50 protein-coding genes, 2 pseudogenes and 1 riboswitch (2 of these 53 cut by a window edge) are annotated in these 57,184 nt (G+C 58.5%); of the genes and pseudogenes, 25 read left to right on the top strand and 27 right to left on the bottom strand.

From position 1 onward, the window contains the following. From ACY8FN_RS01390 to ACY8FN_RS01380, 3 genes are all read right to left on the bottom strand, one after another. Positions 1-1,011: the 5' portion of a tyrosine-type recombinase/integrase gene (locus tag ACY8FN_RS01390; RefSeq protein WP_463099039.1), read on the bottom strand. It extends 219 nt beyond the left edge of the window; the window shows 1,011 of its 1,230 coding nt (coding positions 1-1,011); the start codon lies at positions 1,009-1,011; its stop codon lies off the left edge, out of view. Positions 1,012-1,165: 154 nt separating this feature from the next. Beyond that, positions 1,166-1,342 (bottom strand): hypothetical protein, encoded by a 177-nt coding sequence (locus tag ACY8FN_RS01385; protein ID WP_275057086.1) that lies wholly within the window; start codon positions 1,340-1,342, stop codon positions 1,166-1,168. A 477-nt stretch (positions 1,343-1,819) separates the two neighbouring features. Beyond that, positions 1,820-3,097: a cation:proton antiporter gene (locus ACY8FN_RS01380; RefSeq protein WP_463099038.1), complete on the bottom strand. Its 1,278-nt coding sequence runs from the start codon at positions 3,095-3,097 to the stop codon at positions 1,820-1,822. 182 nt (positions 3,098-3,279) lie between these two features. On the opposite strand from ACY8FN_RS01380, the gene metH reads away from it, so the two are divergent. Continuing rightward, a complete protein-coding gene (gene metH / locus ACY8FN_RS01375; protein WP_463099037.1) occupies positions 3,280-6,996 on the top strand; it encodes a methionine synthase in 3,717 nt (1,238 codons plus the stop codon). A gap of 239 nt (positions 6,997-7,235) precedes the next feature. Continuing rightward, positions 7,236-8,132, top strand: a complete 897-nt coding sequence (gene rimK / locus ACY8FN_RS01370) for a 30S ribosomal protein S6--L-glutamate ligase (RefSeq protein ID WP_042024591.1) — start codon at positions 7,236-7,238, stop codon at positions 8,130-8,132. Between the two features lie 239 nt (positions 8,133-8,371). Here the strand turns inward: rimK and ACY8FN_RS01365 are convergent, their stop codons facing one another. Next, on the bottom strand, positions 8,372-9,601 hold the full coding sequence (locus tag ACY8FN_RS01365; protein ID WP_463099036.1) for a sensor histidine kinase: 1,230 nt from the start codon (positions 9,599-9,601) through the stop codon (positions 8,372-8,374). Then, positions 9,598-10,266, bottom strand: a complete 669-nt coding sequence (locus ACY8FN_RS01360; protein WP_463099035.1) for a response regulator transcription factor — start codon at positions 10,264-10,266, stop codon at positions 9,598-9,600. The genes ACY8FN_RS01365 and ACY8FN_RS01360 overlap by 4 nt, the downstream gene beginning before the upstream one ends. Before the next feature lie 88 nt (positions 10,267-10,354). Between ACY8FN_RS01360 and ACY8FN_RS01355 the strand changes: the two genes are divergently transcribed. The 14 genes and pseudogenes from ACY8FN_RS01355 to ACY8FN_RS01290 all read left to right on the top strand — a co-directional run bounded on the left by ACY8FN_RS01355 (position 10,355) and on the right by ACY8FN_RS01290 (position 25,711). Beyond that, complete coding sequence (locus ACY8FN_RS01355) at positions 10,355-10,777, top strand: hypothetical protein (RefSeq protein WP_101320660.1); 423 nt, start codon at positions 10,355-10,357, stop codon at positions 10,775-10,777. An 87-nt stretch (positions 10,778-10,864) separates the two neighbouring features. Further along, a complete protein-coding gene (locus tag ACY8FN_RS01350; protein ID WP_463099034.1) occupies positions 10,865-11,350 on the top strand; it encodes a hypothetical protein in 486 nt (161 codons plus the stop codon). A 260-nt stretch (positions 11,351-11,610) separates the two neighbouring features. Further along, positions 11,611-13,050 (top strand): annotated as a pseudogene (locus tag ACY8FN_RS01345) (aerolysin family beta-barrel pore-forming toxin). Positions 13,051-13,356: 306 nt separating this feature from the next. Beyond that, positions 13,357-13,470: riboswitch (TPP riboswitch) on the top strand. A 289-nt stretch (positions 13,471-13,759) separates the two neighbouring features. Then, entirely contained in the window at positions 13,760-15,790 is a 2,031-nt protein-coding gene (gene thiC, locus ACY8FN_RS01340) for a phosphomethylpyrimidine synthase ThiC (protein ID WP_463099033.1), read from the top strand. Then, entirely contained in the window at positions 15,787-17,415 is a 1,629-nt protein-coding gene (thiE, locus tag ACY8FN_RS01335) for a thiamine phosphate synthase (protein WP_463099032.1), read from the top strand. The genes thiC and thiE overlap by 4 nt, the downstream gene beginning before the upstream one ends. Positions 17,416-17,477: 62 nt before the next feature. Then, complete coding sequence (locus tag ACY8FN_RS01330) at positions 17,478-18,254, top strand: HesA/MoeB/ThiF family protein (protein ID WP_463099031.1); 777 nt, start codon at positions 17,478-17,480, stop codon at positions 18,252-18,254. After that, positions 18,251-18,457, top strand: coding sequence for a sulfur carrier protein ThiS (gene thiS, locus ACY8FN_RS01325; RefSeq protein ID WP_463099030.1), 207 nt, complete (start codon positions 18,251-18,253; stop codon positions 18,455-18,457). Before ACY8FN_RS01330 ends, thiS begins: the two co-directional genes overlap by 4 nt. Before the next feature lie 85 nt (positions 18,458-18,542). Continuing rightward, positions 18,543-19,310 carry a thiazole synthase gene (locus ACY8FN_RS01320; protein WP_463099029.1) on the top strand — a complete coding sequence of 256 codons (768 nt, stop codon included), beginning with the start codon at positions 18,543-18,545 and terminating at the stop codon, positions 19,308-19,310. Further along, positions 19,307-20,545, top strand: coding sequence for a 2-iminoacetate synthase ThiH (gene thiH, locus ACY8FN_RS01315; protein WP_463099028.1), 1,239 nt, complete (start codon positions 19,307-19,309; stop codon positions 20,543-20,545). The genes ACY8FN_RS01320 and thiH (ACY8FN_RS01315) overlap by 4 nt, the downstream gene beginning before the upstream one ends. Before the next feature lie 149 nt (positions 20,546-20,694). Then, a pseudogene (gene thiH, locus ACY8FN_RS01310) lies at positions 20,695-20,925 on the top strand (2-iminoacetate synthase ThiH); the annotation flags it as partial. Positions 20,926-21,258: 333 nt separating this feature from the next. Further along, a complete protein-coding gene (locus tag ACY8FN_RS01305) occupies positions 21,259-21,930 on the top strand; it encodes a helix-turn-helix transcriptional regulator (protein ID WP_463099027.1) in 672 nt (223 codons plus the stop codon). Between the two features lie 113 nt (positions 21,931-22,043). Beyond that, entirely contained in the window at positions 22,044-23,198 is a 1,155-nt protein-coding gene (locus ACY8FN_RS01300; RefSeq protein ID WP_463099026.1) for a trans-sulfuration enzyme family protein, read from the top strand. Positions 23,199-23,217: 19 nt separating this feature from the next. Continuing rightward, positions 23,218-24,633, top strand: a complete 1,416-nt coding sequence (locus ACY8FN_RS01295) for a Na+/H+ antiporter NhaC family protein (RefSeq protein WP_463099025.1) — start codon at positions 23,218-23,220, stop codon at positions 24,631-24,633. 82 nt (positions 24,634-24,715) lie between these two features. Continuing rightward, positions 24,716-25,711 (top strand): D-cysteine desulfhydrase, encoded by a 996-nt coding sequence (locus ACY8FN_RS01290; protein WP_148612631.1) that lies wholly within the window; start codon positions 24,716-24,718, stop codon positions 25,709-25,711. A 240-nt stretch (positions 25,712-25,951) separates the two neighbouring features. Here ACY8FN_RS01290 and ACY8FN_RS01285 read toward each other — a convergent pair whose 3' ends face one another. Further along, positions 25,952-26,587 carry a Vat family streptogramin A O-acetyltransferase gene (locus tag ACY8FN_RS01285; RefSeq protein WP_463099024.1) on the bottom strand — a complete coding sequence of 212 codons (636 nt, stop codon included), beginning with the start codon at positions 26,585-26,587 and terminating at the stop codon, positions 25,952-25,954. A 25-nt stretch (positions 26,588-26,612) separates the two neighbouring features. Then, complete coding sequence (locus tag ACY8FN_RS01280) at positions 26,613-26,930, bottom strand: DUF6968 family protein (protein WP_101320637.1); 318 nt, start codon at positions 26,928-26,930, stop codon at positions 26,613-26,615. Positions 26,931-27,687: 757 nt separating this feature from the next. Between ACY8FN_RS01280 and ACY8FN_RS01275 the strand changes: the two genes are divergently transcribed. Continuing rightward, positions 27,688-28,962, top strand: a complete 1,275-nt coding sequence (locus ACY8FN_RS01275) for an amino acid permease (protein WP_463099023.1) — start codon at positions 27,688-27,690, stop codon at positions 28,960-28,962. Between the two features lie 66 nt (positions 28,963-29,028). Here the strand turns inward: ACY8FN_RS01275 and ACY8FN_RS01270 are convergent, their stop codons facing one another. Next, positions 29,029-29,667: an exopolysaccharide biosynthesis protein gene (locus tag ACY8FN_RS01270; protein ID WP_303845850.1), complete on the bottom strand. Its 639-nt coding sequence runs from the start codon at positions 29,665-29,667 to the stop codon at positions 29,029-29,031. A 252-nt stretch (positions 29,668-29,919) separates the two neighbouring features. On the opposite strand from ACY8FN_RS01270, the gene ACY8FN_RS01265 reads away from it, so the two are divergent. Then, positions 29,920-30,543, top strand: coding sequence for an outer membrane beta-barrel protein (locus tag ACY8FN_RS01265; RefSeq protein ID WP_139719510.1), 624 nt, complete (start codon positions 29,920-29,922; stop codon positions 30,541-30,543). A gap of 91 nt (positions 30,544-30,634) precedes the next feature. On the opposite strand, the gene ACY8FN_RS01260 is transcribed toward ACY8FN_RS01265, so the two are convergent. Further along, the gene (locus tag ACY8FN_RS01260; protein ID WP_463099022.1) at positions 30,635-31,558 is read right to left on the bottom strand and encodes a GGDEF domain-containing protein; all 924 of its coding nucleotides are present in this window, start codon (positions 31,556-31,558) and stop codon (positions 30,635-30,637) included. Between the two features lie 505 nt (positions 31,559-32,063). Between ACY8FN_RS01260 and amt the strand changes: the two genes are divergently transcribed. Next, on the top strand, positions 32,064-33,491 hold the full coding sequence (gene amt / locus ACY8FN_RS01255; RefSeq protein ID WP_463099021.1) for an ammonium transporter: 1,428 nt from the start codon (positions 32,064-32,066) through the stop codon (positions 33,489-33,491). Between the two features lie 69 nt (positions 33,492-33,560). Here the strand turns inward: amt and ACY8FN_RS01250 are convergent, their stop codons facing one another. The 9 genes from ACY8FN_RS01250 to ACY8FN_RS01210 all read right to left on the bottom strand — a co-directional run bounded on the left by ACY8FN_RS01250 (position 33,561) and on the right by ACY8FN_RS01210 (position 41,725). Beyond that, positions 33,561-34,028, bottom strand: coding sequence for an outer membrane lipoprotein (locus ACY8FN_RS01250; RefSeq protein ID WP_101320627.1), 468 nt, complete (start codon positions 34,026-34,028; stop codon positions 33,561-33,563). A gap of 131 nt (positions 34,029-34,159) precedes the next feature. Continuing rightward, positions 34,160-34,624, bottom strand: coding sequence for a GNAT family N-acetyltransferase (locus ACY8FN_RS01245; protein WP_463099020.1), 465 nt, complete (start codon positions 34,622-34,624; stop codon positions 34,160-34,162). A 113-nt stretch (positions 34,625-34,737) separates the two neighbouring features. Next, entirely contained in the window at positions 34,738-35,142 is a 405-nt protein-coding gene (locus ACY8FN_RS01240; protein ID WP_463099019.1) for a nitrous oxide-stimulated promoter family protein, read from the bottom strand. A gap of 86 nt (positions 35,143-35,228) precedes the next feature. Beyond that, positions 35,229-37,031, bottom strand: a complete 1,803-nt coding sequence (locus tag ACY8FN_RS01235) for an aminopeptidase P family protein (protein WP_463099018.1) — start codon at positions 37,029-37,031, stop codon at positions 35,229-35,231. Positions 37,032-37,064: 33 nt separating this feature from the next. After that, complete coding sequence (locus ACY8FN_RS01230) at positions 37,065-37,730, bottom strand: GntR family transcriptional regulator (protein WP_463099017.1); 666 nt, start codon at positions 37,728-37,730, stop codon at positions 37,065-37,067. A 204-nt stretch (positions 37,731-37,934) separates the two neighbouring features. Then, on the bottom strand, positions 37,935-39,560 hold the full coding sequence (gene pckA, locus ACY8FN_RS01225) for a phosphoenolpyruvate carboxykinase (ATP) (RefSeq protein WP_068979391.1): 1,626 nt from the start codon (positions 39,558-39,560) through the stop codon (positions 37,935-37,937). A 149-nt stretch (positions 39,561-39,709) separates the two neighbouring features. Further along, positions 39,710-40,594 carry an Hsp33 family molecular chaperone HslO gene (hslO, locus tag ACY8FN_RS01220; RefSeq protein ID WP_463099016.1) on the bottom strand — a complete coding sequence of 295 codons (885 nt, stop codon included), beginning with the start codon at positions 40,592-40,594 and terminating at the stop codon, positions 39,710-39,712. 91 nt (positions 40,595-40,685) lie between these two features. Continuing rightward, on the bottom strand, positions 40,686-41,084 hold the full coding sequence (gene hslR / locus ACY8FN_RS01215) for a ribosome-associated heat shock protein Hsp15 (RefSeq protein ID WP_463099015.1): 399 nt from the start codon (positions 41,082-41,084) through the stop codon (positions 40,686-40,688). A gap of 260 nt (positions 41,085-41,344) precedes the next feature. After that, positions 41,345-41,725 carry a hypothetical protein gene (locus ACY8FN_RS01210; protein ID WP_101320613.1) on the bottom strand — a complete coding sequence of 127 codons (381 nt, stop codon included), beginning with the start codon at positions 41,723-41,725 and terminating at the stop codon, positions 41,345-41,347. A 185-nt stretch (positions 41,726-41,910) separates the two neighbouring features. On the opposite strand from ACY8FN_RS01210, the gene ACY8FN_RS01205 reads away from it, so the two are divergent. The 4 genes from ACY8FN_RS01205 to ACY8FN_RS01190 all read left to right on the top strand — a co-directional run bounded on the left by ACY8FN_RS01205 (position 41,911) and on the right by ACY8FN_RS01190 (position 46,054). Next, positions 41,911-43,353, top strand: a complete 1,443-nt coding sequence (locus ACY8FN_RS01205; RefSeq protein WP_463099014.1) for a bifunctional NUDIX hydrolase/phosphatase PAP2 family protein — start codon at positions 41,911-41,913, stop codon at positions 43,351-43,353. After that, a complete protein-coding gene (ydiK, locus tag ACY8FN_RS01200) occupies positions 43,350-44,435 on the top strand; it encodes an AI-2E family transporter YdiK (protein WP_172956203.1) in 1,086 nt (361 codons plus the stop codon). The genes ACY8FN_RS01205 and ydiK overlap by 4 nt, the downstream gene beginning before the upstream one ends. Positions 44,436-44,656: 221 nt before the next feature. After that, the gene (locus tag ACY8FN_RS01195; protein ID WP_463101207.1) at positions 44,657-44,875 is read left to right on the top strand and encodes a hypothetical protein; all 219 of its coding nucleotides are present in this window, start codon (positions 44,657-44,659) and stop codon (positions 44,873-44,875) included. Between the two features lie 261 nt (positions 44,876-45,136). Beyond that, positions 45,137-46,054 (top strand): IS5 family transposase, encoded by a 918-nt coding sequence (locus ACY8FN_RS01190; protein WP_463099013.1) that lies wholly within the window; start codon positions 45,137-45,139, stop codon positions 46,052-46,054. 212 nt (positions 46,055-46,266) lie between these two features. Here the strand turns inward: ACY8FN_RS01190 and ACY8FN_RS01185 are convergent, their stop codons facing one another. From ACY8FN_RS01185 to ACY8FN_RS01175, 3 genes are all read right to left on the bottom strand, one after another. Then, positions 46,267-46,902, bottom strand: coding sequence for a hypothetical protein (locus ACY8FN_RS01185; RefSeq protein ID WP_463099012.1), 636 nt, complete (start codon positions 46,900-46,902; stop codon positions 46,267-46,269). A 30-nt stretch (positions 46,903-46,932) separates the two neighbouring features. Then, positions 46,933-47,964 (bottom strand): IS630-like element ISAhy2 family transposase, encoded by a 1,032-nt coding sequence (locus tag ACY8FN_RS01180; protein ID WP_463099011.1) that lies wholly within the window; start codon positions 47,962-47,964, stop codon positions 46,933-46,935. A gap of 233 nt (positions 47,965-48,197) precedes the next feature. Then, a complete protein-coding gene (locus tag ACY8FN_RS01175) occupies positions 48,198-48,557 on the bottom strand; it encodes a hypothetical protein (protein ID WP_463099010.1) in 360 nt (119 codons plus the stop codon). A gap of 464 nt (positions 48,558-49,021) precedes the next feature. Between ACY8FN_RS01175 and dhaR the strand changes: the two genes are divergently transcribed. Further along, positions 49,022-50,923, top strand: a complete 1,902-nt coding sequence (gene dhaR, locus ACY8FN_RS01170; protein ID WP_463099009.1) for a dihydroxyacetone kinase operon transcriptional regulator DhaR — start codon at positions 49,022-49,024, stop codon at positions 50,921-50,923. A 94-nt stretch (positions 50,924-51,017) separates the two neighbouring features. On the opposite strand, the gene ACY8FN_RS01165 is transcribed toward dhaR, so the two are convergent. The 4 genes from ACY8FN_RS01165 to dhaK all read right to left on the bottom strand — a co-directional run bounded on the left by ACY8FN_RS01165 (position 51,018) and on the right by dhaK (position 54,666). Next, positions 51,018-52,100 (bottom strand): glycerol dehydrogenase, encoded by a 1,083-nt coding sequence (locus ACY8FN_RS01165; protein ID WP_463099008.1) that lies wholly within the window; start codon positions 52,098-52,100, stop codon positions 51,018-51,020. Positions 52,101-52,232: 132 nt separating this feature from the next. Further along, positions 52,233-52,949, bottom strand: a complete 717-nt coding sequence (gene dhaM / locus ACY8FN_RS01160) for a dihydroxyacetone kinase phosphoryl donor subunit DhaM (RefSeq protein ID WP_463099007.1) — start codon at positions 52,947-52,949, stop codon at positions 52,233-52,235. A gap of 1 nt (position 52,950) precedes the next feature. Further along, complete coding sequence (gene dhaL, locus ACY8FN_RS01155) at positions 52,951-53,580, bottom strand: dihydroxyacetone kinase subunit DhaL (RefSeq protein WP_101326367.1); 630 nt, start codon at positions 53,578-53,580, stop codon at positions 52,951-52,953. A 15-nt stretch (positions 53,581-53,595) separates the two neighbouring features. After that, positions 53,596-54,666, bottom strand: a complete 1,071-nt coding sequence (dhaK, locus tag ACY8FN_RS01150) for a dihydroxyacetone kinase subunit DhaK (protein ID WP_101348258.1) — start codon at positions 54,664-54,666, stop codon at positions 53,596-53,598. A 336-nt stretch (positions 54,667-55,002) separates the two neighbouring features. Here dhaK and ACY8FN_RS01145 point away from each other — a divergent pair, with 336 nt between their 5' ends. Then, positions 55,003-55,191 (top strand): hypothetical protein, encoded by a 189-nt coding sequence (locus ACY8FN_RS01145; RefSeq protein WP_005336040.1) that lies wholly within the window; start codon positions 55,003-55,005, stop codon positions 55,189-55,191. Between the two features lie 72 nt (positions 55,192-55,263). On the opposite strand, the gene rluA is transcribed toward ACY8FN_RS01145, so the two are convergent. After that, the gene (gene rluA, locus ACY8FN_RS01140) at positions 55,264-55,920 is read right to left on the bottom strand and encodes a bifunctional tRNA pseudouridine(32) synthase/23S rRNA pseudouridine(746) synthase RluA (RefSeq protein ID WP_101326371.1); all 657 of its coding nucleotides are present in this window, start codon (positions 55,918-55,920) and stop codon (positions 55,264-55,266) included. A gap of 115 nt (positions 55,921-56,035) precedes the next feature. Beyond that, positions 56,036-57,184 carry the final stretch of an RNA polymerase-associated protein RapA gene (gene rapA / locus ACY8FN_RS01135; protein ID WP_101326373.1) on the bottom strand. Its footprint extends 1,719 nt past the window's final position, so the window shows 1,149 of its 2,868 coding nt (coding positions 1,720-2,868); its start codon lies beyond the right edge, outside the window; the stop codon is at positions 56,036-56,038.

Raw genomic sequence — 57,184 nt, 5'->3', positions numbered from 1 at the left:
GTCGTGAAAGGTCCAAAAGGGGGCATGACCAAGCCTCACTGATAACTTATGGCCATAGGTGGACACAGTATTCAGTTTCTTCAGCGAGCCGAGGAGATAGTGGGTTTTGTTCTGTTTCGCTTGAGCGATTAGTTCGGTTATTACAGGTTTGATCTGTTCTGGTATGGCGCGAACAATCCTGTGATTTGTTTTTGAGTGTTCGATTGGAACAGTCCATATCCCAGCGGACAAGTCCCACTCCGTGATATGAGATTCCCGTACTTCTCCCGTTCTCGCGCCAAAAGTCAGTAGCAAGAGCGATAGTGCACGATAGTAGGAGTTGGAGGAGGGGCTTTTGATCCACTCCATGAGAGTGTGGATTTCCGTGAGGCTTAGAACACGATCCTTTTTCCCACCTCGTTTACCTACATCTGCAATGGTCAGGTCATTGAGTGCGTCAGAGGCTGCGTAGCGCCGAACACGGCAATACTTCAGTGCTTGTTTTGAGATCTGGAAGAGCATGCCAGCAGAAACAGGTGCCTGCTTGTTGCATCCATCAAAGACCACCAGCCAATGTCTGGTTTCACAATCGACCAGGGGGAGATCGCCTATCTTGGGAAAGAGCCACTTTTGGAATAGCAGCCTGATTTTGGTGGTGTTCTTCCTGTTCTGGGTGGCGTAGTTATCTAACCAGTAACAAATCGCATCTTTTACCGTCACGGGTTTTAGCCGCTCTTCCTTGGCCAGCTTGAGCATCAGCGCTGGATTGTGGCCAGCCGCTAGCCATCCCTTGCATTGCTCTGTCTTTCGACGGGCTTCTTCAAGGTCGATCCCTGCGCTGTTGTTGGTGAACTTCCCCAGGGTGACTTCCAGATTTTTGCCATCGAAGCGATAGCGAAAAACGAAGCTCACTGACCCACTCGGGTGCCAGAAAGCGTTAAGTCCATCACCACGATCGATTTTCCGAATCGGCTTGGGACCATCATGTTTGGTGCCAAGCATTTTTCTGAGTGCAGTGATCCCTAATGCCATTTCAAACCCCCACTAAACCCCATAAAAAACCCCACATATGTATCCCTAACTGATATCACAACCTATCACAAGATAGGACGATGATTCTCACTGGGCCTTATATATCATGGGGCTTTAGGAGGCAAGGCGGGTTTTCTTTGGACGAGGTGAAACGTTAGTTGAGCTCTTCGATGGAGAACTCGCCAGCGATACCATCACAGGAAATGGCGAAACCGCCGCTGAAGCGGGTGCTGAACTGGATCAGGAACGCATCGGAATCCTGCTCTTGCGGGGGCAGGTTGATGGGTTTGCTACGACGCAGGGGCTTGTGTGTTTGTACGGCTTTCATCATGGTATTTCTCTATATAAATTAGGTGTTTGCTCCTTGTATTGGCAAATGTCAGGTCAATGGGCGCGGTCGATTGGGTGAACGACAAGCGCGCAGGAATACCCAGCCCGGTTAAGGGGCGTCTGCACTTTTCAAGGAATATGCTGATGCATAAATCAAATTGGGTGGGCAGATCGGGTCTGCACCGTGAGAGCCGGGCAACGCAGGCAGACAGCCTGACGGTTCTCAAGGCGAGTAAATCAGAGGAAGGTTATGTGGGTACTGGCAGGATTCATCTAACGTTGAAACATTGCGAACATAAACAGGGCTGATTAACTAGCCGAGGCGCATTCTCTCCTCGAAATGAATAAAAAGCAAACAATAATTTGGCGATACTCGCTGAAAATCATTTTTTCTGTGCGTTAAACCACCAGCTGGCAGTAACAAAGAGGGCTCCCGACGGGAGCCCTCTCTTATTCTGCAAGCAAGTTCCGGGGTGACTCAGTAGTCGCCACAGGCCTTCTTGGCGGCAGTGATCATCGGGGTGATGGTCATGCCTTGCACCACGATGGAGAACATCACCACCGAGTAGGTCATCACCAGGATCACTTCCCGCAGATCCACCCCCTGTTCCGGGATCATCATGACGCCGGAAGGCAGTGCCAGTGCCATCGCCATGGCCAGACCACCGCGCAGACCACCCCAAGTGAGGATCCGTACCGAGAAGGTGTTGTAGCTGCGGAATCTGCGGAAGGCCATATAAGGCAGCGACACGCTGATGAAGCGAGCGGCCAGGCAGAGTGGCACCGCAATCACCAACAGCACCCAGTCATGCCAGGAGAGTTCCAGCAGCACCAGCGCCAGACCGATCAGCAGGAACAGCAGGGCGTTGAGGAACTGGTCCATTAACTCCCAGAAGTGATCCAGGTGATGACGGCTCTGTTCGGAGAAGCCGGAGTGGCGGGTCCAGTTGCCGATCATGATGCCGGTGACCACCATGGCCAGCGCGCCGGAGACGCCGATCATGTTGGCGAAGGCAAAACCGGCGGTCGGGATGCAGAGGGTCAGCAGCAGCTCAAGGGAACCATCGTCGGTGGCGCTGATCATCACGTGGGCGATCAGGCCCAGCACGGCGCCAAACAGAATACCGCCGAGGGCTTCATGCAGGAACAGACCGGCCACGCTGCCGAAGGTGGGCTCGACACCGCCAAAGGCCACGGCAAACACGGTGGCGAAGATGACGAGGCCGACACCGTCGTTGAACAGGGATTCCCCTTCGATCTGGATGGCGATCTGGGGTGGCGCTTGCATCTTCTTGACGATGGCCAGTACCGCAATCGGGTCAGTGGGGGAGATCAGCGCACCGAACAGCAGGCAGTAGACCAGTGGCAGTTCCCAGCCCAGCAGCTTGGCGATAAACCAGAAGCCGTAGCCGATGATGAACGTAGAGAGCAGGGTCGCCACGATGGAGAGAATGGTGATCTCCCACTTCTGGCTACGCAGCGCCTTGAGGTTGATGCCGAGGCCACCGGCAAACAGCAGGAAGCCCAGAATCCCTTTCAGCAGGAAGTTCTGGAAGTCGATACTCTCCATAGTTTTGACGGCAAGAGGTTCCAGATTGAACCAACCCAGTTTACCAAACAGCACCAGCAATGCGGAGATCACCATGGATCCTGCGGTGATGGCGATGGTGGTCTGGATCTTCACAACATACTGGTTGGCAAAGGCGATAAAAATCGCCAACGCTGCCAGAAAACAGAGTGTGTAGTAGACGCTCATAGTTATTTTTTTCTCATTAGTAGACAGCAAGCACGTATCCCCATGCGGGACGGGCATAGGGTACTCTCGGGCCCTATGTTACTCATTACCTATAAATGAGTATATCTTGCTATGTTTGGACTGATAGACGGCTAGATTTCCATTTTTTTTGTTTGCTGTTAGGATGCTTGTTACGCAGTTGCATGGATGTAGAGGAGCGAGTCGTGGCGAACAGGAAGCCGAGCATAAAGTCGGACATCACAAAGAAACTGGAATTCTGTCTCAAGGAACGGATCCTGATCATCGACGGTGCCATGGGCACCATGATCCAGGGCTACAAGCTGGGTGAGGCGGATTATCGCGGTGAGCGGTTTGCCGACTGGCATACCGACATCAAGGGCAACAACGATCTGCTGGTGCTGACCCGTCCGGCGGTGATCCGCGAGATCCACGATCAGTATTGCGCCGCCGGCGCCGACATCCTCGAGACCAACACCTTCAACGCCACTCGCATCGCCATGGCCGATTACGAGATGGAGGAATTTTCGGCCGAGATCAACCGTGAAGCCGCTCGTCTGGCCCGCGCCGTGGCAGACGAGTGGACGGCAAAAGATCCCGCCAAGCCGCGTTTCGTTGCCGGGGTTTTGGGCCCCACCAACCGCACCTGCTCCATCTCGCCGGATGTGAACGATCCCGGCAAACGCAACGTCACCTATGACCAGCTGGTAGCGGCCTACACCGAATCAACCCACGCCCTGATCGAGGGCGGCGCCGACATCATTCTGATCGAGACCATCTTCGATACCCTCAACGCCAAGGCGGCCGCCTTCGCGGTGGAAGGGGTGTTCGAGGAGTTGGGTTACAGCCTGCCGGTGATGATCTCCGGCACCATTACCGACGCCTCCGGTCGTACCCTCTCCGGCCAGACCACCGAAGCCTTTTATCATTCGCTGCGCCACGTCAAACCGGTTTCGTTCGGCCTCAACTGTGCGCTTGGGCCGGACGAGCTGCGCCAGTATGTGGAGGAGCTGTCGCGGATCAGCGAAAGCCATGTCAGCGCCCACCCCAACGCCGGTCTGCCCAATGCGTTCGGCGAGTACGATCTCGATGCGGGTGAAATGGCGGCCCATATCCGCGAGTGGGCCCAGAGCGGCTTTCTCAACATGGTGGGCGGTTGCTGCGGCACCACCCCGACCCATATTCGCGCCATGAGCGATGCCGTGGCGGGCATCAAGCCCCGCGTGCTGCCCGAGCTGCCGGTAGCCTGTCGCCTGTCGGGCTTGGAGCCGCTGATCATTACCCCCGAATCCATGTTCGTGAACGTGGGTGAGCGCACCAACGTCACCGGTTCGGCCAAGTTCAAGCGGTTGATCAAAGAGGGGCTCTATGACGAGGCGCTGGATGTTGCTAAACAGCAGGTAGAGAGCGGCGCCCAGATCATCGATATCAACATGGATGAGGGGATGCTGGACGCCGAAGCGGCCATGGTGCGCTTCCTCAACCTGATTGCCGGTGAGCCGGATATCGCCCGGGTGCCGGTGATGATCGACTCCTCCAAGTGGGAGGTGCTGGAAGCTGGCCTCAAGTGCGTGCAGGGCAAGCCGGTGGTCAACTCCATCTCCATGAAGGAGGGGGAGGCGAAATTTATCGAGCAGGCCAAACTGCTGCGCCGCTATGGCGCTGCCGTGATCGTGATGGCGTTTGATGAGGTAGGGCAGGCGGATACCCGCGCCCGCAAGTTCGAGATCTGCCAGCGCGCCTACCGCATTCTGGTGGATCAGGTCGGTTTCCCGCCGGAAGATATCATCTTCGACCCCAACATCTTCGCGGTGGCGACCGGCATCGATGAGCACAACAACTACGCGGTGGATTTCATCGAGGCGGTGAAGGACATCAAGACCCATCTGCCTCACGCCATGATCTCCGGCGGCGTCTCCAACGTCTCTTTTTCGTTTCGTGGCAACGAGCCAGTGCGCGAAGCCATTCACGCGGTGTTCCTCTATCACGCCATCCAGAACGGCATGGACATGGGGATCGTCAACGCCGGTCAGCTCGCCATCTATGAAGACATTCCGAAGGATCTGAAGGCCAAGGTCGAGGCGGTGGTACTCAACCTCAATGACAATGCCACCGAGGATCTGCTGGCCATTGCCGAGACCTATCGCGGTGCTGGCGCTCAGGCGGAGGATCCGCGGGATCAGGAGTGGCGCAGCTGGCCGGTGGGCAAACGGCTGGAGCATGCCCTGGTCAAGGGGATCACTGACTTCATCGAAGAGGATACCGAACAGGCGCGGGCCGAGGCTGATAAGCCACTGCACGTCATCGAAGGGCCGCTGATGGATGGCATGAACGTGGTCGGTGATCTGTTTGGTGCGGGCAAGATGTTCCTACCACAAGTGGTCAAATCGGCGCGGGTGATGAAGCGGGCGGTGGCCTATCTGCAGCCCTATATCGAAGCTGAAAAACAGGGCAGTTACAGCAACGGCAAGATAGTGCTCGCCACCGTCAAAGGGGATGTGCACGACATCGGCAAGAACATCGTCGGGGTGGTGCTGCAGTGCAATAACTACGAGATCGTCGACCTCGGGGTCATGGTCTCCTGCGAGACCATCCTCAAAACCGCGCGGGAGGTCGGTGCCGATATCATAGGTCTGTCGGGCCTGATCACCCCGTCGCTGGACGAGATGGTGCACGTGGCCAAGGAGATGGAGCGTCAGGGCTTCAAGCTGCCGCTGTTGATCGGCGGCGCCACCACCTCCAAGGCGCACACCGCGGTGAAGATAGAGCAGAACTACAGCGAACCCGTGGTCTATGTCTCCAACGCCTCTCGTGCGGTGGGGGTGGCCCAAAGCCTGCTCAACCCCGAGCTCAAGCCCGCCTTTGTCGCCCGTATCGACAAGGAGTACGAGATTGCCCGCGAGCAACATGCCCGCAAGCAACCCAGATCCAAGCCGGTTAGCCTGGCCCATGCCCGTGCCAACCGCCAGCAGCTGGATTGGGTCGGTTACCAGCCACCCAAGCCCCGCGAGCTTGGGGTGCAAAAGTTCGAGAACGTGCCCATTTCGGTGCTGCGCCCCTACATCGACTGGACCCCGTTCTTCCTGAGCTGGGAGCTGGCGGGCAAGTATCCGCGCATCCTCGAAGACGAGATCATCGGTGAGGAGGCAACCACCCTGTTTGCCGATGCCAACGCCATGCTGGATCAGCTGGAAAAGGATCAGAGCGTGCGCTGCGCCGGTATTATCGGCCTGTTCCCGGCCAACGCGGTGGGGGACAGTATCGAGGTTTACAGCGACGAGTCCCGCACCGAGGTCATCAAGGTGCTGCACCACCTGCGCCAGCAGAGCGAGAAGCAGGGCTTCCCCAACTACTGTCTGGCGGACTATGTGGCGCCGAAAGAGAGCGGCAAGCCGGACTGGATCGGCGCCTTCGCGGTGACCGGCGGTATCGGCGAAGAGGCCATCGCCAATGCCTACAAGGCGGATCACGATGACTACAATGCCATTCTGATCCAGGCGGTGTGTGATCGCTTGGCAGAGGCGTTTGCCGAGTACCTGCATCAGCAGGTGCGCAAAGAGCATTGGGGTTATGTCCCCGATGAAGCGCTCTCTAACGAAGAGCTGATCCGCGAGAACTATCAGGGCATTCGTCCGGCGCCGGGTTACCCGGCCTGCCCGGAGCACACCGAGAAGGGCAGCATCTGGGAGTTACTGGAGGTGGAGCAGGCCATTGGCATGACACTCACCGAGTCCTACGCCATGTGGCCGGGGGCGGCGGTGTCGGGCTGGTACTTCTCCCACCCCGAGAGCAAATACTTCGCGGTGGCGCAGATCCAGCAGGATCAGGTTGAGGATTATGCCGCCCGCAAGGGGATGACGCTGGCAGAAGCAGAACGCTGGTTGGGGCCTAATCTGAGCTGAATCACGATTCTCGACGTGTCACAGGTTGATCTTTGACAACAAACGGCGGCATCCTTGCACTGGTTTGATGAACCGCATGGAGCCGCCGTTTGCCGTGTTGATAACTCTCATTTGGCAGCGTGCTGTTTTGTGTGGTTTGTCTTGTTGTCAGGAGAAACAATTGGCGTTGTCTTGGCGCTGTGGCGCCTTATACTCTCCCGCCCCAACCTGCCCAGGCGTTGCCTTCTAGCGGAATTTTCATGAAGATTGCCATTTTATCCCGTGAGCCGAAAAACTATTCCACTCGCCGTCTGGTCGAGGTGGCGCAGGCGCGCGGCCATCAGGTCGAGGTGCTCGACACCCTGCGCTGCTATATGAATATTGCTTCCCACAACCCTTCGATCCATTACGAGGGCGGGGAGCTGGAGAGTTATGATGCGGTGATCCCCCGGATCGGGGCCAGCATCACGTTTTATGGCACCGCTGTACTGCGCCAGTTCGAGATGATGAACACCATGGCCCTCAACAGCTCGGTGGCCATCAGTCGCTCCCGCGACAAGCTGCGGGCCATGCAGTTGCTCTCCCGCCACGGTATCGGCCTGCCCATCACCGGCTATGCCCACAGCACCCACGACGTGCCCGACCTCATCACCATGGTGGGCGGTGCGCCGCTGGTGGTGAAGCTGCTGGAGGGAACCCAGGGGATTGGCGTGGTGCTCTGCGAGACCCAGAAAGCCGCCGAGAGCGTGATCGAGGCCTTTATCCAGACCAATAACAACATTCTGGTGCAGGAGTATATCCGCGAGGCCAATGGCGCCGACATCCGCTGTCTGGTGGTCAATGGCAAGGTGGTGGCAGCGATGCGCCGTCAGGCTCAGCCGGGGGAGTTTCGCTCCAACCTGCACCGTGGCGGCACCGCCGAGGCGATCAAGATCACCCCGGAAGAGCGTGCCACCGCCGTGCAGGCCGCCAAGATCATGGGGCTCGATGTTGCTGGCGTGGATATCCTGCGCAGTGCCCGTGGCCCGCTGGTGCTGGAGGTGAACTCCTCCCCCGGCCTGCAAGGGGTGGAAGCCGCCTCCGGCAAGGATGTGGCTGGCAAGATCATCGAGTTCCTCGAACTCAAGGCGAGCCGCAAGAACAAACCGGCAGAGTGAGCCTCGGGCTTGCATCCATTAGATCGAAACAGGACGCCCTCGGGCGCCTTGTTGCTATCTGGCTGGTTGGTTGGCGTTGGTACAGCGCCCTCACCCTGACCCTCTCCCAAAGGGAGAGGGAACCGATAGCGGGACTGTTTGTGGTTGGTAGGCTATTCACGATTTATCCATAGAGCGAAGATCTACCCCCTTCTCCCACTATTTTGAATAGACGGGGAGAAGGGTTGGGGATGAGGGGGCTATGCCTTCGTGAGGTCGCTGGTGATCATCGCCAGCCGGGCGCTGAATACGCCATTCTCCAGCCGGGTGTCGATCTGCCAACCGAGTTTCTCGCAGATGCGCTGGATGATGGTGAGGCCACAGCCGTAGCCGAGGATCTGATCCGGCGCCGCTGCCGTCGGGTTGCTGATGGTGAGCACCGGGCCACACAGCTCGATGTCGATATGTCCCTCGGCATAGCTCAGGGCATTTTTCAGCAGGTTGCCGAGGGCGATGGCGAGCAGGGAGAGGGGGGCGTTTACTTCGCTGCTCTCGTCCAGGTTAAGCCGGATATCGAGGGCCTCCCGCTGCAACAGCGGAGCGAGGCGGGCCAGCTCCTGACGGATCAGCGGGGTGACCTGTTGCAGCGGCCGCTCCACCGCCTCCTTGCGGCCCAGCAGCAGGAAGGTCTCGGTGAGCAGCGCCATCTCGTCGGCGGCGGCGCGGATGCGGGTGGTGGCGCGGGCGGCCGGTGCGGGCAAGTCCGTCACCTTGCCGAGCAGGGCCGCCGAGCCCTGGATCACCATGTTGGGGGTGCGCAGCTCGTGGCTGGCGAAGCGGCTGAACTCCTGCTCGCGGGCGAACACAGCGCTCACCTCCTGCTTGCCGGCCAGCAGCGCCAGCTCGATATCCCGCAGCTCCTGCCAGGGGGCGTCGGGCTCGAAATCCGCCTGATCCGGGGTGAGGTGGGCGACCCTCTGTTGCAGCCGTTGCAGCGGTCCGGTGATATGGCGCACCAGCCAGATGCCGAAGCCCAGCGAACTGAGCAGCAGCACCAGCCCGATCAGCCGGGTGGCCAGATGCAGCTTGTCTTCGTAGGGGTCTAGGTAGTCGTCGGCGTCGTCGTTGAAGACCAGATAGAGCAGTCCCTCGCCGGAGGGGTGACGGGCCACCAGAAAGTGTTTGTCCTCCTTGCCCAGCTGGTGCTCGAAAAAGCCGGGGGTCTGGTAGGGCTTCAGCCATTTCGGCAGGCGGCCCGCTTCGGTCCAGTAGCTGGAGAACTGTCTGGGGCTCGGGGCAGCGGCGGCCGGGCCGAGTCGCAGCCAGTCATCGCTGTAGCGGGTTACTTCGGCTTCCAGCCAGTGGCGCAGGCTCAGCTCCTCCATCTTGTCCTCGGCCACCAGCATCAGGCCGGAGAGCAGGATCAGCAGCACCACCCCGGCGCCGCCGAGCGCCATGATCAGGCGGCGGCGCAGGCTCGGCAGGCTCATGCGCTCACCAGCCGGTAGCCCTGGCCGTGCAGGGTTTCCAGCATGGGGGTGGGGAAGGGTTTATCCAGCGCGTTGCGCAGGGCGTAGATGTGGCTGCGCAGGGCATCGGAGTCGGGCTCTTCATCCCCCCAGACTGTGTCGAGCACCTCCTGACGGCTGACGATGGCGGGGGCGCGGCGGGCCAGCAGCGCGAGGATCTGGAACGGGATCTTGCCGAGCTTGAGGGGCTCACCGGCACGGGTCGCACGGCCGCTGGCGACATCGACCGTCAGATCGCCGAAGCTGATGGCCCCCACATCGCCGCGCGGGCCGCGCAGGCTGAGGGCTTGCAGCCGCACCTCCAGCTCCTCCATGGCGAATGGCTTGACCAGATAGTCATCCCCTCCCGCCTTGAAGCCTGCCAGCTTGTCTTCCAGACTGTCGCGGGCGGTGAGAAACAGCACGGGGGTCGGGATCCCCTGCTCGCGCAGGCGGACTACCGTGCTGAGGCCATCGAGCCGTGGCATCATCACATCCATGATGATGACGTCGAAACGTTGCTCCTCCAGCAGTTGCAGCGCCGCCTGACCGTGATAGGCACAATCGAGGCGGTGACCGGCCAGTTCCAGATAATCCATGATGGTTTCCGCCACCTGAGGATTGTCTTCCACAACCAAAATCTTCATGCTTTGCTCTCCTGGTTGGCGAGCGCTTCACGCTCTTTTCACACCGGATACGGCATCCTGTTTGCCAGTGTAACCCCGAGGATCCCCGATGAAGAAGTTTCTCTGCGCCCTCCTGCTGCTGATTTTGTTGCCACTTGGCACCGCACAGGCGACCGAATTCAAGCTGATCGGCCGCACCACCTGGCAGCTTGGCCAGCTGATGGTCAACGGCATGCCGTTCGTGATCGACGACCAGACCCGCTTCAAGGATTGGCTCAACGAAGATGATCTCGGCGGCACCTGGGTCGAGATGAAGGGGGTGGTGGAGAACGGCGTGCGCTATGTGCGCAAGGTCGAAGCCCTCGATGAAGATGACAAGGGCGAGATGGATCTGGAAGGGCCAGTCGAAGGGGGGCGGATCTGGGGCTACACCACCTCGGACAACAGTCTGACTCCGTTCGAAGGGCGCTGGCTCGAACTTGAGTGTAAGTTTGACGGCATGCGCCTGAGCCGCTGCCGCGAGGATGACTGATCCGATCTGCCCTGACGAACTCGCCATGACACCGAATGAAGCCCATGCTTGTCCAGCATGGGCTTTTTTGTTCAGGGACGAACCAAGATGGAACAAGCGAGAAAATGGTGTGCATGGATGCTGGGAGTGCCGCTCTGGGCGGCGCAGGCGGGGGCCGACGAGTTGTGGCTGGTGGAGCTGGAGCACAGCGATGGCATCCGCCTGCAATTTCAGGGGGCCGAGGTGGAGCAGGGCAGTGCCGCCGTCTGGCGGCAGGGAGTGGTTTGGGATCAGTCGCTCAAACCGGGCGACCGCCTCGCCCTGCTGGTGGCCGACCGGGTGGCCACCCGGATCGAGCTGCTGGCCGCCAGAGCGCCGCTGGCCAATCAGCCCTGGCAGCGGGCGCAAGATCGCCTGCAATCCTTTGATAAACGGCAACTCACGCTGGCAACACTGGGCACTGTGCCACTCAATTCCGAGGTGCGCTGGGTCAACGGTTCGGCCGCCGATCTGCACGTCGGGAGCGAGCTGGTGCTGATCCGTTCTACGGATGGAATATTGCAGGGAATTGAAGTTATCAATCCGGAAGAGTAATTCAGTGCAGCCCTTTAAATATAAGCTTCCCACGTTGTGACAAGTATTAGAAATTACTTGTCACAACTATTTATGATGAACATCTCAATAAAGTCATCGCTCTAATTATTTACCTTGTTTATATATACTTAATTTGTCATTGATAAATTTTGGTGGTTTATTGAGTCACAGGCTGGGCTCATTAGAGTTCACGCCCGCTAAATAAATAGGAATGTATCTATAGAATAAAAATTATCGTATGTCTGAAAGAGGGATAAATGATGAATAGAATAATTACCGCCAATCTGGCGTTTTTGGCATCTTCACTGATGCTCGCTCAGGTTCAGGCGGCTGAACCTGTCTACCCTGATCAGGTCAAGTGGGCCGGTCTGGGAACGGGGGTGTGTGCCAGTGGCTATCGCCCCCTGACCCGCGATGAAGCAATGAGTATCAAGGGTAATCTGGTCAGCCGCATGGGGCAGTGGCAGATCACCGGATTGGCTAATCGCTGGGTGATCATGGGGTCTGGATATAATGGCGAGATCAAGCAGGGAACTGCTGGAGAAACCTGGTGCTACCCAAATTCACCGGTTACCGGAGAAATACCCATACTCTCTAGCTGGAATATTCCGGCGGGGGATGAAGTCGATGTGCAATAGCGGCTGGTTCATGATAATGATTATTTCATCAAGCCGGTCAGTTATCTCGCTAATTATTTGGGCTACGCCTGGGTGGGGGGAAATCATAGTCCCTATGTCGGGGAAGATATGGATGTTACCCGGCTCGGCGATGGTTGGCTGATAAAAGGGAATAACGATGGCGGTTGTTCGGGTTATCGTTGTGGGGAGAAAAGCTCCATCAAGGTGAGTAACTTCTCCTATACCCTGGAGCCCGACAGCTTTAGCCACGGCGAGGTGACAGAGAGTGACAAGCAGCTGATCAAGACCATCACTGCCAATGCGACCAACTACACCGATCTGCCCCAGCAGGTGGTGGTGACCCTGAAGTACGACAAGGCCACCAACTGGTCGAAGACCGACACCTACAGCCTGAGCGAGAAGGTGACCACCAAGAACAAGTTTCAGTGGCCGCTAGTGGGTGAAACCGAACTCGCCATCGAGATTGCTGCGAGCCAGAGCTGGGCCTCCCAGAAAGGGGGATCAACCACTGAGACCGTCTCGGTTGAAGCGCGCCCCACAGTGCCGCCTCACTCCAGACTGCCGGTGCGGGTTGCGCTCTACAAGTCCAACATCTCCTACCCCTACGAGTTCAAGGCCGAGGTCAATTATGACCTGACCATGAAGGGCTTCCTGCGTTGGGGCGGCAATGCCTGGTATACCCATCCGGAGAATCGCCCGACCTGGGAGCACACCTTTGCCGTCGGGCCCTTCCGCTACCAGTGGGACAAGCGTTATATCCCGGGTGAAGTGAAGTGGTGGGACTGGAACTGGGCTATCAGCCAATACGGCCTGTCGACCATGCAAAACAACCTGGGCCGAGTGTTGCGTCCGATCCGTTCTGGCGTCACCGGCGACTTCTACGCCGAGAGCCAGTTTGCTGGCGATATCGAAATCGGTCAGCCACAGAACCGTTCCGCGAAGGTCTTGCTGAGTAGCCCTTCTGGCGAAGGGGTGGCACTTACCGGTGTGGAGCTGGACAAAGAGACTCTTGCCAATGAAGGCTTTGGCGATGTCAGTCTGACCATAGCTCCGGTGCGATAATCTCCTTTTCAGGCCTCCTTTCATGGAGGCCTGTTCTTGTTCTGCGCAAGACGATGCGCTTGCCCTGTGCCCCCTCGATTTCCCCCTATCGCTCTCCTTTTTGGTGACCTTCCCCCTGAATGATTACTGCGTGAGCCCATGGCTTGCCAAGGTGTCGCGAACGCAGGTTTGACCTCTACCTGGGGTGGCCCCGTGAGCGAGGCATTGTTCACTCATCTGTTGAAAATGGTTCACTCATCCGTTGAAAGAGGAGCGTTGGCCAGATTGTTAACGGCTTGTGCTTTACATTTTCGCGCTTATACTGGCGCCATCTTGTCGGAGTGCTAACCGTCGAACGACGCAAAGCTGAGACCGTTAATTCGGGATCCGTGGAACCTGATCAGGTTAAAACCTGCGAAGGGAAACAAGGGTAACTTGCGGGTTGCCGCGCTGGGGGCGTCACGCTATAGAGAGCAGCGCCCCGCTCATCGAAGGGATCACCCTTGATGGGTCAGGGCGCACAGGAGGGAGTCTGTCCCATCCGGTTGTCCAGCACGTGGGGCGCCTTGCCCACAGCGTGCAGAGAGCGGGAAGTGGCAGAACAGTAGTGCGGAGATCCATCCCGCGCGCACTCCCTCCTGACATAAACACCCCGCCGCAAGTTCATCTTCTCCTCGAACTCCAGACAAGCAAACACCCATAACTTCAACCAGTTAATGTGAGTTTTGCTATGTCTACTTCTGTATCTGATACCGCCAAATCCAGCCGCCGCGAGCAACGCTCCAGCGCCCAGGCCTTTATCGACAGCCTCAAGGGGATGGCTCACCCCAACTCCCGCCGCATCTTTATCGAAGGCTCCCGCCCCGACATCCGTGTCCCCCTGCGGGAGATCCAGCTGGCCGACACCTTCGTCGGCGGCCCTGTCAGTGGCGATAAGGAATCTCCCCAGTTCGAGCCCAACGAGCCGATCCCGGTTTACGACACCTCTGGCCGTTACGGGGAGGAGGGGGTCGCCATCGATGTGCGCCGCGGCCTGCCGCGCTTGCGGGAAAACTGGGTGCTGGAGCGAAATGATACCGACGCCCTGCCGGGGCTCAGCTCCGCCTTTACTCAGGAGCGTCTGGCTGACGAGGGGCTGGATCACCTGCGCTTCGATCACCTGAACTCTTTGCAACATAAGCCGCGCCGCGCCAAGCCGGGTCGTCGGGTCACCCAGCTGCACTATGCCCGTCAGGGGTTGGTCACCCCGGAGATGGAATTTATCGCCATTCGCGAGAATATGGGCCGTGAGCGGGTGCGCTCCGAGCTACTGCTGCGTCAGCATCCGGGGCGCGATTTTGGTGCCCGCCTGCCGGAAAACATCACCCCCGAATTTGTGCGCGATGAGGTGGCCGCCGGTCGCGCCATCATCCCCAGCAACATCAACCACCCGGAAGCGGAGCCGATGATCATCGGCCGCAATTTCCTGGTGAAGATCAACGCCAACATCGGCAACTCGGCGGTCACCTCCAGCATCGAAGAGGAAGTGGAGAAGCTGGTCTGGTCGACCCGCTGGGGCGCCGACACCGTGATGGATCTCTCCACCGGTCGCTACATCCACGAGACCCGCGAGTGGATCCTGCGCAACAGCCCGGTGCCCATCGGTACCGTGCCCATCTATCAGGCGCTGGAGAAGACCAACGGCATCGCCGAGGATCTGACCTGGGAGCTGTTCCGCGATACCCTGCTGGAGCAGGCCGAGCAGGGGGTGGACTACTTCACCATCCACGCCGGCGTCTTGCTGCGTTTCGTGCCGATGACCGCCAAGCGCCTCACCGGCATCGTCTCCCGTGGCGGCAGCATCATGGCCAAGTGGTGCCTCTCCCACCATAAAGAGAATTTCCTCTACCAGCACTTCCACGAAATCTGCGAGATCTGCACCGCCTATGACGTGGCCCTGTCGCTGGGCGATGGTCTGCGTCCGGGCTCTGTCTATGACGCCAACGACGAGGCCCAGTTCGCCGAGTTGCACACGTTGGGTGAGCTGACCAAAATCGCCTGGGAGTACGACGTGCAGGTGATGATCGAGGGGCCGGGCCATGTGCCGATGCACATGATCGAGCGCAACATGACCGAGCAGCTGGAGCATTGCCACGAGGCGCCGTTCTACACCCTGGGCCCGCTCACCACCGACATCGCGCCGGGTTACGATCACTTCACCTCCGGTATCGGTGCGGCGCTGATCGGCTGGTACGGCTGCGCCATGCTCTGCTACGTGACCCCCAAGGAGCATCTGGGCCTGCCCAACAAGGAGGATGTGAAGCAGGGGCTTATCACCTACAAGATTGCCGCTCACGCCGCCGATCTGGCCAAGGGTCACCCGGGGGCCCAGATCCGCGACAACGCCATGTCCAAGGCGCGCTTCGAGTTCCGCTGGGAGGATCAGTTCAATCTGGCCCTCGACCCCGACACCGCCCGCGCCTACCACGACGAGACCCTGCCGCAGGAGTCCGGCAAGGTGGCCCACTTCTGCTCCATGTGCGGGCCCAAGTTCTGCTCCATGAAGATCACTCAGGACGTGCGCGCCTACACCGCTGAACTGAATGCAGCAAAACTCGAAGCGGTAGAGATCAAGCTGGTTGGTATGGATGGCCAGCAGGAGCAGGTGGTGGCTCAGGTCGAGAGCGGCATGGCTCGCATGGCTGAAACCTTCAAGGAGACCGGCGGCGAGATCTACCATCAGGCGGCGGCGCTGAAACAGGCCGCAGGGGAGGAGGCGTGAGCAGCGCAAGCGGGGCTGTCAGCCCCGCCGACCTGCCAACGGTGATGGAGGCGCGCCCCTTGGGCTGTGCCCTCAAAATGCGAGTCTGGACCATCGCCGGTTCAGACTCCGGCGGCGGTGCCGGCATTCAGGCCGACTTGCACACCATGCACGACCTTGGTGTGCACGGCTGCTCGGTTATTACCGCCATCACAGCCCAGAACTCGGTGGCAGTGAAGATGGTCGACCCTGTGCTGATGCAGACCTTCACCGCCCAGATCGACGCCCTCGGCGTCGATCTGCCGCCCGCCGCCATCAAGATCGGCCTGTTGCCGACCCGGCTCCATGTCGAGGTGCTGGCCCGTCGACTGGCAGCCACCCCGGCCCCCTTCGTGGTCTACGACCCGGTGGCCATCGCCAGCACCGGCACCCCGATGGCGGAGCCCAATATGCTGGAGGCGGTGCGCGAGCAGCTGTTGCCACGTCTGTCGCTCATCACACCCAACGGCCCCGAGCTGGAAGCGTTGACCGGCATTCCTGCAACTAGCCCTGTGCTGGTGCGCTTCGCCGCCCAGCGGCTGCGCGAACTCGGTGCCCGCGCCGTGCTGGTCAAGGGCGGCCATCTGGGCTGGAGCGGCGATCTCTGCCTCGACTACTACCAGGACGAGACCCGCGAATTCTGGCTGGCGGCGCCGCGCCTGAATACCCGCCACGGTCACGGCACCGGCTGTTGCTACGCCAGCGCTATCGCCGCCGTGGTGGCGCAGGATTATCCGGTGGAAGACGCCATCACCCTGGCGCGTGCCTACCTGCAACAGGGGTTGGCGGCGGCGCAGGGGGTGGGCGCAGGCCCGGGCCCCATCGCCCATCTTGGCTGGCCAGCCGATCTTACCCACTTCCCCCGTGCCGTGCTGGCAGGTTCAACGCTCGATCGCCGTTTCGGCCTTTATGAGACAAGCAGCGCCCGCCTGCCGCAGGGCCCCTTTGCCGCGACCGAGCACAACCTCGGCCTCTATCCGGTGGTCGATTCGGTCAAGTGGCTGCGCCGCCTGTTGGGGCTGGGGGTCAAGACCATTCAACTGCGCATCAAAAATCTGCCCGCCGCTCAGGTGGCACCGGCCATTCGTGATGCGGTAGCGCTCGGTCGCCGCTATGGGGCGCGGCTCTTTATCAACGACTACTGGCAGCAGGCCATCGAGGCGGGGGCCTGGGGCGTGCATCTGGGGCAGGAGGACATGGAGACCGCCGATCTCGCCGCCATTCAGGCGGCCGGGCTGCGCCTTGGCATCTCCACCCACGGTTACTTCGAGCTGATGCGGGCCCGCGAGCTTGCCCCCTCCTATATCGCGCTGGGCCATATCTTCCCGACCAACACCAAGGCGATGCCTTCGCGCCCGCAGGGGCTGGTGCGGCTGCATCGCTACCGCGCTCTGATGGCGGAGTGGCCCACGGTGGCCATCGGCGGCATCAGCGAGGAGCGGGTGGCGGCGGTCAAGGGGAGCGGAGTCGGCAGCATCGCGCTGGTCTCGGCCATCACTGCCAGTGATGACTGGCAGGGGGCGACCGAACGGCTGCTCGCTGCCGTGGGGGCGGGGGATGAGCCACGCTCGGCCACGGCCATAAGGGAGGTGGAACATGCGCTCTGATACGGAATATTTGCGCGATTCAGCCCGCCAGCTTACCTCGCTGGCCGGATGGGGAGGCACTGATGTTGGCTGATGCTGAATACCTGAGATACGGCCGCCAGCTGATGCTGGCGGAAGTGGGCGAGGCGGGGCAGGCGCGGCTCAAGGATAAGTCTGTGCTGATCGTCGGCCTCGGCGGGCTTGGCTCGCCGCTCGCCCTCTATCTGGCCGGGGCCGGGGTGGGCACCTTGTGGCTGGCCGATGGCGACACGGTCGATTCCAGCAACTTGCCGCGCCAGATCCTGTTCGATAGCGAGGCGGTCAACCACTCCAAGGCCGAGCTGGCCCGCGAGCGCTTGGCCGCCCACAACCCGCTGGTGGAGCTGATTGCCATCAACCAGCGGCTCGATGCCGCCAGCCTGCCGGAGTTTGTGGCCGAGGTAGATCTGGTGATCGACTGCTGCGACAACCTCCCTACCCGGCAAGCCATCAACGCCGCCTGTGTGGGGCAGGGCAAGCCCTGGATCTCCGCCGCTGCGGTGGGTTGGCAGGGACAGCTGATGGCGCGCACCAGCTTTGATCACGCCTGTTATGCCTGCCTCTATCCGCTGGATACCAAGCTCGTCCAAAGCTGCGAGACCAGCGGCGTCACCGGCCCATTGGTCGGAGTGATGGGCTCCCTGCAGGCCCTGGAGGCGCTGAAATTGCTGCTCGGCCTGCCGAGCCCGGTCGCTGGCACATTGCGCCGCTTCGATGCGCTGGCTCATCAATGGCAGACCCTCACTCTGGCCCCCGATCCCGATTGCCCGGTTTGTGGGCAGTGCCGATGCCCGACACACGATAAGGAGATCACCCCATGACCCTCACCATTCGACTAAACGCTCAAGAGCAGCCGCTGGCGGCAGGGCAGAGAGTGGCCGAGCTGCTGGCCGCGGAAGGAGTCCAGCCCCAAGGGGTGGCGGTGGCCCTTAACGGCGCCGTGCTGCCCCGTGGCCGCTGGGCCGAGACCCGTCTCAATGACGGGGATGAACTTCACCTCTTTACCGCCATTGCCGGAGGCTAATCCATGATGTTTGCGATCCCATCTTCGAGCGTGCTGCCTTGCGGTGGAACTTCATCTCTTCTTACCACTGTGGCGGGAGGCTGACATGCTGACAATTGCCGACCACACCTTCTCTTCGCGCCTCTTTACCGGCACCGGCAAGTTTGCCCACCCGGATCTGATGGCCGCCGCCATCGAGGCGAGCGGCTCCCAGCTGGTCACCATGGCCATCAAGCGGCTCGAACCGGGCAAGGCCCACGACGATATCCTGAGCCCCTTGCTGCAACTCGGGGTCAAGCTGCTGCCCAATACCTCTGGCGCCAAGACCGCCGCCGAAGCGGTGTTTGCCGCCCACCTCGCCCGCGAGGCGCTGGGCACCAACTGGCTGAAGCTGGAGATCCACCCCGATCCCCGCTATCTGCTGCCCGATCCCATCGAGACGCTGAAAGCCGCCGAGGAGCTGGTGAAAGAGGGTTTTGTGGTGTTGCCCTACTGCGGCGCCGACCCGGTGCTCTGCAAGCGGCTGGAAGAGGTGGGCTGCGCCGCCGTGATGCCGCTCGGTGCGCCCATCGGCTCCAATCAGGGGCTGGTGACCCGGGAGTTTCTCGCCATCATCATCGAACAGGCCAATGTACCTGTGGTGGTGGATGCTGGGATCGGTGCGCCGAGCCATGCGGCCGCTGCCTTTGAGCTGGGCGCCGACGCCGTGCTGGTCAACACCGCCATCGCGGTGAGCGGCGACCCGGTCGCCATGGGTCGCGCCTTTGCGCTGGCCTGCACTGCTGGCCGCAGCGCCTATGAAGCTGGCCTTGGCGCCCGTGCCCTGCAGGCCCAAGCCTCCAGCCCGCTCACCGATTTTCTGGGGGCGTTATGAGTCAGCCAGCCAATGATTCCACCCCGATCCTACCTTTGTCAGGGGAGGTCATTTTCCCCCCTCTCCCTCTGGGAGAGGGGCTGGGGGTGAGGGCGCCGGGGGGGAGGGCTAAGGAGCCTTCCTTTCTCGACCGTTGGCAGGAGCTGGAGTGGGACCATATCGGCATGCAGATCCGCGCCAAAACTGCCGCCGATGTGGCACGCGCCCTGAGTGCCCCCCGCCGTACCCTGGCCGACTTTATGGCGTTGATCTCGCCAGCCGCCGAGGCGTATCTGCCGCAGATGGCAGCCGAGGCAGAGCGGCTGACCCGCCAGCGTTTCGGCAACACCATCGGCTTCTATGTGCCGCTCTATCTGTCGAACCTGTGCGCCAACGACTGCAGCTACTGCGGCTTCTCCATGAGCAACCGCCTCAAGCGCAAGACCTTGAATGCAGAGGAGATTGAGCGCGAGTGTCTTGCCATCAAGGCGCGGGGTTTTGACAGCGTGCTGCTGGTGACCGGCGAGCATGAGCACAAGGTGGGGCTCGCCTATTTTCGCGAAGTGATGCCCATCATCCGCCGCCACTTCAGCACGGTAGGGATGGAGGTGCAGCCCCTCTCGCAGGCCGACTATGCCGAGCTCAAGACCCTCGGCCTCGACGCCGTTATGGTCTATCAGGAGACCTACCACGCCCCCACCTACGCCCGCCACCATCTGCGTGGCAACAAGCGGGACATCGCATGGCGCCTCGCTACGCCAGATCGGCTCGGCCGCGCCGGTATCGACAAAATCGGCTTGGGGGCGCTGATCGGTCTCTCTGCGGACTGGCGCGCCGACAGCTACTTTGTCGCCGAGCACCTGAGCTGGCTTGAGCGCCACCACTGGCAGAGCCGCTATTCCCTCTCCTTCCCGCGCCTGCGCCCCTGCACCGGCGGGCTGGAGCCTGCCGTGGTCATGTCGGATCGCCAACTGGCCCAGCTTATCTGTGCCTGGCGCCTCTTCTCACCCACGCTGGATTTGTCGCTCTCCACCCGCGAGTCGGCAACTTTCCGCAACGGTGCGGTGCGCCTTGGCATCACCCAGATGTCGGCCGAGTCGCGCACCCAGCCGGGCGGCTATGCCGAGGGGGATAAAGAGGAGCTGGAGCAATTCGCCATCCACGACGACCGCCCGGTGGGGGAAGTGGCCGCCGCCGTGCGGCAAGCAGGGTTGCAGCCGGTGTTTAAAGATTGGGAACCGTTTTTGGGGAGATAGAGGGTGATTTCCCTTTGCCATCCGCAGATCGGAGAGAGTGATGCCGGAACACAATAGCTATTCGCGGTAAACGTTGGGCTTCGCAAGCTCAGCCGCAACCTACATCTGTGGTAGGTTGGCGCTGAGCGTAGCAAAGCCCAACATACGAGATATCGACCCGCGAGTCGGCGACTTTTCGCAACGGTGCGGTGCGTCTTGGCATCACCCAGATGTCGGCCGAATCGCGCACCCAGCCGGGTGGCTATGCCGAGGGGGATGCAGAGGAGCTGGAGCAGTTCGCCATCCACGACGATCGCCCGGTGGGGGAAGTGGCCGCCGCCGTGCGGCAGGCCGGGCTGCAGCCGGTGTTTAAAGACTGGGAACCGTTTTTGGGCCGATAGGGGCGGCAAGGCACTATTGTTCAGTAAAACTCTTTCATCTGCGTCGTGTGTGGCGTAGGGCAACGAGCCATTCTCGCCGAGGCTCGTTGCTTTGGTAATGCTGAGATAGCCCACCTGGATTTCATGCATCGTTCAAATAACGGTGTCAATTTACAACCGTTTCACATACCCCCTCGAATCAACAGAAATTTAGTCACCACTCGTCAATTAGTTACATAAAGTTGAGCGCCATGTCTCAATAATGAATTTTTGTACCTTGCGGAAGGGGTTTTATGCCAATAACATGTAAAAAAAATCGATACACTCAACTTTAGTTGATTTCTGGGGATTTGAATGAGTGATTGTTCATCACAAAATGAAGTCTTGCTAGACGATGAATCTCGTCATCTGATCGCCAGTTTTGAGCCAGCTGTTGATGCCTTGTCGGCTCTCTTTGGATCTAGTTGTGAGGTTGTGTTGCATGCATTTGATAACTTGCACGCATCGGTCGTGAAGATTGCGAATGGTCATATAACCGGGAGGCAGGAAGGCGCACCTGTGACCGATTTTGCTCTTACAAAATTGCAGAGTGATGCGGGCTGTCAGTGGAGTAGCTATTTCACGCGAACCAAGGAAGGGAAGGTGATGAAGTCTTCTTCCATCACGATCAAGAATCGTCATGGTAAACCGGTGGGGATGTTATGTGTGAATTTCAGTCTGGAGACATCACTGACAAATCTGCTGGAAACATTCTCGCCGCCTGCGACGGCTATTCATGTGAACAATGAAACATTTGCCAGCTCTGTGGATGATCTGGTCTCTCAGGTCATTGAAAAAGTCGATCAGGACAGTTCATTGGGAAGCAGCGTACGCAACAAGGAAATAGTGAGCAGACTGTATGATATGGGGATATTTGATATCAAAGATACGCCCCAACTGGTTGCCCGTATGTTGGGGGTGTCTCGCCATACCGTTTATTTGCATATCCGGAATCACAAGTCCAGTCTGGTGAATTCGCAAGCATAAACCGATGGTGGTTCGTACATCAGCTAAAAATAAAAATTTAAATTTGTCAGTAGATATACCCACGACTTGACGGTGTGGGTACGTTTTTTATTAATTTTTATAGCAGGTCAAAAATGAATAGCAATAAAATAGCAACAATTGCCATACACGGTGGGAATCAGCATGACAAGGGTAATAATGCCATATTCCCACCAATCACTACCGCGAGCTCTTTTATTCAGCCCAATCTAGGTGAAGGTGGTGATTATTGCTACTCTCGATGCAGCAATCCGACTCGGTATGCTTATGAATCAGCACTGGCTGCGCTGGAAAATGGTATCTATGCCACTGCGACAGCTTCCGGTATGGCAGCAACCGCGCTGGTGCTGGAGCTGTTGCCGAAAGATGCTCACATTATCGTAATGTGTGGTGTATATGGCGGTACTTATCGCCTCTTTGAGCGGTTGCGAAAGCATACATCTGGTCTGAATTGTACTTATGTCGATTTGAATGATTTGGATGCTGTTAGTAAGCAGGTCACTGCGCAGACCAAGCTTATCTGGATTGAGACGCCAACCAATCCATTGCTGACGCTGGTTGATATTGAGCTGGTTTGCCAATTGGCGAAAGAGAAAAATCTGCTTACCTGTGTTGATAATACCTTTGCCAGTGCCTGGAACCAAAGACCGCTCGAACTGGGTGCCGATATGGTGATGCTATCCGCCAGCAAATACATCGGTGGTCACTCTGATCTTATTGGTGGGGCAATTATTACCAACAAGCCTGAGTTGGCGGAAAAACTTGATTTTGTAAAGACTACTGTGGGTGCCATTGCCTCACCTTTTGATGCATACCTAGCGCTGCGTGGCATGAAAACTCTGGATGTGCGTATGGAACGCCATTGCAAGAATGCTCAGCAGATCGCCGAGTATCTTGAATCACATCCCAAGGTAAAAGAGGTTCATTACCCGGGGCTAGCTTCGCACCCGCAACATGAGCTGTGCAAAAAGCAGATGCGTTCTGGCGGTGCCGTTGTCACGGTGCGTTTGCATGGTGAACGTGAGGACGTGGTCAAGTTCCTCTCCGGGCTCAAATATTTTGTGCTGGCAGAGTCGCTTGGTGGTGTAGAGAGCATGATCAATCACTCTGCCTCCATGTCCCATGGTTCCATGACGCCAGCAGAACGCGAGAGTATCGGAATATATGAGACCACTTTGCGCTTCTCCATTGGCATTGAAGATATTCAGGATCTTAAAGACGATCTGGCTAATGCGCTGGCGTTAATCTAATAATAATAAGGTTATATCTATGCATGATTATGGGGTGTGGACAATTATAACACCGCTGGTGACTATCCTTTTGGCGATATTCACCAGACAGGTCATTCTATCATTGCTGGCAGGGATATTTGTCGGCTTTGTTGTTATTAATCACAGTTTCTCTTTGGGGGTGGTCGCGACCGTCAATGGGATTATTGATACTTTCTCTTCACCGGGCAACACCAGAACCATCATATTCATGGTGCTGATTGGTGGTATTATGAGATTAATTGTCGTTACCGGTGGTGTCAGACGATTAGTTCAATCGTTGTCAGAACACAATGGTTATATTACCAACAAAAAGGCCGTGCAGTTGCTGGCGATGGTAATCACATCCTTGATCTTTATTGAAAGTTCAGTAAATCAGTTAATTTCTGGTGCCTCGACCAAGGACTTGGCTAAGCGATATCGAGTTCCACCAGAGAAAATGTCATACATTATTCAAACATCTTGCGTCTCTGTTTGTTCATCAGTGATGATCAATGGTTGGGGAGCCGCCATGATGGGGGTGATCGGTGTTCAGATCTCCAAGGGGTTGATTGATGGTCAGCCGTTTGAGATCCTGGCGCACTCCATGGTTTGGAATATCATGGCTTGGCTGTCATTAGCATCGGTATTATTTTATATTTTTTCTGGTGCCTCATGGGGACCGATGAAAAAAGCTGAGCAGCGTTATGAGCTGGCAAAGCATGATGTAGCGGATACAGTGACCGAACATCATGATGATGTTATCAAGCATCCAGCCTCTGACTCTTTGTGGAACTTCTTCATCCCGATCCTCTCAACGGTATTGATGGTTCCTGTCGTGCTCTACCTGACTGGCGATGGTAATTTCTCCAAGGGGAGTGGTTCCATGTCTGTCTATTCCAGTGCCATGTTCGGTACTCTGGTCTCTTTTGTATGGTTCTGGTGTCGTGGTATTTTAAATATCGAGAGCTTCTTTAAAGAGCTGTATATTGGTTATGCCAGTATGGTAAAAATCAGCTCGGTAATGATCTTGGCATTTTTGATGGGTCATATATCAGCTGAATTGAACACCGGCAACTATATTGCGTCGGTTACTTCTGGCGTGATTTCACCTGGCTTCTCAATTGGTTTTATCTTTATCATTAGTGCCATCATGTCACTGGCAACTGGTACGTCATGGGGCACTTTTGCCATCATGATCCCGATTGGTGTTCAGCTAGGGGTCTCCTTGGGCGTTCCTTTTGAATATATGATTGGTGCCTCAATTGCCGGGTCTATATTTGGTGATATGACATCACCGATATCAAGTGATGCCATTGTAGCTTCAATGGCTACTAACTGTGATCATATAGAGCATATTCGAACCCAATTCCCCTATGCGTTGGTAACTGGTACGATAGCATTTATTTGCTATGTCATTCTCGGTTTTTCAATCTAACATTGAATTGTTGTTAGGCATGAGGCACTCTATTGAGTGCCTCAATTTTATATGGCGGCAAGCATTTTATTTGGAGATGAAGATGAGTCACCTGACTGGAAAAATAAATAGTTTCCCACGCGTTGAGCTGGTCAACGTGGCGACTCCGTTGGAGTATTTAGCTCGTTTTTCAGCTCACTTGGGGCGTGATGTTTATATCAAGCGTGATGATGTGACACCGTTAGCCATGGGCGGAAACAAGCTAAGAAAACTGGAGTTTTTGGTTGCAGATGCCAAGCTAAAAGGTGCAAATGTGTTGGTCACCGCAGGAGCCATTCAATCCAACCATGTAAGGCAGACTGCGGCTGTTGCTGCAAAATATGGCATGCGATGTGTCGCACTATTAGAAAATCCGATTAATACCGATTCGGAAAATTATTTACATAACGGCAATAGCTATCTCATTGATCTATTCGGTTGTGAAGTCGAGTTGGTTGACGAGCTCAATGCTCCCGATGAACAACTGGAACTAGTTAGGCGGCGTTTGGAGCGGGAAGGGTTAGTGCCATATGTCGTTCCTATTGGTGGATCCAATGCTTTGGGATCTCTGGGCTATGTAGTCTGTGCCAGCGAAATCGCAGCGCAGGCTAAGGCTATGGGCATTGATTTTGCCGCTGTAGTTGTCCCGTCTGGTAGTGCTGGCACACATGCTGGACTGGCGGTAGGTATGGAGCAATTGATGCCGGAATGTGAATTGGTCGGAGTGACCGTCTCGCGAGTGGTTGACACGCAAGCGCCTAAAGTTATCAAGCTTCAACAAGCGGTTGCGGCTTTGCTCGATGTGAGTGCTGATGCCAAAATATCGCTCTGGGATGAATATTTTTTGCCAATGTATGGCATGCCAAATGAGCAGGGTATGGCTGCAGTGAAGCTATTAGCGAGACTGGAGGGGATTACACTGGATCCTGTTTATACCGGTAAAGCCATGGCCGGTCTGATAGATGGCATCAAGACAGATAAATTTGGCAAGCAGGGGCCATTGTTATTTGTTCATACCGGTGGTTCTCCTGCGTTGTTTGCTTATTATCCATCTGTATGACATTGCAATTTTTCATAGATGTTTAGCAAGCTTAAGTAAGGCGACTGATCGTTTTTGTGGCCTTATTTAAACTTGGCGGTTGCTCTCAGCTCCTGCAACCGCCATTCCCCAGAATGCTGCCCCGCATACACCCGTCTTCATCCTTGATAAAGCTGGCGATCCGCTCGCAGGGCATCGAACTCATCGGCTTGCGGTGTCTGGGGTGCGGTTAATTGCATAGTGCTTCCTGCTTGATGGTGTTTATCTGGCCGCCGCTTCCAGCGCGGCTATTTCGGCGCCGCTGATCAACGGCAGGTGGCGGCTGATCTGCTCCACCGGCCAGTCCCACCAGGCGAGGGCGTTGAGGCGCTCTATGGTGTCGTCGTCGAAGCGGTAGCGGATCACCTTGGCGGGGTTGCCGCCGACCACGGCATAGGCGGGCACGTCACCGGTGACCACGGAGCGGGCGGCGATAATGGCGCCGTTGCCGACCTTTACCCCCGGCATGATCAGCGCTTCATAGCCAATCCAGACATCGTGGCCGATGACGGTATCTCCCTTGTAGGGTAGGCTGCCCGGGGCGGGTGCTGCATGCTCCCAGCCGTTGCCGAAGATAAAGAAGGGGTAGGTGGAGAAGCCGGAGCTCTGGTGGTTGGCGCCGTTCATGATGAACTTCACCCCGCGGGCGATGGCGCAGAACTTGCCGATGATCAGCTTGTCGCCGATGAAGGGAAAGTGGTAGAGGACGTTGCGCTCAAAGCCTGCCGAATCCTCCGGGTCGTCGTAATAGGTGTAGTCACCCACCTCGATATTGGGCCCCTTGATGGTGTTCTTGATAAAGCACACCTGGGGGAAGCCGTTCATGGGGTGGGGATTGGCGGGATCGGGTCCGTGCATCTGGGCTCCTTGGGTTGGCCGGGTATTAAATCGCCGGGAAGTAGCAGGCGCTCATGTCGATGGGGTGGTCGGGGCAGCCTGGCTGATAGAATTGCCAGCCCGCATCGGAGAAGGCGCGCAGTTCGGTCTCGACAAACTTGATGGCAAGGCTCAGGGCCTGCAGGCTGTCGACGCCGTAGATGAAGGTCTTGTCGCTGAGCCCCGCCAGCTTCACCTTGCAGCGCCAGTCACCGCTGGCGGACTTGGGATCTGGTTCGGGAGCCTTGATGGCGATCTTGAGGATGAGCTGTTCCCCTTCGGTACTGATGGCGTCGAAGCGGGCGGTGACGATGGCGTTTTTCATCTGGCGATTCCTTTTCCGTGGTACAGCCCCTGCGGTTGCGGGTGGCTGGTATCCCTGATGGCTGATGAGGTGAAAATGTGGACTCAGGACGGCCAGCGTAAATGAACTGGTGAGTTGAAACAATGAGATATCCATGGTCTGGAAGAGGGCTGTTGCGTTGCTGTGATCGGGCGCAAGGGCGTAAGGCGGGGCATGTGGACTAACCCGGCTGGCCTGGGCCGACGAGTGGCTCTATCAGGCCAAGCGGGCAGGGCGCAATCGGGTGGCGTACGGCCCGGCGCGCTGAGCTTCTCGGCCCTGTTATTGGCAGAAATCACCTGTTCTCTTGCCATAAATAATTTGGCTGACATCACTGTCAATTAGTAGAAAAGTTGGTCGTATTATTTAGCTCATATTCCACTGGCGATGGTGTTAATATTATCGGCCTGATCGCTGGTCTTATTTGTGTTGTTGGGCAACAGGATGAGGTTTTATCGGTATGTTATCAAACGGGCTTGAATCGGGTTTTGGATGACGAATGTGATACATCTCGTTGTCTTTTGAAACAATCCGATTCAAACAGTCATGAATTATTAACCTTGACCCGGATAGCGATTTCAACGATGGTAGCATGGCAGCTCCGTTTCCCTCCAGTGGCCCTGTTGGCCGCTGGCGGCGTTGTTTTTTCGTGTGCAGGGCGATATGCAACGACATATCTCCAGCCTGTTATTCGGGCCAATAAAAATAATGATGACAGACTAATAAGGTATATATTGCAATGAGTGTTTCTATTGCTGAAAAGAGTAACCCTGTTTCAAAGTTGAAATGGGAGAAAAGCGATTCGGTATGGACCATGGGCTTATATGCCACTGCTGTCGGTGCCGGTACTTTATTTCTCCCTATTACTGTTGGCAGTAATTCCCCGGTTATTTTGCTGTTTATTTTATTGCTGGCTTTTCCGCTCTCTTATTATTCCCATCGGGCATTGAGCCGCTTTGTGCTCTCCAGCTCCCATCGGGAAGGGGACATCACCCATGTGGTGGAGGAGCACTTCGGTGCCAAAGCGGGCAAGCTGCTGATGCTGGTCTATCTGATGGCCTTCTACCCCATCATTCTGGTCTACAGCATCTCCATCACCAATGCGATCCAGAGCTTCGTGGTCCACCAGCTGGGGGCCGCCGAGCTGCCGCGTGGCTTGCTGGTTGTGGGGGTGATGCTGGGTCTGCATCTGATCCTGCTGGCAGGCAAACAGATCGTGGTATCGGCCATCAGCGTGCTGGCGTTGCCGATGGTCGCCTTTCTGATTGGCCTCTCGGTTTATCTGCTGCCCCAGTGGAGCCTCTCCTATTTCAGCGAGAGTCAGGCGGTAGATTGGCGTGATCCGGCGTTCTGGAAATCCCTCTGGCTGATCGTGCCGGTGATGGTGTTCTCGTTCAGCCATGCGCCCATTATCTCCTCCTTCAGTGCGGCGCAGAAGAAGCGTTGTCAGGAGAGTGCCGACCTGCGCGCCAAGCGGATCATCAAGTACAGCAGCCTGCTGATTTGCGGCAGCGTGCTCTTTTTTGTGGTGAGCTGTGTGATGAGCCTGAGTCAGGCGGAGATGGCGCTGGCCCGCACCGACAATATCTCTGTGCTGTCGGCGCTGGCGAACAAGTTCTCCAATCCGCTGATCGCCTATGTGGGGCCGCTGATCGCCATTCTGGCCATGTCCAAATCTTTCCTCGGCACCTCCATGGGGGTGAGCGAGGGGACGGTGAGCATGGTGAGCGGGGCCTGTCAGGGGCTGGGGCTCTCCCTCAAGGAGTCGACTATCGCCCGGGTGTCGTCGGTGATCCTGTTTATGGTGACCGCCGTCATCACCTATCTGAACCCCAATGTGCTCGACATCATCGAGCGGGTCAGTGGCCCGCTGATCGCGGTGATCCTGTTTCTGCTGCCAGCCTGCTCCATCTATCGCTTGCCCGCACTCAAGCGTTATCGCGGGCCGAGCACTCTTTTTGTGTTGGTGATGGGGCTGCTTGCCATCTCGGCCCTTATCTACGATCTGCTTTGACCGGGCGGTATCCCGCACAAATCAAAAAGGGCGACCAGTTGGTCGCCCTTTTTCTTGGCGTCGGGTTTAGCCGAGCAGGCCGCTGGCGCTCTGGCCCGCCATCAGCAAGCCGAATGCCAGTACGCTGAACCAGACCAGCGTGGCCCCCACCAGCAGGTAGCCGCTGGCGACGAACAGACCGTCCCGCTGCAACATTCCGGTGGCAAGTAGCAGGATGGCCCAGGCAGGCATGGCATTGGTAAAGGGGATGGCGCCAAGGGGCAGCATCAGCAACAGGGCGGCCAGCATGATCAGCAGGCCGTTGCAGCGGTTGACCGTGCTGCTGCCGGTCAGCAACAGCAGGCGCGGGCGGATAACGCGATCGACTCGGGCCAGCAGATCCGCCCCCTTGTGCAGGGTCGGCTTGAGCTGGTCGGCAGCGAAGCGGCGCTCCATCAGTATGGCGGGCAGCCAGGGCACCCGGTTGAGGGTGATGCCGATGCCGATAAAGAGGATCAGCAGGCCGAACGGGGTGCTGACGCCGGGGATGGAGACCGGCAGCAGGAAAGGCACGGTGAGCAGCACGCAGAACAGCAGCATGCCCTGCTCGCCCACCAGCTCCAGCATCTGGCGCAGGCTGACGTGGCTCTCGTCGATGGCGTGCGCGGTGGCCCGCAGGGTATCCGCGAGGGTGGTTTGGGGGTCGTGAAGTTGCGCGGCAACCATTCCCTGATGTCCTTCTGAGTGGTGATGGCGGGCCCCGATGACCCGATTTTTCGCCAGCATACGTGGCAGAGGTTAACCGCCGATGAATGGTGGCGGCTGGCGCATAACGGCGGTTGTGGCACGGCTCTGGAGCCGCAACAGCGGTGGGGCAGTTGTGCCATGAATGTGATCCGGTACAGCCGCCGTTTAGGAGTGGCGCAGAATGAAGCTGGTATGCTTTCTGAACAATCACACAGGGAGCAGGGGATGATGATGAAGAGAGCCGGGATAGCGATGGTGGGGCTGTTGCTGCCACTGGGGCAGGCCTGGAGTAGCGAGGCCGCGACCACATCCGGTTGGCAGCTGACGCCGTTTTTCGGCTACAGCTCAGCCATCGACTTCGAGAAAAGCGACGATGTGGTGGAGCCGGTGGCGCGTTCGGCCTCGCTCGATTCACTGCAGGGGCAGCGCTCCGGCAGCTGGGGCCTCTTTATCAGCAAGGAGGTGGATGATCCGGGCATGATTGAGCTGCTCTACAGCCACCAGTCCACCACCCTCTCTCCCGATCAGCCGGATCGCCTGACGGTGGATACCCTGCACTTTGCCGGTGCGCTGACCCTGTCGGACAACCTGATGGCACCCTATATCGGCGCCGGGATCGGGGTGACCCGCTTTGCCGCCTACGACAGCGAGGTGACACCTTCCATGTCGCTGGCGCTCGGGGTGCAGCCCCGGCTGACCGAGCATCTGGCGCTGCGGGCCGAGGTGCGCGGCTATGGCTCGCTGGTCAACGACAGCAACCAGTTTCTCTGCAACCCGGATCAGTGCGTGTTCAAGGTGCGCGGGGAGCTGGTGACCCAGTGGCAGGCCAATATCGGTCTTACCTTCCGCTTTTAAACGGGCTGTATTGCACCCATGAGCAAGGGGCCATTAGGCCCCTTTTGCATCAGCTATGTTGCGCCGTGACCGGCACTCAACCGCCAGCCCTTCACGCGCCATGTGTAGTCGGAGTAGCCCACACCGCGCAGTTTCTGCCCGCCTCTTTGGCGCGATAGAGCGCCTGATCCACCCGCTTGAACAGTTGCGGGCTGGGCTCTTGGGGCTCCCGGATCCCCACTCCCAGACTGACCGTCAGGGGATGGGCCGGGTCGGGGGCGATGGTGCGGGTCGCTGCCAGTAGTGTATTCGCCAGCTGCTGTACTTCGGCGTCCTTGGCGACCGGCAGCAGCAGGACGAACTCTTCGCCACCAATACGGGCCGCCAGCGCCCCGGGCGGGCAGTGCTGTTGCAGCAGGGCCGCAAACTGCTGCAACACCTGATCCCCCACATCGTGGCCGTGGTTGTCATTGATCACCTTGAAGTGATCGAGATCCAGCAGCATCAGCGACTGCGGGGAGCCGAGGTTGATATTGAACTGCTGCTGAAAATAGCGCCGGTTCGGCAGCCCGGTCAGTTCATCCACCAGCGCCAGTATTTTGAGCCGGGAGTTGATGTGAAAGAGGTGGTGCATGGTGCTCAGGATGCCGATGCTGCTGAGCAGAATGCCGCTGGATCGCAGCAGATCCTCGGCGTATATGGCGAGCCAGAGCGGTTGCTGCACTATCTCGTCCATGATGTCGGCGGTGGCCCCCATGATCCACAACATCAGGCCGCAGGAGAGCAGGCGGTAGGTCTTGGTGGGCAGATGGGCGCACTGTACCACCCAGAACAGGAACAGCATGGTGAACCAGTTGATCACCTCGAAGCCAAAGCTGACGGCGTAAAAGCGCTCGTAGGGAAAGTGGGGCAATAGCCAGAGATGCAGGAGCATGATGGCCAGCATCAGCACTCCCAGCAAGGCGATGTGAGCGCGGTGCTCCCCATCGAGAATGCGGTAGTGGGAGGGGCTGATGTCGAGACGATCGAACTGCATGGGGTTCCTCGGATGTGGGCCTGCCATCACCTTGCAAACGAGTGCGCAGGTCATGGTTGGCCGTGGTCAGATAACAGGAAGCGGCTGGTCTGCCAGTGTAAACGAGCTGACCCGGGCAGTGCGATGATAATGGCATCAGCTTGTGGGCTGGCTCCGGGTTTGCGCATTTCTGGTGCGCTTGTGATTGACTGCCCTGTCACAGGGCGCTGGCGTTCAGGTTAGCGCAAGCGCTGCGCTATTTTGGTGCGAAAGGTGTGCTCTTGATAGTTAATTTAATGATTATAAAGGATTTAAATTTATGGCCCGCTTTATGCTTTTTACATATCAGACGGTCTCTTGCGGTCATCGGCGGCAGACGCAGTGATGTGAAGTGGCAAGAGACATCCCCGTGCCGGGCACGGGTGTGATTCTGGCGGGTCGCAGCAACACCTTGCGGCTTGCCACAGATTCAATCAGGGAAATGGAGCCGGTCTTGTACCGGTACGACAGGGAAGGAGAGTGCTCTATGGTCAAAAAATGGATGATGGCAGGTCTGACGATGTTGCCTGCCTTGCTGGTTACCCCAAGTTGGGCCGAAGAGGTCGCTCAAGTGCAGGCTGCGGTGGCACCGGTTGCCAGCGTGACAATCAACAAGGGTGACAACACCTGGATGCTGCTGTCGGCGGCGCTGGTGATCCTGATGTCGATCCCCGGTCTGGCCCTCTTCTACGGTGGTCTGGTGCGGGCCAAAAACATGCTGAGCGTGCTGATGCAGGTGTTTACCCTGTTCTGCCTCATCTGCGTACTGTGGGTGATCTACGGCTACTCGCTGGCCTTTACCGAGGGGAATGGCGTCTACGGATCTTTCAGCAAGCTGCTGCTCAAAGGTGTCACGCCTGACTCTATCGCTGCCACTTTCAGCAAGGGCGTTGGCATCAGCGAGCTGATCTATGTGGTGTTTCAGGGGGCCTTTGCTGCCATCACCTGCGGCCTTATCGTGGGGGCGTTTGCCGAGCGCATCAAGTTCGCCGCCGTGCTGCTCTTCTCGGTGATCTGGTTCACCTTCGCCTACATCCCGCTGGCCCACATGGTGTGGTACTGGGCGGGGCCGGATGCCTACACCAGCGCCGAGGCCGCCGCCACGGCGACCGCCACTGCCGGTTATCTGTTCCAGCATGGTGCGCTCGACTTTGCAGGTGGCACCGTGGTGCACATCAACGCCGCCGTGGCGGGGCTGGTGGGTGCCTATCTGGTGGGCAAGCGTCTGGGTTATGGTCGTGATCCCATGACCCCCCACAGCTTGACCATGACCATGATCGGCGCCTCCCTGCTCTGGTTTGGCTGGTTCGGCTTCAACGCCGGTTCTGCGCTGGAAGCCAATGGCGTGGCGGCGCTCGCCTTTATCAATACATGGGTGGCTCCGGCTGCGGCAGCACTCTCCTGGACCCTGGCAGAGTGGGTGATGAAAGGGCGTCCCTCCCTGCTGGGTGCCGCCTCTGGTGCAGTATCCGGTCTGGTGATGATTACCCCGGCTGCCGGTTTCGTCGGGGTTGGCGGTGCCTTGGTGATGGGGCTTATCAGTGGCGTGGCGGGCCTGTGGGGCGTACACGGTCTCAAGCGTTTGTTGGGGGCCGATGACAGTCTCGATGTGTTTGGTTTGCACGGAGTGTGCGGCATTCTCGGTGCCCTGCTGACCGGCGTCTTTGCCAGCCCGGATCTGGGCGGCACCGGGGTGTGGGACTATGTCACCAATCAGGTTGCCGGGGGCTACTCCATCCTGACGCAGGTGAAGATCCAGGCCATCGGGGTGGGTGTCACCATCCTCTGGTCCGGTGCGGTGGCGGCGATTGCCTTCAAGGTCGTCGATATGCTGGTGGGTCTGCGGGTGAATGGTGATGCCGAGCGGGAAGGTCTGGATGTCACCTCCCACGGCGAGAAGGCTTACAGCATGTAATGCCGAACGTCAGACAACAAAAAACCGCCGGTTCCGGCGGTTTTTTTATAGCTCGAGAGCTGCAAAACCTTAGTTCACGACAGCCACGTTGATGCTGCCATTGCCCTGGGTCATGCGCACGCGCGCGCCCGGGGTGAAGGTGGGGCTGGCTTTTTGCACCACTACTATGGCTTCGCCACTCTCTTTCTTGATCTCCAGCTCGACGCCGTCGACCTGATTCATCTTGTTGCCGACGGCGTTGCCTGCCGCCGCACCGGCGATGGCGCCGCCTGCAGCTGCGATATCGCGTCCGGTACCGCCACCTATGGTACTGCCCAGCAGGCCGCCGACCACGGCGCCGCCGATGGTGCCCATCAGGGAGTTCTCATCGGCCTGGATCTTCACCGGGCGGGTGGAGATGATGGTGCCGTAGCTAACGGTCTGCACCTGTTTGGCGCGGTCTTTGGTGTAGACATCGCCGGAGTAAACGTCGCTATTGGCACAACCCGTGATGGTGGTTGCGGCCAGCAGGGCAATAAGGGTCATACGCTTCAACATGGTGGGCCTCCTGGGCTGCATGGAATTTGAACAATCCGGTTGATGAGCTGAACTCTACTCCAACCTCGTCACACATGAAATCGGCAAAATGTAACCAATTATGCGTTCTGTTACCGGTTTTGTCCTTGAATCTACGCTGTACCAGAGAGCGTTTTGACCAGCAGCAGGCGGTCTTCTCCGGGGCCAAAATAGTCGGCTACTTCCGCCTGCAATTGGTAACCGAGCCGGTAGTAGAGGCGCTGGGCCGGATTGGCGGGATCGACGGTGAGTCGCAACGTACTGATCTGTAACGCCTGCTGGTTTACCTCCATCTGGCGCATCATCCGCTCCGCGAGGCCGAAACCGCGCGCTTCTGGCAGCACCGCCAGCGACAGCACCCAGCCTTGGGATCGCTCCTGACCAAAGCCACCCAGTACATAACCCACCAGCTGCCCCTCGTATTCGGCTACCAGCAACAACTCGGGCCACAAATCCATAGCCTGACGAAAGAAGAAGGCCGGATAGACATCTTCGCCAAAGACTTTGGCATCGATCTGCCAGATGGCGTGCATATCAGCATGGGTAGCGGTACGTAGCAGGGGCGGGTTGTGGTGCATCAGGACTCCATCGACAGCAAGAGGGGCGGCTAGGGCCGCTGACCCCAAGGTCAACGGCGCAAAAGAAGTCACAGGGTAGTGGTCATCCCCTGCCGGATGCAAGGGGTTGGCGCTCAGGGGGGAAGGGGTCGGCTCTGGGGCAGTTTGGCGGCCTTGCGCCAGCCATCGAGCAGGTGGCGGATGGCGAGCCAGGGGTGGCGCAGTAGCATGCGCGGGCCGCTCCACTTCATCACCTGCTGGATCTGTTTGCGCATCGCTGGGGCGTAGCAGTGGATATTGCAGTTGGCGCAGGTGGGTTTATGGCCGTGGCCGTAACGACAGCGATTGAGCCGCTGATGGGCGAACTCCCGCAACTGACGACAGTGGCGGCAGTGGGGATCCTGATGATGGTGCTGGCAGTAGAGGCGGATCATGGCGCTGACGGTCTTCTTCTCGCGCATGAGTCTGGGGTGGTCACTCGCCTTTTTGCTGATTGTGGCGTGTGGGCCCCTTGCTGGGCTGGCATGATGACTTTTCATGGCCGCCATTGTCCTGACCTGTTCAGCGAGGGTGTTGATACAGGTCAAAAGGGGGACAAAAAACAGGGCCCGCAGGCCCTGTGTTATCAGATGAGACTGGTCGCTTGTTCTAGCCAGGCGAGATCCTCGCCCTCGAGCAGCGGGCTCAGGCGGCGGAACACCTCGATATGGTAATCGTTGATCCAGCGAAACTCTGCCTGACTCAGCAAGCTGCGGTCGATCAGGCGAGTGTCGAACGGCACGTAGGTCAGTCGCTCGAAGCCCAGCATCGGCAGCTCGCCCACCTGTTCCAGCTCGGCCACTATCACCAGATTTTCGCAGCGGATGCCAAAACCATCTTCCCGGTAGTAGCCCGGCTCGTTGGAGAGCACCATGCCCGGCTGCAGGGCAACCATGTTCCCTTTCGGCGCGATGCGCTGGGGCCCTTCGTGGACGCTCAGGAAGTGGCCGACGCCGTGACCGGTGCCGTGGTCATAGTTGTAACCGGCTTGCCACAGCGGCATGCGGGCCAGCACGTCGAGCTGGATACCGGCGGTGCCACGGGGGAAGCGGGCCTGATCCAGTGCGATATGGCCCTGCAGTACCCGGGTAAACATCGCTTTCTGCTCGTCGCTCACCTCACCCACCTTGATGGTGCGGGTGATGTCGGTGGTGCCATCCATGTATTGGGCGCCGGAGTCGAGCAGGTAGAGGCTGTCCTGACCAAATGCACGGGGTGTGCCGTTGGTGTGGTGGTAGTGGCACATGGCGGCGTTGGGGCCGAGCGCGGAGATGGTGTCGAAGCTCGGCTCGACGTAGTGCTCCTGCTCGCGGCGGAACGCTTCCACCTGATCGGCCAGGGTGCCTTCATCCACCCCCTCGAACTCGCCGGAGGCGATCAGTCGATCCAGCCAGGCGAGGAAGCGGGTCATGGCAACGCCATCGCGCAGGTGAGCGGCGCGCATGCCGGTCAGCTCAACCTCGTTCTTGCAGGCTTTCGGCAGCATGGTCGGGTCTTGGCCTGCCACCAGAATGGCGCCTGCCTCTTCCATGATGAGTTGGGTCCAGGCGTTGGCACTGTCGGGATCGGCCAGCACCTTCTGCTGATCTTCACCGATACGCTGTAGCACGTCGCCCAGCTTGTCGATGGGGTAAACAGAGACATCCTGCCCCACGTGCTGGCTGAAGGCGAAGCAGTCGATCTTGTCAGCATCGACGAAAAAATCCATGGTGGTGTTGGCGTAGAGCACCGCAAAGCCCAGCACCACCGGCAGCCGTTCGATGTCACGGCCACGCAGATTGAGCAGCCAGTTAATGGGCTCGGCCTGGGTCAATAGCACCGCATCCAGCCCGCGCTTGCGCAGATCGGCGGCCAGCAATTCCCGTTTGGCCTGGCTCGATTGCCCTGCCAGCTCTTCGCTGTAGAGGATGACCGGAGTTTTGGTCGGCTCGGGGCGATCGCACCAGTGCTGATCGATGGGGTTCTGCTCGATGCGGATCAGCTCGATGCCGCGATCGGCCAGCACGGCTTTGGCGTTGTTGTACCAGGTCAGGCTGTGCAGGCGGGCATCGAAGCCAACCCGGGAGCCTGATGGCAGCTGTTCGGCCAGCCATTGCACATGAGGATCGTTGTTCAGGTGGAGAAATTCGAACAACTCGGCGGGAGTCTGCATCCGCGCCTGTACCGTATAGCGACCATCGACAAAGAGGGCTGCCCGCTGCGCCATGATGATGGCCACCCCGGCAGAGCCGTTGAAACCGGTGATCCAGTCAAGTCGCTCGGCATAGGCGGGGATGTACTCGCCGAGGTGTTCATCATCGTGGGGGACAATAAATGCGTCCAACTCCTGCATGGCCAGCTCGGCCCTGACTTGGGCGACGCGGGTTTCAATTATCTCGAAATTAATCATGTCGTTAGTGCCAGATGGTTGCTATATGAGTGTTCAGTTTTGATGGCCGCTATCCAGGATCCGTTTGATCGACTGGCCTGCGGCTTCGATATGTTGTTTGAGCAGTACCACCGCCTCGTGCTTGCGCCGGGCGCGGCACAACTCCAGCAGTTGGGCGTGTTCACGCTCCGCCTTATCTACTCCGCCCTGGGCAAACAGTAGCTCGAAGCGGACATAGCGGTCACAGCTCAGATTGATCTGGGCGATCAGTTCAAGTGCCTGGGGGCGACCGGCTGTCTGATAGAGGGTGGCGTGAAAGCTGTGGTTCAACTCGGCCCAATGTTCGATCTGGGTGCCTGACTCCAGGGCGTGATCAAACTGGGTGAGGATCATCTCCGCTTGGGCGAAGGTGGCTTCTGTCATCTTGTCGACGGCGTGAAACAGGGTATCGGCTTCCAGCAGTGCTCGCAAATAAAAGAGCTCGTCGATGGCCGAGGCGTCCAGCATGGTGACCACGGCGCCGCGGTGTGCCTCGAACTTCACCAGCCCCTGCGCCTCCAGCTGCATCAGGGCTTCCCGCACCGGAATGCGGCTCACCGCCAGCTCTTTGGCAATGGCATCTTGTCGCAGCGGGGCGCCGGCGGGGAACTCCCCACGGAGGATCCGGCCGCGGAGGTTTTCCATCACCATCTGGGTGCGAGTCTGGTACGGGGGGGTCATGGTCGGGTCACGATTGGGCGTTGCAACATGGTAGATAGGAGCGAGTTTGGCTGAATCTACCCCGCCCAGTGTGGCAAGGCAAGGTTGCTGGCGCGCCCGGTCGGGGCTTGGTCACGAAAATAGCGGGGCACCATAACAAAAATGCCGGTCAGCAAGGCTGACCGGCATCATCTCTCTTACGCGAACTTACGCGAAGCGAGTCCGTTACAACTGCGGACCGGCGGCGATCAGACGCTTGCCTTCGTCGTTATCGGTGAAACGCTCGAAGTTCTTGATAAAGCGTCCTGCCAGATCCTGTGCCTTGGCATCCCACTCGGCCTTGTTGGCGTAAGTGTCGCGCGGGTCAAGGATGGCCGGATTCACATCATGCAGTGCGGTTGGCACTGCCAGATTGAAGATTGGCAGCACCTTGGTCTCGGCCTTCTCGATGGAGCCATCCAGGATGGCGTCGATGATGGCGCGGGTATCCTTGATGGAGATGCGCTTGCCGGTGCCGTTCCAGCCGGTGTTGACCAGATAGGCATCTGCCCCTGCGGCTTCCATCCGCTTCACCAGCTCCTGACCGTACTTGGTCGGGTGCAGGGAGAGGAAGGCTGCGCCGAAGCAGGAGGAGAAGGTCGGAGTCGGCTCTGTGATGCCGCGCTCGGTACCGGCCAGTTTGGCGGTGAAGCCAGACAGGAAGTGGTACTTGGTCTGCTCCTTGGTCAGCTTGGAGACCGGGGGCAGCACGCCGAAGGCGTCGGCAGTCAGGAAGATCACCTTGTTGGCATGACCCGCCTTGGAGACCGGCTTGACGATGTTCTCGATGTGATAGATGGGGTAGGAGACGCGAGTGTTCTCGGTCTTGGAGCCATCATCAAAGTCGATGGTGCCATCGGCAGCAACGGTCACGTTCTCCAGCAGCGCATCACGACGGATGGCGTGGTAGATGTCCGGCTCTGCCTCTTCAGACAGCTTGATGGTCTTGGCGTAGCAGCCACCCTCGAAGTTGAACACGCCGTGGTCATCCCAGCCGTGCTCGTCATCACCGATAAGCGCACGCTTGGGATCGGTAGACAGGGTGGTTTTGCCAGTGCCGGAGAGGCCGAAGAAGATGGCAACGTCGCCGTCCTGACCCACGTTGGCTGAGCAGTGCATGGAGGCAATGCCGCGCAGGGGCAGGAAGTAGTTCATCATCGAGAACATGCCCTTCTTCATCTCGCCACCGTACCAGGTGCCACCGATGAGCTGCATTTTCTCGGTCATGTTGAAGGCAACAAAGTTCTCGGAGTTGAGACCCTGCTCCTTCCAGTTCGGGTTGGTGCACTTGGCACCGTTCATCACCACGAAGTCGGGCTTGAAGGTTTTCAGCTCGTCATCGCTTGGGCGAATGAACATGTTTTTCACGAAGTGTGCCTGCCAGGCCACCTCGGTGATGATACGCACCGCCAGCCGGGTATCCGGGTTGGCGCCGCAGAAACCGTCGATCACAAACAGCCGCTTGCCGGAGAGCTGCTGGGTCACCAGAGCTTTCAGATCTGACCACACAGCCGGGCTAATGGCTTTGTTATCATTCTTACCCTGGTCAGACCACCACACAGTATCCTGGGTAGTGGCATCTTTGACGATATATTTATCTTTTGGTGAGCGACCGGTGAAGATCCCGGTGTTCACGTTGACTGCGCCCATCTCGGTGACGACACCGCGCTCGAACCCTTCCAGGTCAGAACGTGTCTCTTCGGCGAAAAGCTGGTCGTAAGAGGGGTTGCGAACGATTTCTTGGCTGTTTTTGATGCCGTACTGGTCCAGTCCTAATTGTTGGGCCAGGGTGGGTTCTGCCACGATTGTCATTGTATTCTCCTGGGTTCAGAGGTGTGTAGGGTTCTATCTGAGAGCCATCCTATCACTTAGGTGGTAGAGTTTAGCGATCACCATCAAAGTTTATAAAATATGGCTTATTTTTGTTATTAAAGTTAAAGGCGGGTTTTGCCCGCCTTTAATTAGTGTAACTTGTTTGCATCATTACCAGGAGCGCTACTGAACAGGGTTTCGACATCGATCCCATTAAATTGGTACTGGGCACCACAGTAGTCACAGTGCATATCGATTTTACCGAGCTCCTGCACCATCGCCATCGCCTCTTCCTTTTCGATCTGCAGCAGAGCCCCTTCACAGCGCTCGCGGGAGCAGGTGCAACGGAACTCGACCGCCTGCGGGTCAAATACCCGTACCTTGTCCTGATGGTAGAGACGGTAGAGGATCTCCTCCGCTTCCAGACCAAACAGCTCTTCATCCTTGATGGTGCTGGTGAGCTGGGTCAGGTGCTCGAAATCATGGCTGTGGTCTTCATTCTGGGCAGGCAAGGCTTGCAGCAGGATACCGGCTGCGCGGGGTTCACCCTCATGGTAGCCAGTGCGGATCCACAACTTGGTGGCCAGCTGTTCGGATTGCTCGAAGTAGCGCTCCAGGCAGCCTGCCAGGGTGTCGGCGTCCAGCGCTATGATGCCCTGATAACGCTCGCCCTGCTCCGGGGTGATGGTGATGACCAGTTGGCCGTTGCCGATCAGGCTCTGCAGCTTGCCATCGCTCGGCAATTCCCCTTCATAACGGGCTACGCCACGCAGTTGCTGGTTGTTGTCACCGTTGATCACGGCCAGACGCACCGGGCCATCGCCCTGCAGTTGCACCGTGATGGAGCCTTCAAACTTGAGGGTGGCGGTCAGCAGGCTGGTGGCTACCAGCAGCTCGCCCAGCAGTTTTTGTACCTGTACCGGGTAGCTCTGGGCTTCCACCACATGGCGGTAGGTGTGATCCAGCTGGACCAGCTCGCCACGCACTTCGTACTCTTCAAACAGATAGCGATACAGCAGGTCTTGGTTACTCATCATTGATTCCTGGATTGTTCGGTGAGGTAAATCGGTTCGGCTGGCGAGTGACCGTAGGGTGCCTCATCAGCCTTGTGTTAACGGGGTCAGGTCAGTACTGCTTGACCTTGATCAGCTGGCGTCGCTCCTGCTTGTCGGGGCGACGCTCGGGGCTGGGGGCAAACTGGCTGTTGAAACGGCGGGCTTCACTGTTCTCTGCCCGCTTTTTCAGGCTCTCGGCGGTCTCTTCATACAGTAGCTGGGCGAGCGGAGCCGATTTGCGTTGCTCGCTAATGGCCAGCACCCGCACTGTCCGTTCATCCTGACCCTGCCAGAGGCGGATCAGTGCCCCCACTTCCACCTGTTTGCCCGGTTTGCTGCGCTGACCATTGTAGTGCACCTTGCCCCCGTCGATCTGATCCCGCGCCACGGAGCGGGTCTTGTAGAAACGGGCTGCCCACAGCCACTTGTCGAGACGAACCTCAAGGGTACTTTCTGGATGATTGGGCATGAACAGGCTCCATAACGGGGAAAAGTGGCTATCGATTATATCAGAGGCCGGGGCCGGGATAGCAACCGGGCGGCAGCCGCGCGAGTGGGCAACTTATGCCCATGTGTTGCAACATATGGGCAGTGTACTGATTCACAAGGGAAAGTCGGTGAATGGGGGCGTCTGTAGGGGGTTGCCGGTGGGGGCTGCTTATATAGTGTATAAAAGATGCCGCCCCTGTTTGGCGCGGCATCTTTCACATCAATCGACCACGGGCGGGATTAGAAGTGATCCTGCTGATCCGCTTTCTTCTGGTCGTGCGGGCCTTCGCTGTGGGCGATGGCGGTGCGGATCAGGTCAACTCCGGCGCGGATCAGCAACACCCCCATGTTGACCAGCTTGACGCAGACCCACATGAAGGTAATGAGCAGGATCAGCTTGAGCACGGTCTGGAAGGCTTCCAGGAAGTTTTGCTCCAGCTGGGCGGTGAGGCCGTTGGCGCTGGTCATCAGCCAGGTGTAAACCTCGCGCACGAACGGGATGCGGCTCGGCATCTCCAGTACATCCAGTGCGGCAGGGAGTGCCTGGAAGATAACGATGCTGCCGAACAGTATCAAAATGACACCGATGGCGATGCCGATGAAAAAGCCGAACTGTCTCATGGGGGGCTCCAGCGTTTGCTGCATGAAATTGAAGATAGGCGCCAATAGTAGGGAGTGCTCTGCTTCATCGCAATCTTCCGTGCATCGCCATCGCCGTGGGAACGGCGGCGATCCGGCCGCTACCATTGCCCAACTATCTGATTTCTGGGAGGCTTGTCGCCATTGAGCATAGGGAAAGCAAATTGATGTCGAGAACCCTCTTTTTACTGCTGCTGACGCTGTTTACCGCTGCGCCAGCCTTGAGTGCCGAACTGGCGGCCCCCACGGCGGCCGCCTGTGCCATCCGTCATCAGGATCAGTTGTTGCTGGTGCAGGATCGCATCTCCTCCCGCTACAGCCTGAGCGGTGGCTATATCGATAGCGGCGAGAGTCCGCAGCAGGCGGCGCTGCGCGAGCTCAATGAAGAGACCGGCTTGCAGGGGGAAGTGGGGTTGGAGCTGGGCCGCTGGCAGCGAGCGGTTATCTTCGCCTGCCGCACTCTTGAACCCATCATCGCGCAGCGAAATACAGCTGCCCAGCGAGATCCAGCCGCGCAGCGAAACTCAGCCGCTCAGCAGGAGGGCGGTTTTGTCTCCATCCTGAAGGCCCCCAATCTGGGTGGGGAGATCCTCAATGCCCGGCTGATCGCCATCGACCAGCTCCCCCGCGAGCAGCGCCGCTTCCCGGATCAGCTCGACTGGCTGCAATCCCGGCTGGATCAGGTGCCCGAGAGCGAGGTGCGCTGGCAGGCCGATTTCGTGGCCCAGGGCAGCGCGCTGCACCAGGCCGAGATCCCGCTGATGATGGGTTTGCAGCAGTGGTTGGGGCCCGATGTCTGGTGGCTGTCGGTCAGCAATCTGTTTGGTTCAGGCGGCTTTCAGCTTGCCCTGATACCTTTGCTGCTCCCGCTGCTGGGGTGGCCGCGGTTACGCCAGCTGCTGTTTGCCATGCTGTGGCTTGGGCTGCTGGTGCAAGCGGGCAAGGAGGGGATCGGCTGGCCGCGCCCCTTCCATCTGCAACCGCTGCTGGCAACCCAGAGTGCCCAAGGTTTTGGCATGCCGAGCGGCCATACCGCCTCGGCGCTGCTGTTTTGGGGCGCGCTGCTCGGCTGGCTTTGGCCGACCCACCGCTGGCGGGCGATCTCGCTGGCTTTGCTGTTGGCGCTGGTCACCGGTCTGGCGCGGGTTTGGCTCGGGGTGCACTTTATCTCTGATGTAGCGGCGGGGCTGCTGATTGGCGGCTTGTTGCTGGCCGCTCGCCCCTGCTGGCGACTGGATGGGGGTGTGGCGGGTTGGCTGCTACTGATTGCAACCAGCCTGCTGATCGCGGGCTGGGTACAGTCGGCTCATCTGGCCGGGATTGGGCTGGCCGCATTGGGCCTCTGGCTCGGTGGTCTGGCGCCCTTGCCCCGTGATGGTCACTCGCCGCTGTTGACCGGTGGTGTGACGTTGGCGGGGGGCGCCGTGATCGGTGCCATGCTGTGGGGGTTGCCGCTGCTGACCAGCAGTTCGCTCACTATCCTGCTCGGCCAGTTATCGCTCTTTTTCGGGCTGGGGCTCTGGTTGAGCGCTGGCCTCTGGTGGATACTCTCTTTCTTGAAAAACGACACACGACCCAAGGGCAAATGCCCGAACAAGGGAATTTTATGAATGTGAAAAAAGTGGATTTGGCCAAGATAACCCTGGGGGTGCTGTTTATCAGCATCCTGATTATCTCTTGCTTCATGGTGTTGCAACCTTTCCTGCCGGCACTGGTGTGGGCCACCATGATCACCATCGCCACCTGGCCACTGATGTTGATGATGCAGCGGCTGCTGTGGGGCAAGCGTTCGCTGGCCGCGCTGTTTATGACGCTGGTGCTGCTGCTGATATTTGTTATCCCGCTCTTTATGACTCTGGCCAATGTGGCGGAGAAGGCCCCCATGCTGATCGAGCTGGGCACCACTATCAGCCAGTCACCGCCCCCCGAGCTGCTCTGGTTGCAGCAGATCCCGCTGGTAGGTACCAAGTTGTATGAGTTCTGGCAGCAGATCCTGGCGAGCGGTGGTCAGGTGCTGTTTGCCAAGCTGACCCCCTACTTTGGTCAGACCGCCCGTTGGTTGGCCTCTCAGGCTGGCAATCTGGGGCTGCTGTTCGTCCACTTCCTGCTGACGGTCGGTATCTGCGGTGTGCTCTATCACTCCGGTGAAATGGTGGCGACCGGTATTCGCCGCTTCGCCCACCGACTGGCGGGCGAGCGTGGTGACAATGCCACAGTGCTCGCTTCACAGGCGATCCGTGCCGTGGCGATGGGGGTGGTGGTAACCGCGCTGGTGCAATCCTCGGTAGCCGGTGTTGGTTTGCTGATTGCAGGCATCCCCTACGCCATGGTGCTGGTGGTGGTGATGTTCCTGCTGATCGTCGCCCAGATCGGCCCCTTCCCGGTGCTGATGGCCAGCGTTGGCTATCTCTACTGGAGCGGTGACACCACCTGGGGCACCTTCCTGCTGGTGTGGTCACTGATTGCGGGCACCATGGACAACTTCCTGCGCCCCTTCCTGATCAAGCGTGGCGCCGACCTGCCGCTCATCCTTATTTTGGTGGGGGTTATCGGCGGCTTGCTGACCATGGGGATCATCGGTCTGTTTATCGGCCCCGTAGTGCTGGCGGTGGGCTACACCCTGCTGGATGCCTGGATCAAGGAAGATGACCAACCGGCAGCCGCTGCGGTTGAAGCGCCCAAGGCCCAATAACGATTCAGTAAAAAGACGATTCGGTAACAAGACGATTCGGTAACAAGACGAATCAGTCACAATCGCTGATACCAAGAGCCGCCCATCGGGCGGCTCTCCTGTTTTTGGCTATCGTGGTTTATGGCGATGGCGTCAGATTGGCTGATCCGCGCCAACCGGTATTCACCATATATTACCGCCTCATGTAGGTTCGATTAGCGAAGCGTAATCGGACGATCGAGATGCCGCAGTCCCGGAGTTTCCGTGAATCAGCAGCATCTGGCAGAGGGGAAGTACGGGAGGTCGTTATAGCGGGGGAATTTATTTACGCGAACGTCCGATTACGCCTTGCGGCTAATCGAACCTACGGGCTGGCGGTGGGTTACACCCTGCTGGATGCCTGGATCAAGGAAGATGACCAACCGGCGACCGCCGTCGCTGCGCCGCCCAAGGCCGAGTGACGATTCAGTCATAAGACGAGTCAGCCATCAATCGCTGATACCAAAGAGCCGCCCATCGGGCGGCTCTTTGGTTTCTGACGATCGTGATTTATGGCGATGGCGTCAGATTGGCTGATCCGCGCCAACCGGCATTCACCACATATTACCGCCTCATGTAGGTTCGATTAGCGAAGGGCGTTGTTGCCCAAATCGATGCAGCTTGAATGGAACTAACTGAGGGCGCGGTGATCTGATCACCACCATCCTCTTCAAGTCTGCATCATGGGCACCTCGCTTCACCCCATCACCAACTGGCCTAAATACAACAGGTCTCTGATTAACCGTGGCTCACTCACCTTCTGGGTTGATGCCGAGGCCATGAGCAATTGGTTTCACCACGACCATCATGGGCGACGGGGACGCAGCCAGCTTTACACTGACCAGACCATCTGTACCTTCCTTATGCTCAAGGGGATTTTCAACCTCACTCTGCGGGCCACCCAAGGACTACTCGACTCCCTGTTCGAGTTGATGAACGTACCGCTTTGTGCCCCCGATTACAGCTGCGTCAGCAAGCGAGCACGCACAGTGACGGTCGCTTATCGACAGCCCCCAAAGGGACGTATTACCGACTTGGTTATCGACTCAACCGGGCTGAAGGTGTTTGGTGAAGGCGAGTGGAAGGTCAGAAAACACGGCGCCGAGAAGCGGCGAGTGTGGCGCAAGTTGCATCTGGCGGTAGACCCGGTGACTCACGATATCGTGGCGGCAGAAGTGTCGCTGGAGAATGTGCATGACGCAGAGGTGTTGCCGACCTTGCTCAATCCTCTGCGGCGCAAGCTGGGGCGTGTTTATGCGGATGGCGCCTATGACAGCAAAGCCAGCCATCGGTTGATTGCGCGTAAAGGGGCGACGGCGTGTATCCCGCCTCGCAAGAACGCAGGACTATGGAAAAAGGGCCATCCGAGAAATGAGGCGGTGCTGGTGATGCGCAAGGAGGGGCTAGCGCACTGGAAGAAGATGTCGGGATATCACCGTCGCTCGCTGGCAGAGACGGCGATGTATCGGTTCAAACAGTTGCTGACGGGGAAAATCAGTCTGCGAACATACAACGGTCAGGTAGGGGAAGTGATGGCGTATGTTGGTGCAATCAACAAACTGAACACCCTTGGTCTGCCTGTCAGAAAGCCCCGAGTGTAGCGGTCACCTGGGGCTGGGGACGTTGTGACCTGATAGCTGATTTGGGCAACAACGCCTTAGCGAAGCGTAATCGGACGATCGAGAGGCCGTTGTTCCGGTGTTTCCGTGAGTCAGCGGCATCTGTCAGAAGGGAAATGCGGGTGGCCGTTATTGCGGGAGAACCCAGTTACGCGAACGTCCGATTACGCCTTGCAGCTAATCGAACCTACGGGCTACAGGCGAGATAACATTGGAAAATATGGATTGGTTTCTAACGCCATTAACTCTTGCAATGCGGAATTAATTTTTTTGTCGTTTTCAGGACTTCGACACAAGATATCAGCACTTCCTCCTTCATAGTACCTAAAGATGTAAACAAGAGTTTCAAACCACTTTATCAGATGAAGATTTTCGGGATGCCATCCAATCAAATCAAAATATTCTTTTTGTAAATTTAATGATTCATCACACACCCCATGAAGAGATATCGGATACAAGTAAAGATATCTAATGAATTCATCCAGTAATGCTCCTGCCCATACCAGAAGTTCTTTATCACTTACTGCAGAATCCACTCGTTTATCAACGATGTTTTTTTGGAAATGGTAAACTGCATTTCTGCAGCGTTTTATTGTTAGTACATAGTCATTATATACTGACAAAAGTTTATTTATTTTGTTATCTGATAGCTTAAGGCTTTCCCATCCTTCAACGACAACATATAAGGATGCCAGCCACTGACTGCTGTATATAAAATACCTAACCCCACTATCGTCACTTTGAATTCGTAAATAAAAATTAAGACGTTCCATTTCAGCGCGGTAAATATATTTACCCCAAGATGCCACTTCAAATATTTTATCGTCCATTAGTACCCTAAATAACTGATCCTAATAGTGCTACACCTTCGCTGTGCCATAGCCATTCCCGGGGAAAGGAGACACGGTATCCATGAAGTGTTTCACTCGAGCCAGCAAGTTGGCCATCCCTCTGCATTGATGATTGCGCGTGATGGTTTCATGCAACTTGTGCCACAGCCGTTCTATGTAATTAACCCAAGGACTGTAAACTGGCTGGAATACCAGGCAGAACTTGGGGTTCTTCTTCAACCATCGCTCGGTCTGTTTGCTTTTGTGAATGATGTAGTTATCGAGGATCAGCGTGATGGTTTTGGCTCGTCGGTAGTGGTGGCGCAGCTTTTCCAGCATGGCGATAAACAGCGATGAGTTTTTCTTTATCCCGCTGACGTAAAGCACTCTTCCGTTGCCTGCATGAAGAACGCCTGCCAGGTAATGCTTGGCATTCTGCCCCGGAGTGACAACACGCTTTTGCTGCGCTCTGAACATCCAGTCGGCCCCTAATTTGGGATTGAGGTCTATATCGACTTCATCCTCATAAAACACCGGATTATCTGCATTACAACGGGCCAGCGCGGCGTCGATATTCGCCATTTTCTCCTGATAGGCCGGGTCTTTTATCCGCAAGGTCGGCACGGGCCTGCGCCAGACAATCCCCATACGAGGTAACCATCGACGAAGTGTGGAGGCGGCCACATTGAGCCCTGTTAACCGATTGATTTTGATAGCCAATAGTTCGGTACACCAACGGCTGCGCTGATAACCAAAATCTTGCGGAGAAAACTGCATGAGCAGCACAAGTAAGGTGACCATCTTGGCGATAGGTAAAACTGGGGCACGGCCAGCCGGTAAGGCTTCTAGCGCATCTATGCCTTCATCTCGATACCACCGAAGCCAACGACCGATGGTCGAGCGCGCAGCGCCGGTAAGGTGATGAACATCGGTGACCGTACGTCCTTCATGTAACAGCAAGATGGCCATCAAGCGACGAGCATGTCCTTTATCACGGGTGGCATGGATGATTTTGTGAATGCGGCGCCGCTGTGGCCGTGGTAGGGGTGGTAGGATAGGCATCAACTCAGTCCTTTGGGTGTGGCTTGTTTTGTTTGGCGACTAATGAGATCGCACAAACTGGACTGAGTTCCCTTCCTCCAGTGATCTACTATTCGGAACAGCTATTTAGTTAATCCTGTAATGTATATAACACCTTGTTAAGAGGGGGGGAACTCAATACATAAGCCGCTTTAATAACTTAGACTAACGCATAGTAAAAATGTTACGGGTTGCGAATTCATCTTAGCATCTTTTTATATGCATTTTTCACCACGCCAACGATACATTCTTTTACGAAATTCTTTTTTGGTTTCAAAGTGCCGAGAGTCATTTACTATAACGGACTTTAGCAGCCAACCAGCATCGATACCTGCTCGATTTACAGGGTTTTTGCTGCTATTTTCCTCGTGCTTAGTATAGAGGCATATTAGTGGGGTTCCTTGCCAGTAAAAGTTGTCGCCACCCATTAACGCACTTAATGAGAACCAATCGTCTAGAGTTTTGTTTTTACACCAGCAATAGATAGCACCTTGTAAGAAATTATTGATAGCTTCAATTTGAGACTGACTAATTCCAGTCACTTTACGAAGTTGATGTTCGCCAACTAAACTCATGTTGTTTTCCTTCGCGCACATAATAGTGATTGAATTGAAAGTAGTACTAATCCGTTAATTGAGCCTTCCATATAACTCCGGTTCGCCCTGATCGCCGCCACAAAAAATACATTTTAAATCACAACATTTCCGATCTGCCTGTAGTGCTGAATGTATTCGCTCAACATTTCCCTTTGGCTCTGCATTTCACTGCTGAGCCAAAATACACTTAAGGAGCGGCAATGGAAAGCGCCATTCAGGCTCCTCTTCGCAAACCAATCAGTAGTGTGATCGAGATGCATATCAGAAATGCGGGGTGATGCCGACATGCCGCGCCTTCTGCCACTGGCTCGGCCAGCAATTTGCCGGGGGCGAACCCGACCGGGAGGATGACGGGCTTGCCACCCTCTGAGGCAGGTCACTGAATCGGGGACGCAGGCGTGGTTAAATGGTCGGCTCACATCTTGCCGGATATTGCTGTGATCATGCCATCTGACCTTCAGCCGCTGCTCGCTTGGCCTGACTATCTGCAGGCCTCCTGGCTGCGCTGCGCCCACCAGACCAGCGCCACCCTCTGGCATCCGCCCCACAGTGCCAAGGGGCAGACCTTGCAGAGCCTGCGTCAGCGCAAGCGCGACCTGCTCACCACCGGCGAGATGGCCCTCGAAGATCTCTACGAATTTATGGAGGGGCGCCCCTGCGCCCTGCTGCTCACCGACGAGAGCGGTTGTCTGCTGGCCCGCACCGGCCACCCCGACACGCTGGCGGAGCTGGCAGCGCTGGGGTTTGGCCCCGGCGCTTTTTTTAGCGAGGGGCGCATCGGCACCAATGCCATCAATCTGGCGGCGCTGGAGGGAGTGCCGCTCTGCGTCAGCGGCCCCCAGCACTTTAACCAGACCCTCCATCCCTGGCACAGCTGCGCCAGCCCGGTCTACAACAGCAATGGCCGTCAGGTCGCCATCATCGCCCTGATCTGCAAGGTGGAGGAGGCGAGTGCCGGCGATCTGGCGCTCACCGTCAGCGCCGGTCGCGAGCTGGCCCATCTGCTGCAGATGGAGACTCTGATGCAGGAGTCCCAGCACCACCTGAGCGAGCTTTACGCCCTGCTCGACGGCATGGATGACGGCGTGCTGGCCTGGGATCCGCAGGGTCGGCTGCGCTACCTCAACGCGCTGGCGGCACACCGGCTGCGGCTCGATCCGGCGCTCTGTCTCGGTCAGCCGCTGGAGCAGCACCTGTTGCTGCCCCAGCGCTTGCAGCTGGCCATCAAGGGTCAGACACCGCTCAGTCATGTGGAGGTGACGCTGGAGCGACTCGGTGGGCAGCAGGGGGAGTTTATCAATGCGCTGGTGAGCCTCAAGCCGCTACCGGGGCCGGAGGGGGTCAGCTTTATCGCCCTGCTGCACCCGGTCGATCGGCTGCGGGCCATTCACCAGCTGCGCCAGACGGTGCCCGAGTTGTCGGCGCTGGTGGGGGAGTCGAGCGCCATGCGCAAGCTGTTGCGCTACGCCCGACAGGCAGCTCAGAGTCAGGGGCCGATCCTGCTGCGCGGCGAGGAGGAGGTGGGCAAGGCCCAGCTTGCCGAGGCGATCCACTTTGGCAGCGAGCGGGCAGCCGGGCCGCTCATTACCCTCAACTGTCAGGCGCTGCCGAGCGAGCGGATGGCGCTGGAGCTGATGGGTTCCGATGAGGCGGGGCAGGAGCGGGCGGGCAAGTTTGAGCTGGCCCACGGCGGCACGCTGGTGCTGGAGCAGGTGGAGTGCCTCTCTGCGCCCATGCAGGCGGCGCTGCTGCAACTGCTCAAGACCGGTCGCATCCAGCGCTTCGATTCGGCCCGCATCCTGCCGCTCAAGGTGCGGATCATCGCCACCAGCAGCGCCCCGCTGGAGCAGTTGGTGCAGGAGGGGCTGTTTGGCCGCCAGCTGCTCTATGCCTTGCAGGCGTGCGAGCTGTGGCTGCCGGGTCTGCGGGAGCGCGCGGCGGATCTGCCCGGCCTGATCAGCCAGCAGTTGGCGGCGCAGGGGCGCGAGCCGGTGCGCCAGTTCAGTCCGGCGGCCCTCGACTGTCTGCTCGCCTACCCCTGGCCCGGCAATCTGGGGGAGCTGCGCAGCGCGGTCGAGCATGCGTTGCTTCACTCCGGTCAGGGGCTGATCCCGCCGGAGGCGCTGCCCGCCGCTATTCGTCACGGCTATCAGCTGGTGGCAGATGAGGTGGTGGGGCAACCGCTGCTCACGCTGGCGGAGCTGGAGCGGCAAGCCATTTTGCGCTGCGCCCACGCCTGCAAGGGGCAAGTGAGCCAGATGGCCCAGCATCTGGGCATCAGCCGCACCACCCTCTGGCGGCGGCTCAAATTGCTCGAGATCGATCCCGCCGACTATCACGGCTGACGGCGATCCGAGCCATCGCCAACCGGCCCGCAGCAAATGAAACGGCCCCGCAGTTGCGGGGCCGTGTTATATGGCAGGGTCAACGGTGGCGCGGTTACAGCCCCAGCTGGTGGGCGGTGACGATGGCCGCCAGCACATCCTCGGCGGTGACCTTGAACGGCATGTTGTGGATGGTCTCCCCTTCGGCGGTGGAGGCTTTTGCCACCGCCATCAGGCGCGCCATATCCAGCTCCTTGACCCCCATCATATGCAGGTTGGTCGGCAGGCCGATCGAGCGGCAGAAGGCCAGCACTGTCTCGATCTCCGCCATGGGCGCATTCTCCAGCACCAGTTGCACTAGCGTACCGAACGCCACTTTTTCACCGTGATAGAGGTGGTGACACTCGGTGAGCTGGGTCAGGCCGTTGTGGATGGCGTGGGCGGCGGCCAGACCGCTGCTCTCGAAGCCGATACCGCTCAGGTAGGTGTTGGCCTCGATGATGTTCTCCACCGCCTTGGTGCAGAGCCCCTGCTCCACCGCCAGCTTGGCCTTGTAGCCATCGGCCAGCAGGGTCTTGTAGCAGAGCTCGGCGATGGCCTGTGCCGCCAGCGTGGAGGCACCACCGGCCATGGTCTGGCAACCGGAGACCTTGTTGGCGCGCGCCTCGAAATAGGTGGAGAGCGCATCCCCCATGCCGGAGACCAACAGCCGCACCGGGGCGCGGGAGACCACGCCGGTATCCATGATGACCATGTTGGGGTTGGTCGGGATCATCAGGTATTCGCTGAACTGCCCTTGTGGGGTGTAGATGACCGCTAGTGCACTGGTGGGGGCATCGGTGGAGGCGATGGTCGGCACTATGACCACCGGCACCTTCTGGTAGAAGGCGACCGACTTGGCGGTATCCAGGGTTTTGCCGCCGCCGATGCCGATGATGACGTCAAACGGGGTCTGGTTGCAGCGGGCCAGCAGGCGGTCGATCTCGGGGCGGGAGCACTCGCCGTTGAAGCAGTCGAACTCGGGTTTGATGCCCACACCGTGGAAGCTGGTGGCCACGGTATCGCCCACCAGCTTGGTGACGAAGGCGTCGGCCAGAATGAGCGGCTTGCAGCCGAGCGCCTTGACGTAGTTGCCGATATTGGCGAGAGCCCCGTTGCCTTGCACGTATTTGCTGGGGCTGATGATAATGCGGTCCATATTCTATCCCTCTCTCTTTATTAATTAAGAATCGGGGCGAAGGGGCGGCAGTGCCGGGGAGTCCTTCGTCTTGAATGGGGCTGCACAGGCTCAGCGAGCGAGTGCAGCGCCTTGAAACAGTGGCGTGCGGCGTCAGTCGCCGAAGCGCTCGGCGGCCAGCTGCTGGAAGCAGCTCAATGCGGCGGTGGCATCCTCCCCGCGCGCCAACAGGGCGAGGGTGTCGCCCTGACGCGCGTTGAGCATGGTGAGCCGGGTCAGGCTGCGGGGGTTGGCCTCTTTATCCCCCTTTTGCAGCTTGAGTTCAGCGGCAAAGGGCTTGAGGGCTGCCACCAGTCGGGCGGCGGGGCGTACATGCAGGCCGTGGGGGTTATCCACTACCACTTCGCAGCGCAGCCAGCCGTCGTCGGTAACGGGGGCGGTCTCAGTGGCGGCCTGCGCCGCGCTGGCAGGCAGCATCGCCTGTTTCGGGCCCAGCGCGCCGAGTGCCTCGGCGGCCACCTCGTCCAGCGTCATGCCGGAACCGGCCGCTACCACGGCGGCCAGGGTGCCCTCGACCAGCGGGGCGGGGCAGAGCCGCACCCGGGCGCTCAGCTCCGGTGGCAGCAGTTCGAGGGCGGTTTCGGCGCTCAAGAGGGCGCTGCCCAAGTCCATCAGCACCAGTACGCCGTTGCCGTCATCTGCTTCTTCAATCGCACTCATCACCGCGATAGCATCGGTGCCTATGGGGTGGTCGGGGTCATCGACCCCGGCCGCCAGCAGCAGTTTGGCCGGGCTACCGAGCTGGTCGGCCAGCGCTTTCAATCCGGCCGCCAGCATGGCGCTGTGAGAGACAACTACGATTCCGATCATGTCACAACCTCGCTCTGTCACGCAGGGCGGTCAGCAGCAGCAGGGTCGAGGTGGCTCCGGCATCCTGATGGCCGATGCTGCGCTCGCCAAGATAGCTGGCGCGCCCCTTGCGGGCCTGCATCTGGATGGTGGCCTCGGTGCCGGCTGCGGCAGCCGCCACCGCCTTGTCCAGCGCTTCGTTGAGCGGCAACTCTTGCTGCTGCGCCTGTTGCAGGGCGGCCAGTGCTGGCCACCAGGCGTCACACATGGTCTTGTCACCCGGTTCGGCGCGGCCGCGAGAGACGATCCCCTCGACCCCATCGCTCAGCATTTTGCACAGCTGACTGAGGCTCAGGCTCTGGCAGGCATCGGTACTGGCCGCCGCCCGGATAAAGAAGGTGCCGTAGAGCGGGCCACTGGCGCCGCCGACCGAGGAGAGCAAGGTCATGCCGGTGGTTTTCAGCACCTGACCGATGTCTTTGTCTGCCACTGCAGGCAGCTTCTCGGCGACTTTGGTAAAGCCGCGCTGCATGTTGAGGCCGTGGTCGCCATCGCCGATATCGGTATCCAGCGCGGTGAGGTAGTCACGCTGCTCGGTAAAGATGTGTTCGCAGTCCAGCAGCCAGTTGACGATGTGATGTTTGCTTAGCATGAGAGTAAGGGCTCCTTAGCAACCGCGACGCAGGGCGGGAGTGTGAACGGGGGCATCCCACAGGGTCATCAGCTCATCATCCACCTTGAGCAGGGTGATGGAGATGCCGGTCATGTCGAGGGCGGTACAGTAGGGGCCGATCAGGTTACGCACCAGATGGATGCCCGCCTCTTCGCACAGGGTGGCGAGGCGACCATAGACGCCATAGAGCTCGGAGATGGGGGTGCCACCTAGACTGTTGACCAGCGCGATGACCCGATCGCCCTTGTTGAGCGTTTCGATAAAGGTGTGCTCTTCCTGCCAGCTGCCGGAGGCTCTGTCCCAGTGGCGCAGAGTGCGGCCATAGGGGGTGTTGTCCGCCAGCTCGCTGAACATGTCGTCCACCAGAGTATTGAGGTCGGTGAAGGGGCGGCGCTCGATGCCGGGTTCACCGTGGATACCCACGCCAAACTCCATCTCGTTGTCGGCGAGGGTGAAGGAGGGCTTGCCAGCGGCAGGCACGGTGCAGGCATGCATGGCGACGCCAATGGTACGGCTCTGGTTGTTGATGCGACGGGCCAGCGCTTCGCAGCGAGTCAGGTCATAGCCCGCCTCGGCAGCGGCGCCCACCAGTTTCTCGCACAGCACGGTAGTGGCGACGCCACGGCGACCGGCGGTATAGAGGCTGTCTTTGACCGCCACGTCGTCATCGATCAGCGAGAAGCCGACCTTGACCCCGTCGCCGTGCAGCAGCTCGACCGCGGTCTCGAAGTTGAGCACGTCACCGGTGTAGTTCTTTACCAGAAACAGCACGCCCGCGCCGCCATCAACGGCCTGGCCGCACTCGTACATCTGATCCGGGGTCGGGGAGGTAAAAATCTCGCCGGGGCAGGCGCCATCCAGCATCCCTTTGCCCACCAGACCGCCGTGCATCGGCTCGTGGCCGCTGCCACCGCCAGAGACCAGCGCCACCTTGCCCATCACGGGGGAGTCGGCGCGGGTGATGTAGTGGGGTTCGATACGTACCTTGAGCTCGGGGTGGGCGGCAGCCATCCCCATCAGTTGTTCACGGACCACAGCATCGACGGCATTGATCAGTTTCTTCATGGCTCACTCCTTGGCTTGCCACCACACGGGTGGGCAAATGGTTGATGGAGCCAGTCTAACGGGATAAATCGGGAGAAAAATGACGGCCTGTTCGGTTCGGATTTGAAACAGCGGAAGGGAGGTTGGCGTTTCAATCTGAAACGGTGCGGGGAAAACGGGCGGGAAACTGTTAGCGACCTCACAGCTATGAAAAGGGCTGGCTGGGTTAGAGCCATAGATTACCCACTGCGTGCTAAATCAATCTGGTTGATAGAAAAGCCATTTTCAGATTGTTTTGCATTCAGTACTTATGTTCTGCGCTGGTTGGCCGATACTGTTGAGTGCAGGAGGAACCCTATGGATATATCAAGTTCTGCGAATGCGTCGTTTGGTTCTGCGTTGATGACGGCCAGTCTGGCTAAGAAACAGCAGACTCAAGAGGGCGAAGCTGCGCTGAAGCTGCTGCAAAACGCAGCGCAATCAGCGCCGGTTGCACCGACATCGGCCAGCGCTTCTCTGGGAAGCAAGATCGATATTCGCGTCTGACCCTAATGAAAAAGCCCCCATCTCGCGATGGGGGCTTTTTTATATCTGCGATTTGCTTCGCATCCCTTCGGATCAGAGCGGGAAGGGGGCTGGCGCTTCGAAGGTCATCCGCTCGCCGCTGCGGGGATGGCTGATGGTCAGCATGGCCGCATGCAGGTAGAGATGAGGCGCTGCCGCCAGCGCATCCGGATGGGCATAGAGGTTGTCACCCAGAATCGGGTGCCCCAGCTCCAGCATATGGACGCGCAACTGGTGGGAGCGACCCGTGATGGGGGTCAGCTTGATCAGGCTGTTGCCGTTCTCCACCTTCAGTTTTTCCCACAGAGTCAGAGCGTGGCGCCCCTCCTCGTGATCCACCTTCTGTTTCGGGCGGTTGGGCCAATCGACGCAGAGCGGCAGGTCTACCTGACCCGACTCTGCTTCCGGCTCACCCCACACCCAGGCGAGATAGTGCTTCTCGGTCTCCCGCTCGCGAAATTGTCGGCTCAGCTCCCGATGGGAATTGGGATTGAGAGGAATGACAATGACGCCAGTGGTGGACATGTCGAGACGATGGGCTGCCGCCGCCTTGGGGTGTTGCTGTTTCACCCGATGCAGGACGCTGTCTTCATTCTCGGGGCCGCGCCCGGGGACGCTCAGCAGGCCAGTGGGCTTGTTGACCACCATGATGTCCTTGTCCTTGAACAGGATCTCGAGCCAGGGTTCCAGCGGCGGTGAGTATTCAAACATAAATGTCTCGCATCAGAAGGTGGGGGCAAGCCCCCATCAGTTATGGGTAACCACAATCATAAAGGGCATGGCATCCAGCGTGAGCCGGATCAGCGTATGCCTTTTCAGTATCGCGTCAGTTATGGGTGACCACGATAAAGCGGATTGCGTCCAGCTTGAGTTGGGTCTGGTCGATCAGGTGGTGCAATTCTGCCTGCAGATCACGAAGGTAATCCAGTTCGCTGTCGCGCACGCTTGGATTGACCGCCTTGAGCGCTTCCAGACGATCGAGATCCTGCTGCAGGGTCTGCGCCATTTGGGCACGGGCCTTGTCGACAATCACGGCTTTCAACTCTTCGGCAATCGGCTGGCCCTTGCCTATCAGACCGTGAATAACCGGCTGGGATGCAGTCACGAGCTTGCTGCCAAGATGGCGGTTGACCGGGGTCAGCTGGCGGTTGAAGGCATCGAATGCCACCTTCTCACCCAGATTCTGGCCATTCTTGTCCATCAGCAGACGGATTGGCGTTGGCGGCATGAAGCGGTAGAGCTGGGGGTGAGCTGCAGACTCGGCGACGAAGATCAGCTCAAGCAGGATCGAGCCGATGGGCAGTGCCTTGTTCTTGAGCAGCGCAACCGAGGTCGCACCGATCTCGGAGCCCAGGATCAGGTCGATACCGCCGCGCATCATGGGGTGATCCCAGCAGAGCAGCGCCATATCATCCCGCGACAATGCGGTCGGGCGATCGAAGGTGATGGTCATGCCATCCTGCGGCAGGCCCGGGAAGCTGGAGACCAGCATGTGATCCCCCGGGGTCAGCACCAGCGCGTTCTCGCCACGGTCATCCTGATTGACGCCGATCTCGTCGAACATCTTGAGGGCGAAGGAGATCATGCCGGTGTCGCCGTCTTCGGCAGCCAGCTTGTCGACCAACTGCTGGGCGGCAGCGCCCCCGCTGGAGTGGATCTCCAGCAGGCGATCGCGACCCTGTTCCAGCCGGGCCTTGAGCGGCTCATGCAGTTCACGGGTCTTGACCAGCAGGGCATCGAGGGTCGCCTGATCGCCAGTGTTGGCGGCCAGCAGCTCGAACAGCTCGTCACGCACCGCTTCAAACACCGGGCGGGCGGTCGGGCAGGTCTGCTCGAAGGCATCCAGACCATCGTGATACCAGAGCTGCAGGGCGCGCTGGGCGGTTCCTTCCAGATAAGGGACGTGGATCTCGACGATGTTCTGCTGGCCAATACGATCCAGACGGCCGATACGCTGCTCCAGCAGATCCGGATT

The organism is Aeromonas sp. 160P, assembly GCF_055193095.1.
This window is presented reverse-complemented; position numbering and strand designations above follow the sequence as displayed.

Coding starts and splice junctions, on each gene's coding strand:
- ACY8FN_RS01380 (WP_463099038.1), bottom strand. CDS start 3,097: ATGAGCGTCTACTACACACTCTGTTTTCTGGCAGCGTTGGCGATTTTT.
- ACY8FN_RS01245 (WP_463099020.1), bottom strand. CDS start 34,624: ATGCACCACAACCCGCCCCTGCTACGTACCGCTACCCATGCTGATATG.
- ACY8FN_RS01175 (WP_463099010.1), bottom strand. CDS start 48,557: ATGAGTTTAGTTGGCGAACATCAACTTCGTAAAGTGACTGGAATTAGT.
- ACY8FN_RS01210 (WP_101320613.1), bottom strand. CDS start 41,725: ATGAGACAGTTCGGCTTTTTCATCGGCATCGCCATCGGTGTCATTTTG.
- ACY8FN_RS01355 (WP_101320660.1), top strand. CDS start 10,355: ATGAAGAAGTTTCTCTGCGCCCTCCTGCTGCTGATTTTGTTGCCACTT.
- ACY8FN_RS01365 (WP_463099036.1), bottom strand. CDS start 9,601: ATGAGCCTGCCGAGCCTGCGCCGCCGCCTGATCATGGCGCTCGGCGGC.
- ACY8FN_RS01145 (WP_005336040.1), top strand. CDS start 55,003: ATGGATATATCAAGTTCTGCGAATGCGTCGTTTGGTTCTGCGTTGATG.
- ACY8FN_RS01285 (WP_463099024.1), bottom strand. CDS start 26,587: ATGCACGGACCCGATCCCGCCAATCCCCACCCCATGAACGGCTTCCCC.
- ACY8FN_RS01320 (WP_463099029.1), top strand. CDS start 18,543: ATGCTGACAATTGCCGACCACACCTTCTCTTCGCGCCTCTTTACCGGC.
- ACY8FN_RS01260 (WP_463099022.1), bottom strand. CDS start 31,558: ATGCAGTTCGATCGTCTCGACATCAGCCCCTCCCACTACCGCATTCTC.
- dhaR (WP_463099009.1), top strand. CDS start 49,022: ATGCCATCTGACCTTCAGCCGCTGCTCGCTTGGCCTGACTATCTGCAG.
- ydiK (WP_172956203.1), top strand. CDS start 43,350: ATGAATGTGAAAAAAGTGGATTTGGCCAAGATAACCCTGGGGGTGCTG.
- dhaL (WP_101326367.1), bottom strand. CDS start 53,580: ATGCTAAGCAAACATCACATCGTCAACTGGCTGCTGGACTGCGAACAC.
- rimK (WP_042024591.1), top strand. CDS start 7,236: ATGAAGATTGCCATTTTATCCCGTGAGCCGAAAAACTATTCCACTCGC.
- metH (WP_463099037.1), top strand. CDS start 3,280: ATGGATGTAGAGGAGCGAGTCGTGGCGAACAGGAAGCCGAGCATAAAG.
- ACY8FN_RS01190 (WP_463099013.1), top strand. CDS start 45,137: ATGGGCACCTCGCTTCACCCCATCACCAACTGGCCTAAATACAACAGG.
- ACY8FN_RS01305 (WP_463099027.1), top strand. CDS start 21,259: ATGAGTGATTGTTCATCACAAAATGAAGTCTTGCTAGACGATGAATCT.
- ACY8FN_RS01250 (WP_101320627.1), bottom strand. CDS start 34,028: ATGTTGAAGCGTATGACCCTTATTGCCCTGCTGGCCGCAACCACCATC.
- rluA (WP_101326371.1), bottom strand. CDS start 55,920: ATGTTTGAATACTCACCGCCGCTGGAACCCTGGCTCGAGATCCTGTTC.
- dhaM (WP_463099007.1), bottom strand. CDS start 52,949: ATGATCGGAATCGTAGTTGTCTCTCACAGCGCCATGCTGGCGGCCGGA.
- ACY8FN_RS01235 (WP_463099018.1), bottom strand. CDS start 37,031: ATGATTAATTTCGAGATAATTGAAACCCGCGTCGCCCAAGTCAGGGCC.
- amt (WP_463099021.1), top strand. CDS start 32,064: ATGGTCAAAAAATGGATGATGGCAGGTCTGACGATGTTGCCTGCCTTG.
- ACY8FN_RS01185 (WP_463099012.1), bottom strand. CDS start 46,902: ATGGACGATAAAATATTTGAAGTGGCATCTTGGGGTAAATATATTTAC.
- ACY8FN_RS01180 (WP_463099011.1), bottom strand. CDS start 47,964: ATGCCTATCCTACCACCCCTACCACGGCCACAGCGGCGCCGCATTCAC.
- ACY8FN_RS01230 (WP_463099017.1), bottom strand. CDS start 37,730: ATGACCCCCCCGTACCAGACTCGCACCCAGATGGTGATGGAAAACCTC.
- thiH (WP_463099028.1), top strand. CDS start 19,307: ATGAGTCAGCCAGCCAATGATTCCACCCCGATCCTACCTTTGTCAGGG.
- ACY8FN_RS01295 (WP_463099025.1), top strand. CDS start 23,218: ATGCATGATTATGGGGTGTGGACAATTATAACACCGCTGGTGACTATC.
- ACY8FN_RS01385 (WP_275057086.1), bottom strand. CDS start 1,342: ATGATGAAAGCCGTACAAACACACAAGCCCCTGCGTCGTAGCAAACCC.
- ACY8FN_RS01280 (WP_101320637.1), bottom strand. CDS start 26,930: ATGAAAAACGCCATCGTCACCGCCCGCTTCGACGCCATCAGTACCGAA.
- ACY8FN_RS01240 (WP_463099019.1), bottom strand. CDS start 35,142: ATGAAAAGTCATCATGCCAGCCCAGCAAGGGGCCCACACGCCACAATC.
- ACY8FN_RS01265 (WP_139719510.1), top strand. CDS start 29,920: ATGAAGAGAGCCGGGATAGCGATGGTGGGGCTGTTGCTGCCACTGGGG.
- dhaK (WP_101348258.1), bottom strand. CDS start 54,666: ATGAAGAAACTGATCAATGCCGTCGATGCTGTGGTCCGTGAACAACTG.
- thiC (WP_463099033.1), top strand. CDS start 13,760: ATGTCTACTTCTGTATCTGATACCGCCAAATCCAGCCGCCGCGAGCAA.
- thiS (WP_463099030.1), top strand. CDS start 18,251: ATGACCCTCACCATTCGACTAAACGCTCAAGAGCAGCCGCTGGCGGCA.
- hslR (WP_463099015.1), bottom strand. CDS start 41,084: ATGCCCAATCATCCAGAAAGTACCCTTGAGGTTCGTCTCGACAAGTGG.
- hslO (WP_463099016.1), bottom strand. CDS start 40,594: ATGAGTAACCAAGACCTGCTGTATCGCTATCTGTTTGAAGAGTACGAA.
- ACY8FN_RS01275 (WP_463099023.1), top strand. CDS start 27,688: ATGAGTGTTTCTATTGCTGAAAAGAGTAACCCTGTTTCAAAGTTGAAA.
- ACY8FN_RS01270 (WP_303845850.1), bottom strand. CDS start 29,667: ATGGTTGCCGCGCAACTTCACGACCCCCAAACCACCCTCGCGGATACC.
- ACY8FN_RS01360 (WP_463099035.1), bottom strand. CDS start 10,266: ATGAAGATTTTGGTTGTGGAAGACAATCCTCAGGTGGCGGAAACCATC.
- pckA (WP_068979391.1), bottom strand. CDS start 39,560: ATGACAATCGTGGCAGAACCCACCCTGGCCCAACAATTAGGACTGGAC.
- ACY8FN_RS01195 (WP_463101207.1), top strand. CDS start 44,657: ATGCCGCAGTCCCGGAGTTTCCGTGAATCAGCAGCATCTGGCAGAGGG.
- ACY8FN_RS01330 (WP_463099031.1), top strand. CDS start 17,478: ATGTTGGCTGATGCTGAATACCTGAGATACGGCCGCCAGCTGATGCTG.
- ACY8FN_RS01350 (WP_463099034.1), top strand. CDS start 10,865: ATGGAACAAGCGAGAAAATGGTGTGCATGGATGCTGGGAGTGCCGCTC.
- ACY8FN_RS01290 (WP_148612631.1), top strand. CDS start 24,716: ATGAGTCACCTGACTGGAAAAATAAATAGTTTCCCACGCGTTGAGCTG.
- ACY8FN_RS01205 (WP_463099014.1), top strand. CDS start 41,911: ATGTCGAGAACCCTCTTTTTACTGCTGCTGACGCTGTTTACCGCTGCG.
- ACY8FN_RS01300 (WP_463099026.1), top strand. CDS start 22,044: ATGAATAGCAATAAAATAGCAACAATTGCCATACACGGTGGGAATCAG.
- ACY8FN_RS01165 (WP_463099008.1), bottom strand. CDS start 52,100: ATGGACCGCATTATCATCAGCCCCAGCAAATACGTGCAAGGCAACGGG.